Source organism: Hydrogenophaga sedimenti (assembly GCF_051857515.1).
Taxonomy (GTDB): domain Bacteria; phylum Pseudomonadota; class Gammaproteobacteria; order Burkholderiales; family Burkholderiaceae_C; genus Hydrogenophaga.
Window position 1 is genome coordinate 331,200 of the sequence record NZ_JBPZHA010000001.1, and the last position, 53,963, is coordinate 385,162.

Consider the following 53,963-nt stretch of genomic DNA (forward strand, 5'->3'; position numbering starts at 1 on the left):
GCTGCACGTGCACCTGGCGCCGCCGCTGTTCGCCAAGACCAACGCCAAGGGCGAACTGGTCAAGCAGAAGTACGGCCCGCTGATGTTCACCGGCTTCCGGTGGCTGGCGAAGTTCAAGGGCCTGCGCGGCACGGCGCTGGATGTGTTCGGTCGCACCGAAGAGCGCCGCACCGAACGCGCCCTGATCGCCGAGTACCGCGCCTGCGTCGAGGAGCTGCTCCAGGGCCTGAATGCCGGCAACCACGCGCTGGCGCTGGACCTCGCGCGGATTCCGGAGCAGATCCGGGGTTACGGGCACGTGAAGGTGCGGCATCTGGCGGCCGCCCGCCAGCGCTGGGACGGGCTGATGCAACAGTGGCGGCAGCCCGCCGGAGGCGCGGCCCGCGCCGCCTGAGGTCGGCGGAGCCGGTCGCTGGCCGGGAGGGGCTGATACCCTCGTGGCATGGACTGGCTGTTTCTGACCTCGCTGGGCAGCGCCGCACTGGTGTGGCCGCTGGCCATCGCCCTGGGGCTGGTGCTGTGGGGTGAGCAGGTCGGATGGGCGCGGGTGGTGCGCTGGTGGCTGGCGCTGGCGGTGGCCAGTGGGCTGGTGGCCGGCACCAAGGTCCTGTTCTATGGCTGGGGCACCGGCATCCGGGCCTGGGACCTGACCTGTTTCAGTGGCCATGCGACCCTGGCGACCGCGTTCTGGCCGGTGGCGGTGGCCGCCCTGGCGGGGCATTCCCGGTGGGGCCGCTGGCTCGGAGGGCTGGGTGGCCTGGGTCTGGGGCTTGCCGTGGCCGTCTCCCGGGTGGCCCTGCATGCGCACCCGGTGTCCGAAGCGGTGGCGGGCGTGCTGCTGGGCGCGCTTGTCGCCGGTGTGGGGCTGTCGGCCCTGAAGACCCGCCATCCCCCGGCGACGCTGCGGCGTGTGCTTCCGGCCGCCGTCGCCGCAGCGGCCTTTTTCGTGGGGGCCGGCCGCTGGGTGCCGAGCGTGCCCTCGGAAGACTGGCTGCAGCATCTCGGGGTGGTGCTGGCCGGGCGGGACCGGCCGGTGGACCGCCGGCGGTGGCAGGCACAGCCTGACGCATTGTCAATGTCAGCACAGGGTGTTCTTGTGGGGGGCGCCGAATACAATGTCCGGCTTGCCTGGCGTTGCCCCGGCCAAGCTTGCTTGGACGGGAAGACTGTCATGCAATCCACCTGACCCAGTCGTTTTCGGAGAATTCAGTGTTCATTTCCTCTGCCTTTGCCCAGACCGCAGCCGGTGCCGGCGACACCCAGGGCACCCTGATCAGCATGCTGCCGCTGGTGCTGATGTTCGTGGTGCTGTACTTCGTCATGATCCGCCCGCAGATGAAGAAGCAGAAAGAGCACAAGGCCATGGTCGAAGCACTCGCCAAGGGCGACGAGATCGTGACCGCCGGTGGTTTCCTGGGCAAGGTGTCCAAGATCGGCGAAGCCTATATTGGTGTGGAACTGGCCAGCGGCGTGGAAGTGCAGATGCAGCGCTCGGCCGTGGTGCAGGTGCTGCCCAAGGGAAGCATCAAGTAATCACCCCCGCACGGGCCCTTTCGGGCCCGTTCCCCCCTCAAGGGGGCAATGCGAGCGGCCCGGCAGAGCCGGTTTCGCCGCATTCTGGATAGAAGTCACCTCTGCCCTTGGGGCCTGCTGTTATGAACCGTTACCCGCTCTGGAAGTACCTGATCATCGCGGTCGCGCTGGTGGTCGGCGTGCTGTTTTCGCTGCCCAACCTGTTCGGTGAATCGCCAGCGGTGCAGGTTTCGGCCGCACGTTCGTCGGTCAAGGTCGACGGGACGACCGTCACCCGCGTGGAACAGACACTGGAACGCGAAGGCGTGAAGGCCTCGCAGGTGCAGCAGGAAGGCAGCTCGGTCAAGGCGCGCTTCGAAACCACGGACGACCAGATCAAGGCGCGCGACGCGATCGAGCGCACGCTCAACCCCGACGCGACCAACCCCGGCTTCGTGGTGGCGCTGAACCTGGTGCCGCGCACGCCGGCCTGGCTCTCGAAGATCGGTGCTGCGCCGATGTACCTGGGCCTGGACCTGCGCGGTGGTGTGCACTTCATGCTGCAGGTCGACATGGCCGCGGCGCTGCAGCGCAAGGTCGAGGTGATGGCGGCCGACCTGCGCACCGCCCTGCGCGAAAAGAACGTGCGCCACGGCGGCATCCAGCGCAACGGCAACACGATCGATGTGCGCGCGCGCGACGAAGCCACGGCCCAGGCGATCGAAAACCTGATCACCGACCAGTTCGCCGACCTGCAGGTGGTGCGCGCGCCCGATGGCGCCGAGTTCCGCCTTTCGGCCACGCTCAAGCCGCAGGCGGCCACGACCGTGCAGTCGGCCGCGCTCAAGCAGAACATCACGACGCTGCACAACCGGATCAACGAGCTGGCGGTGTCCGAGCCGGTGATCCAGCAGCAGGGTGCCGACCGCATCGTGGTCCAGCTGCCGGGCGTGCAGGACACGGCCAAGGCCAAGGACATCCTGGGCCGCACCGCCACGCTGGAGGTGCGCCTGGTGGACGAGAGCACCGAAGGTCAGGCCGCCGAGAGCGGCGCCGGTGCGGTGCCGTTTGGCGCGGAGAAGTACCTGGAGCGCAACGGCCGCCCCGTCATCGTCAAGCGCGAGGTACTGCTGACCGGTGAAAACCTGACCGACGCCCAGGCCGGGTTCGACGACCAGCAGCAGCCGGCCGTGCACCTGACCCTGGACAGCAAGGGCTCGCGCGTGTTCCGCGACGTGACGCGCGAGAACATCGGCAAGCGCATGGCCATCATCCTGTTCGAAAAGGGCAAGGGCGAGGTCGTGACGGCGCCGGTGATCCGCTCCGAGATCGGTGGCGGCCGGGTGCAGATTTCCGGCAGCATGAACACCACGGAAGCCAACGACACCGCGCTGCTGCTGCGCGCCGGCTCGCTGGCCGCACCGATGGAAATCATCGAAGAACGCACCATCGGCCCGAGCCTGGGCAAGGAAAACATCGAGCGCGGCTTCAACAGCGTGACGATCGGCTTCCTGGTGGTGGCCGCCTTCATGTGCATCTACTACATGCTGTTCGGCGTGTTCTCCAGCCTGGCGCTGGGCTTCAACCTGGTGCTGCTGGTCGCGATCCTGTCGATGCTGCAGGCGACGTTGACGCTGCCCGGCATGGCGGCCATGGCGCTGGCGCTGGGCATGGCCATCGACGCCAACGTGCTGATCAACGAACGCGTGCGCGAAGAACTGCGCAACGGCTCGGCGCCGCAGACCGCGATCAACGTCGGCTACGACCACGCCTGGGGCACCATCCTCGACTCCAACATCACCTCGTTGATCGCCGGTGTGGCGCTGCTGATCTTCGGCTCCGGCCCGGTGCGCGGTTTTGCCGTGGTGCACTGTATCGGCATCCTGACCAGCATGTTCTCCTCGGTCGTGTTCTCGCGCGCCCTGGTCAACCTCTGGTATGGCCGCCAGAAGAAACTCAAGAGCGTGTCCATCGGCACGGTGTGGCGCCCCGAGGGCGGCAGCGACGTGGCCAAGGCCGACTGATCCGGAGCACGAACATGGAACTTTTCCGCATCCGCAAAGACATCCCGTTCATGCGGCACGCCATCGTGCTGAACGCGGTGTCGGCCATCACCTTCGTGCTGGCGGTGTTCTTCCTGGTCACGCGTGGCCTGAACCTGTCGGTCGAATTCACCGGCGGCACGGTGATGGAAGTGGCCTACGAGCAGCCGGCCGACCTGGAGGCCGTGCGCAAGGTGGTCGAGGGGCTGGGCTATGCCGAGGTGCCGGTGCAGAACTTCGGCACCGCCAAGGACGTGCTGCTGCGCCTGCCGGCCAAGGCCGGCCAGACCTCGGGCCAGCAGAGCGAGACCGTGCTGTCGGCGCTGAAGGCGCAGAACCCGGCCGTGACGCTCAAGCGCACCGAGTTCGTCGGCCCGCAGGTGGGCCAGGAACTGGTCCAGCACGGCCTGATGGCGCTGGGCCTGGTGATCGCGGGCATCGTGATCTACCTGGCGATCCGTTTCGAATGGAAATACGCCGTCTCGGCCATCATCGCCAACCTGCACGACGTGGTGATCATCCTGGGCTTCTTCGCCTTCTTCCAGTGGGAGTTCTCGCTGGCGGTGCTGGCGGCCGTGCTGGCGGTGCTGGGCTATTCGGTCAACGAATCTGTGGTGATTTTTGATCGGATCCGTGAGACTTTCCGCCGCCAGCGCAAGAAAACCACGGTGCAGATCATCGACCACGCCATCACCTCCACCATCAGCCGTACCATCATCACGCACGGCTCGACCCAGATCATGGTGCTGTCGATGCTGCTGTTCGGGGGGCCCACGCTGCACTACTTCGCCATGGCACTGACCATCGGCATCCTGTTCGGCATCTATTCCTCGGTGTTCGTGGCTGCGGCCATCGCGATGTGGCTGGGCATCAAGCGCGAAGACCTGATCAAGACGCCGGTCAAGACGGCGGGCGGCGATCCCGATGACCCAAACAGCGGTGCGATGGTCTGAACCGGTCGAAGCTGACGCTCCCGAAATGTGAGCGGGCCGACGTCGGGGTGGTCCTGGATATGCAATCTTTCGTGTCATACTGAGCCACTGTGGCAACCTCTGATCAGCACGTTTCGTCTCTGGCCAAACAGGCGCGTGAACTCTTCGTGGTTCACGTGGGGCGGGCTCTGCCCGACTTGGTCAAGGCCTGCGAAAACCGGCTGATGGCCATCATGGACCAGGCCGGTCCCGCCCGTGAGATGCAGGAGCGGCGCGATGCCTGGACCGCGTTCAGCAAGAGCCAGGGCGCCTGGCTGAACCAGAGCAAGAAGGCCCTGCAGCGCACCTTGCTTCCCCGTCCCGCCAGCAGCAATGCGATGACCATGCCGGGCCGGCTGGAGTTGCTGGCCGAAGGTGCCATCGACGACCAGATCCTCGCGTCGCGGCTCGCGATGCGCGTGCTGGAACTGGTCTCGACCGACCTCAATGAACTGAGATTGCGCATCCAGCACCTGGAAAAGCGCCAGGAGTTGCCGCGCGGCGACGTGCTGCTGCCCGACGTGGTCGCGCGCATCCTGGTCGACCAGTGGCTGGACGTGCAGATGACCCGCGAAGGTTGGGCGCTGGTGCAGGACGCGCTGTCCCCGGTGCTGGCCAAGACCATGCATGCGGCGTACAAGGCGGCCAACGAGTTCCTGGTCTCCAGCGGAGTGCTCAAGGAAATCGATCTGCAGGCCCTGGTCCGGCGCACGCCGGGCAGCCGTTCCGCGGGTGGTCCGGGCGCCGGCAAGGAGGCGGCCCAGGCGGCTGCCGACGCTGGCCAGCAGGGCGCCGCAGGTGGGGATGGCTTCGGCGGATCGTCCTACGCCGGAGGAACGGGCTATGGCAGCGGCTATGCCGGCGGTGCTTCCACCGGCGCCGGGGCTGGCACTGCAACCTCGCCGGGCGCACCGGGTGCACGTGGCGGCTTCGGTCCCAGCCAGACCGGGCAGGCCTCGACGGTGATGGGGGTGCATGACGAAACCCGTCTGATGACCCATTCGACGCCGCTGGCCCGAGCCCGCATGCGGGCGCAGGGGGTGGTCGGCCGTCTGCGGCGCTTGCTGGCCGACAAGATCGGCGGGGATTTCGAGGCCACCCAGCTCCTGCCGACTTCGCCGAAGTTGCAGCAGGCGATGAGCCAGGTGTTGCCGGTGCCACTCCCCGAGGTCGGTCATTCGACCGGATCCGGTGGTTCGTCGCGCCTGGGTGTCCCGGCCATGGACGGCACCCATGTGGCGCGTGCGGCGACCGTGCTGCGTCAGCGTGCCGCCGAGCTCAAGCAGGCCGCCAGCACGCCGTCCGAAAAAGCCACCATCGAGGTGGTGGCCCTGATGTTCCAGAGCATCCTGGCCGAGGAACGCATCCCGCCCAGCGTGCGCGTCTGGTTCGCGCGGCTGCAGATTCCGGTCCTGCGCGTGGCGCTGGCCGAGCCCGAGTTCTTCAGCGCTTTGCAGCACCCGGCGCGCCGTCTGATCGACCGCATGGGCTCCTGCGTGATGGGCTTCGAGTCGAATGTCAGTTCGGCCGCGCTGGAGGCCGAGATCAAGCGCGTGGTGCAGGTCATCGAGCAGTATCCTGAAACCGGTCGCCGTGTGTTCCAGCTGGTGCTCGACGAGTTCCAGAAGTTCCTCGAGTCCTACCTGAGCGAGCAGGGCAGCGCCAGCCGCTTTGTCAGCGTCGCCCAGCAGGTCGAGCAGAAGGAAACCCTGTCGGTCCAGTACACCATCGAGTTGCGCAAGCTGCTCGACGACATCGTGGTGCGCGACGAGGTGCGGGAGTTCCTGTTCAAGGTCTGGGTCGAGGTGCTGGCGGTGGCCAGTGTCAAGTACGGCATCAAGCACGAAGAAACCGGCTCGCTCAAGCGGGTGGCGTCGGAGCTGTTGTGGGCGGCGAGCGCCAAGCCCAGCCGCAATGACCGTGCGCGTGTGATCCAGCAATTGCCGGGTCTGCTGCAACGGCTGCGTCAGGGCATGAGCCTGCTGGGGTATTCGGCCACGATCCAGGACGTGCACATCAAGTCCGTGAGCGACACGCTGGCGGACGCCTTCATGTCGCGCACCGAAACCATTTCGCAGGAACGCCTGGACCAGATGTCGGAGCGCCTGGCGCACCTGGAAGACTACCTGCCCGAGAGTGGTGTCGGCGATCTGGATCTCGACAACGAAAGCATCGAGATGATCACGGGCGTGGACGCCAGCAACATCGAGGTGATCAAGCAGGGCGGCAGCCAGCCCAACGAAGCCATGCGTTCCTGGGCCCAGGAACTGCAGATCGGCTCGTGGTTCGGGCTGGACCACAACGGCAAGCTCAACAGCGTGCAATTCGCCTGGCGCAGCGACCGGGGTCAGCTGTACCTGTTCGTGACCAACGTGGGCCGCTGCTTCCTGATCCAGGCCACGCGCGTGGCGGCCTACCTGCAGGCGGGCCTGCTGGTGCCGAGCGAAGACGAGGCGCTGACCGTGCGTGCCACGCGCGACGCGCTGGCCAAGCTCGACGCCAACCCCGAACGCCTGCTCGACTGATTCAGGCCTGGCCGCTGCGTTGCAGCAGGCCACCGGGCAGCCGGTCGATCCGACCTTCCAGTTCCAGTTCCAGCAACCGCGCCTGCAGCGTCGGGGTGTCGATCCCGGTGCGCGCCTGCAGGGCATCGAGGCCGACAGGGTCGAAGCCCATGGCGTCGAGCAGGCTGTCTTCGCCGCTGTCCGGAACAGGGTGTGTGGCACTGGCCGGTTCGGCCAGTCGCAGGTCTTCCAGGATGTCCTGTGCCGACTCGACCAGCTTGGCGCCCTGGCGGATCAGGGCGTGGCAACCGCGCGCCTGGGGTGCGTGGATGGATCCGGGAATGGCAAACACCTCGCGCCCCTGCTCGGCCGCCAAGCGGGCGGTGATCAGGGACCCCGAACGCACGGCGGCCTCGACCACCAGGGTGCCCTGGCTCAGTCCCGCAATGATCCGGTTGCGCTGCGGAAAATGGGCCGCCAGCGGTGGCGTGCCCAGCGGATATTCGCTGACGATGGCGCCGTGTTCGGCGATGCGGCGGGCCAGGCCTTCGTGCCGCTTCGGATAGACCGTGTCCAGCCCGGTGCCGACCACGGCGATGGTGGTGCCGCCGCCGTCCAGGGCGCCCGTGTGGGCAGCGCCATCGATGCCGAGCGCCAGGCCGGAGACCACGCAGACATCGGCTTCGGCCAGGCAGCGCGCGAACTGGAGGGCATTGCTTTCGCCCTGCGGCGTGGGGTTGCGGCTGCCGACGATGGCCAGTTGCCGGGGGTGGGCCAGCGTCTCAAGCCGGCCCTTCACATACAGCATCGGCGGCGGGTCAGCGGTCTGCAACAAGGACGCCGGGTAGTGGCTGTCGGCCAGTGTGACGAGGTGGTGGCCATCGTGCGACAGCCATGCCATGAGACGGTCCACGGCGGTGTCGAGCGATGGTGGCACGCTCTGCATGGCCCGGGCGATCTTGGCATTGGTGACCGTGGCCCAGGCGCTGGGGCTCTGGGACCAGATGGCCGACGGCAGACCAAAGGCGGCCAGCAGCCGCCGCGCGGTGTCGTTGCCCACGCCCGGCGTGAGCACCAGCCTGAGCCAGGCGGCGCAAGCGTCCCGGTCCATGGGGCCGGTCAGGGATTGGTGAATCGGTCGCCGATCTTCACGCCGTCGACGATGTCCAGCACCAGGGCGTAAGAGACCTTGTCGAAGACCTTGAACACCATCATCAGGCCGTTGGGCTCACCGGGCAGGCGGATTTGCGGACGGCTGTCGTCGGTCTTGTCGATCTGGGTGCTGGAGTCGCGCACCAGGGCCAGCACGTGACCGGGCTCAACCCCTTGCAGCTTGCCGCGGTTGATCGAGACCACCTGGTTCTGGGCGGCGTAACGCACGGCACTGCCGTAGACCGACACGATCTGGCCGTTGAACGGCTTGCCCGGGGCCCGCGGAATGTAATTGGGGAATTCGCGCGGTGGGTCGGGCAGGAGCCGGTCGCCCACGCGCATTTCTTCCTTGGCTTTGACGATGTCGATGGTGGCGGGGATGATTTCCCCCGTGGCCACCGGTTTGACAGGCGCCTTCTCTTCGATCGGCACGCGCGCAATGTTGTGCGCGGTGTTCTCGTATTGCGGCTTGTAGATGTCCTTGCCCTCGGGCTTCTTGGCGGCCTCGGCCGGCGCCACCTCGATCTCGCGGCGGCTTTCGGGGCGCACCAGCTCCACCTTGCCGACGTACTGGGCCTCATAGGCCAGCACTTCGCCGGTCGCCGGGTCTTTCAGGGGCGTGGCATTGCGGAACACGCGGTAGACCAGCGGTTTGCCCGCGCCCAGGGTCAGCGCCTCTTCCTTCAGGTCGCCGACGTCGCCGTATTGGCCGCGCGCATAGGCGCGGTCACCCAGGCTCAGCAGCACGCGGTTTTCCGGGGTGGCCACGATGCGCGCCGCCTTGGCGAAGGTTGCGTCGTCCACGATCAGCGGTTCGGCCAGGAAGGCCTCGATCGCCTGCATGTTGACCGGCGGAATGGCCGACTCGGAGAGGCTGTCGGTGCGCACGCGCGGCGAAATGCGCACGGTCGGGGTGTCGCCGTCGCCGGGCTTGCGGGTGCTCAGGCGGGCACGGCCGCCGCTCTTGTCGAGGTACAGCACCTGGCCGGGGTAGATGCGGTGCGGGTTCTTGATTTCTTCGAGGTTCATGCCCCAGAGCTCGGGCCAGCGCCACGGACTCTTGAGGAAGATCTTCGAAATGGCCCAGAGCGTGTCGCCGCGTTTGACGGTGTGGCTGTCGGGCGCATTGGGGGCCAGTTCGGACAGCGCCACGCCGGTTTGTGCCACCTGGTTGGCGGTGGCGCGCTGGCCACTGCTGACGGGGTAGTTCTGGGCCTGGGCGGTGCCAGCGAGGGATGCCAGCATCAGGGCGCAGGCGCCGACGACAGCGCGGCTGGGACGGATGGCGGTCGGGAGGGTGTTCAATCGCATGTGTGGGCCCCTGGGGCTGGCGCAAACTGGCCGGTCACCGCCGCCCGTCCATCGGGCCAACGGCGCATCAAGTCTTGACAATTCGCATTTGATTTTGCGCCCAAGCCCTTGATTAGGCAATATTAATGGGCTTTCGCCTCCCCCCGGGAATGCAAAAGTGGCGAAAATAGCGACAAACCTCCCGTGCCCGTTGCATGCGGCTCTTGCCGCGTCTGGCGGGCCTTTGCCTTTTTCCAGGTCCGAATGGACCGCCGCTTTCCGACATGAGCACTCCTGAATTGCTGCCCATCCTGCGTTATCCCGACCCGCGGCTGAACACCGTGGCCCAGCCGGTCGTGGCTTTCGATGACCGCCTGCGCGAACTGGTCGACCGCATGTTCGCGACCATGTACGACGCCCATGGCATTGGCCTGGCGGCCACGCAGGTCGATGTGCACCAGCGCCTGATCGTGATCGACGTGAGCGAAACGCGCGACCAGCCGCTGGTGCTGATCAACCCGGTGATCGACTGGGCCAGCCCGGAAACCCGCAAGGGCGAAGAGGGCTGCCTGTCGGTGCCTGGCATTTACGACGGCGTGGAGCGTTCGCTCGCGGTCAAGATCACGGCGCTGGACGAGCAGGGGCAGTCGCGGACCATTGAGGCCGAAGACATGCTGGCGGTCTGCATCCAGCACGAGATGGACCACCTGATGGGCAAGGTGTTCGTCGAATACCTGTCGCCGCTCAAGCGCAACCGCATCAAGACCAAGCTGCTCAAGGCTGAGCGCGACGCAAGGGACTGACGATGCGCGTGGTGTTCGCCGGTACGCCGGAATTTGCGCGTGTGGCGATGGAGCGCCTGCACGCGGCGGGTTTCGAGATCCCGCTGGTGCTGACCCAGCCCGACCGGCCCGCTGGCCGGGGCATGAAGCTGCAGGCGTCGCCGGTCAAGCAGTTCGCGCTGGACCACGGCATCGCGGTGGCGCAGCCGCGCAGCCTGCGCCTGGACGGCAAGTATCCCGACGAGGCGGCGGCGGCGCGCGAGGCCTTGCTGGCGGCGAAAGCCGATGTCATGGTCGTGGCGGCCTATGGCCTGATCCTGCCGCAGTGGGTGCTTGATCTGCCGCGCCTGGGCTGCCTGAACATCCACGCCTCGCTGCTGCCGCGCTGGCGCGGTGCGGCGCCGATCCATCGCGCGATCGAGGCCGGTGATGCTCAGACCGGCGTGACCATCATGCAGATGGACGCTGGGCTGGACACGGGCGACATGCTGCTCACCGAGGCCTTGCCGATCACCGGCGCCGACACCACCGGCGCCTTGCACGACCGGCTGGCCGCGCTGGGCGGGCGGATGGTTGTCGAAGCGCTGGAGCTGGCGGCCTGCGGTGGCCTGCGGCCCGTGGCGCAGCCGGCCGACGGCGTGACCTATGCCGCCAAGATCGACAAGGCCGAGGCCACGATCGACTGGCACCAGCCGGCGGCCGTGATCGAGCGCCGTGCGCGGGCGTTTTCACCGGCTCCCGGGCTGGCCACCACGCTGGCGGGCGAGGCGGTGAAGGTCTGGCGGGTCGGCGCTGAACCGGCTGCCGTGCATGCCGCTGCGGGCCAGGTGCTGTCGGCCGGCGCCGAGGGCATCCGCGTGGCCACCGGCGAGGGCGTGCTGAACCTGCAGGAGCTGCAGCGCGCGGGCGGCAAGCGCCTGCCGGCGCGCGAATTCCTGCAGGGCTTTGCGGTCGCGCCCGGCCAGGTGTTTGGCGCGTTGGCGGACTGATGTTCTTTCTCCCAGAGCACTGGCGCCGGCCGCAGTTTCGCGAAGGCATCACCGACCAGGGTTCGGTCGCCATGGGCATCGCCGCCTGGGGCCTGATGACCGGCGTGGCCATGGTGCAGTCGGGCATGTCGGCGCTGGAGGCGCTGCTGATGACCCTGATCGTCTACGCCGGCAGCGCTCAGCTGGCGGCGGTGCCGATGATCACGGCGGGAGCGCCGATGTGGGTGATCCTGGCGGCGGCCTTCTGTGTGAACCTGCGTTTTGTCGTGTTCTCGGCCCATCTGCGGCCCTACCTGATGCATCTGCCGCGCTGGCAGCGCATGGTCAGCGGCTATGTCACCGGCGACCTGAGCTACGTGTTTTTTGCGCGCCGTTATCCGCACCCGGGCACGAACGCCGAGGAGCTGGCGCAGCAGCAGGCCTATCTGATGGGCAATTGCGCAGTGAACTACCTGGCCTGGATGGTCGCCAGCGTGGCCGGCGTGTTTCTCGCGAACGCGGTGCCGCTGTCCTGGGGGCTGGGTTTCGCGGGCATCCTGGCGCTGCTGGGTGTGCTGTGTTCGCTGGCCAGCTCGCGGCTGCGCGTGCTGTCGGCGGGGGTGGCGGGCGCGGCGGCGGTGGCCGCCTGGGCGCTGCCGCTGCGGCTGAACATCCTGGTCGCGATCACCAGTGCGGTCGCGATCTGCCTGCTGGTCGAGCACCTGCGGGGCACGGAGCCGGGCCATGCTTGAGCTGGACCTGCACACGCTGCTGACCATCCTCGCGCTGGGCGCGATCACGGTGGTCACGCGCGGTTTCTTCTTCATCTCCGACAAGCCCTGGACCCTGCCGCACTGGGCGCAGCGTGGCCTGCAGTACGCGCCGATCGCGGCGCTGGCGGCGGTGGTGCTGCCCGAGATCGTGATGAGCCACGGGCACCTGGTGCCGACCTGGCGCGATGCCCGCCTGTTCGCGGCGGCGGTGGGGGCGGCGTATTTCTTCTGGCGCAAGGGTGTGCTGGGCACCATCGTGACCGGCATGCTGGTCTACCTGCCGCTGCACATCGGTCTGGGCTGGTGAGCGCCGACGTGGGAAAATCCCGCGTTGTGCCGCGCGGCGGACCTTAAGTCGCGGTTAATGACGGCGCGCGACGATCGGCGGCTTCCAGGCCGCACCTCCACAGGTTTCCTGACATGACTGATTTCCCTGCGGCCTCTGCCGCTGCTGCCGAGCCGCTCGTTTCGGTGCTGATTCCCGCCAAGAACGAAACCGGCAACATCGGTGTGCTGGTGGACGAGGTGGTGACCGCCTTGCGGCCGGTTTGCGCGTTCGAGATCGTGCTGGTCGACGACGGCAGCGACGATGGCACCGGCGACGAGTTCCTGCAGCGCTGCAGCGCGCTGGGCTCGGCGGCCCGGCTGATCCGCCACGAGAAGAGCGTCGGCCAGAGCACGGCGCTGATGAGCGCGGCACGCCAGGCGCGCGGGCGCTACCTGATCACCATCGACGGCGACGGCCAGAACGATCCGGCCGACATGCCGGCGCTGCTGAAGGTGGCGCGCGAGACCGAGGCGCAGGGCGAACACTTCTGCATCGCCGGCTACCGCAAGAACCGGCAGGACACCGAGTGGAAGAAGTTCCAGTCGCGCATCGCCAACGCGGTGCGCCAGAAGCTGCTGAGCGACCAGGTGCCCGACACCGGCTGCGGCCTCAAGCTGATTCCGCGCGCGACCTGGCTGCAGCTGCCCTACTTCGACCACATGCACCGCTACCTGCCGGCGCTGGTGCTGCGCCTGGGTGGCGCGATCCGCGTGGTGCCAGTGAACCACCGCGCGCGCCAGGCCGGTGTGTCCAAGTACAACGCCTGGAACCGGCTGTGGGTCGGTCTGGTCGACATGGCGGGCGTGATGTGGCTGACCCGGCGCGGCAAGCGCCCGGTGATCGCCCAGGTCCGCACGCTCGCTGCGCATGAAGAGTCTCGTTAAGCCGCTGCTGCTGACGGCGGTCCTGACGCTGGCCTTTCTGTCCCTGCACCTGGGCTGGTGGGGGCCGGTGACCGAGGAGGTGCTGCTGCAGGAGCTGTTCAAGCAGAACCGGGCGATCGCCTGGCCGGTGTTCATCGCCGGTTCGGTGCTCTACACCGCGCTGGGCGGCCCGCGCCAGGTGCTGGCGTTTTCCTGCGGTTTCCTGTTCGGCGGCTGGCAGGGCGGGCTCATCGGTACGCTGCTGACGGGCGCTGGCGCGATGCTGACCATGTTCGCGGTGCAGCGCCTGGGCATGGACTGGGTGCGCCAGAAGTACGCGCAGAAGATCGAACTGATCAAGGCCGTGCTGGCCGAAGACACCTGGATCTGGATCTGCGTGATCCGCCTGATCCCGGTCGGCAGCAACCTGGTGACCAACATCGCCGCGGCGCTGTCCGACCTGCGGCTGCCGGCGGTGTTTTTCGGCAGCCTGCTGGGCTACCTGCCGCAGATGCTGCTGTTCAGCTACGCCGGCTCGGGCATCGCGCTGCACGACAGCTCGCAGATCTGGGTCAGCATCGTGATGCTGGTCCTGTCCACGGGCCTTGGCCTGTACCTCTACCACCACGGTTTCAAGCAGCGCCTGCAGCGTTACCGCCAAGAGCATTCCCATGTCCCTGCCCACTGACGACCAGACCCGCCGCCGGACCCTGTTCTGGCTGGCCGCCACGGCCATCGTGCTGCTGCTGGGGATCGGGCTGCGCTACCCCTGGCCGGCCGACGAGCCGCGCTTTGCGCAGGTGGCGCGCGAGATGGTCGAGAGTGGCCAGTGGCTGTTCCCCACGCGCGGCGGCGAACCGTATCCGGACAAGCCGCCGGTGTTCATGTGGCTGACCGCGCTGGCCTTTGCGCTGACCGGCCAGCTCAAGATCGCCTTCCTGCTGCCCAGCGCGCTGGCCGCGTTCGGCACCTTGCTGCTGGTGCACGACATCGGCCGGCGGCTGTGGAACCGCGAGGTCGCGCTGGCGGCGGCGCTGGTGCTGGTGCTCACGCCGCAGTTCCTGCTGCAGGGCAAGACCGGACAGATCGACGCGCTGGTGTGTTTCTGGATCACGCTGGGCTGCTACGGCCTGCTCAGGCACTTTTTCCTCGGCCCGCAGTGGCGCTGGTATTTCATCGCCTGCGCCGGGATGGGGATGGGCATCATCACCAAGGGGGTGGGGTTCCTGCCGCTGCTGATGCTGCTGCCGCTGGCGCTGTGGGTGCGGGGCCCGGGCGCGGCGGGGACGCCGGTGTGGCGCTGGCGCCTGCTGGCGGGGGGGCTGGTGATGGGGTTCATCGCCCTGCTCTGGCTCGGCCCGATGCTCTGGCAGGTGCACAGCATCGGCTCCGACACCATGGTCGCCTACCGCAACGACCTGCTGTTCCGCCAGACCGGCGAGCGCTTCGTCAACGCCTGGCACCACGTCAAGCCCTGGCACTACTTCTTCACGCAGGCGATCCCGACCGTCTGGTTCCCGCTGGTGGTGCTGTTGCTGGTGTTTTTCAAGCCGCTGGTCGCGCTGCTGCGCGAGGACCGGCGCGCGCGCGTGTTGCTGGCCTGGGTCGGGCTGGTGCTGCTGTTCTTCTCGCTGAGTTCGGGCAAGCGCGAGGTCTACATGCTGCCGGCGCTGCCGATGCTGGCGCTGGTGGTCGGGGTGCTGTGGACGCGGGTGCGCGGGAGCGTCGCGGCGGCCCGCACGGGTCTCTTCTTCCAGGGTTTTCTGGTGTTGCTGGCGCTGGCGATCACCGGTCTGGGCGCGGTGCTGCAGGCCTCGCCCGAGAAGCTGCTGCGCAAGGCGCCCGACTACGCCGAGCTGATCGGCACGCTGCCGGTGCCGCTGATCGCCATGGGCCTGACCCTGCTGGTGGTGCTGGTGCTGGTGCGCCGCCGCGACCTGCTGGAGCGGCTCGCGGCGGCCACGCTGACGGTCTGGGTGTTCGTGGCGCTGATGGTCTGGCCGCGCGTCGACCCGCACCGCACGCCGCAGGAGATGATGGAGCAGGTCGAGCAGAAGCTGCCGCCACAGTCGGAGCTGGCGCTGCTGTACTTCAAGGAGCAGTTCCTGCTGTTCAGCCACCGGCCCCTGACCCACTTCAGCTACCTTGCGCCGCTGGAAGAGCAGGAGCGCAACGCCTGGGTCTGGATGCACGAGGCGCCCAACCGCTTCCTGCTGGTGCCGACCGACGCCGAGCTGAGCTGCTTCGACGTGAGCAAGACGGTGTCGCTGGGTGAGGCGCACCGCCGCGAATGGGTGCTGTTCGGCGCCGATTCGATGCGCGCCGGCTGCGAGCCGCCCGGGAAGGCGCGGCGTTATGTCTATCGCCCGGACGTGCGTGGGGTGCTGCCGTGAGCCTGTTCGAGACCCTCGCTGCCCCCCGTGTGCTGGTGACCGGCGCCGCCGGCTTCATCGGCTTCCACCTGGTCAACCGGCTGCTCGACCGCGGCTGCGTGGTCGACGGCGTGGACAGCATGACGCTGTATTACGAACCCAGTCTCAAGCAGGCGCGGCTGGACCGCCTGCTGGCGCGCCCGGGCTTTGTGTTTCACCGGCTGGACCTGGCCGACCGCGAAGGCGTGGCCGCGCTGTTTGCGCAGGGTCGCTACGACATCGTGATCCACCTGGCCGCGCAGGCGGGGGTGCGCTACTCGGTCGATCACCCGATGGCCTACCTCGACAGCAACCTCGCGGGCATGCTGACGGTGCTCGAAGGCTGCCGGCACGGCGGCGTGAAGCACCTGGTCTACGCCTCGTCGAGTTCGATCTACGGCGCGGCGCGCGAGATGCCGCTGCGCGAAGACATGGTGACCGACTCGCCGATCTCGCTGTATGCGGCCAGCAAGAAGGCCAACGAGCTGATGGCGCACAGCTACAGCCACCTCTACGGCATCCCCGCCTCGGCGCTGCGCTTCTTCACCGTCTACGGCCCCTGGGGCCGGCCCGACATGGCGATCTTCAAGTTCGTGCGCGCGATCTTCGAAGGCAAGCCGATCGACGTCTACAACCACGGCCACCTGCGCCGCGACTTCACCTATGTCGACGACGTGGTCGATGCGGTGGTGGCGGTGGCGGCGCAACCGCCCCAGCGCGAAGACGGCCGGGCGCCGCACCGCGTGCTCAACGTGGGCCACAACGGCCCGGTGCCGCTGATGGACTTCATCGGTTGCCTGGAGCAGGCCTGCGGCCGCGAGGCGATCAAGCATTTCCTGCCGATGCAGGCGGGCGACGTGCCCGACACCTGGGCCGACACGACGCGGCTGGAGCAGGGCTTCGGCGTGCGTGCCGACACCGACCTGCGGGTGGGCGCGCAGCGCTTTGTCGACTGGTTCCGGTCGTACTACGGGGCGCCTCCCCCCGCGCCGTCTTCGGCGTCACCCCTCTGAGGGGGCGTCAGCTGCGGCCCGGCAAAGCCGGTTCCGCGCTGACCTGGGCCGCGCGCAACTTCGGCAGGGCGAGCCACCATCCCGTCAGCGTCACGGCCGCGCAGATCACACCGGTCCAGAGCGTGTGGCTCGGCGGATGGGCGCCGCGCAGGGTCTGCGTGACGCCCGAGACCAGGCCCGCGAACACCACCAGCGCGAACCAGCGCCAGCCGATCGCCGCCTGGCGGCCGGCCACCGGCGACCACAGCCAGGGCAGGCACAGCGCGAGGAAGGCGAGCGAGCCCGAGGCGTGGCCGCCCGGGAAGCAGCTGCCGCCGCCGCCGTCGCTGGCCAGCAGGTTCCAGTGCGAGGTGTAGACCGCCTGTCCGCCGAACTGGGTCCATTCCCAGGGGCAGCTGGAGCGGCTGAACTGCTTGGTGACGCTGACCGCCAGCAGGGACAGCGTCACCAGGGCCAGCACCGTCAGCCGTTCGCGCCGCGTCGTCGCGCCGGGGCTGCCGCTGTCGCGCCACACGGCCCAGACGATCATCGCGATGAACAGCACCGTGGAGACCTTGCGCACGCCGTCGTGCAGCACGTTTTCGAGCAGGGGAAGATGCCGCAGGTCGAAGCCCCGGGGCGTGCCGATGTGCAGCATGGTGGGCAGGTCCAGCGCGGCCGCGTCCCACGCGAGGGTGAGCAGCAGCAAGCCCACGGACAGCCCCAGCAACCAGCGGGCAGACGGCGTGAGGGCGGGGCTGGTGGAAGTATTCATGGCGCGGGCATGTTGGGTGAGCGAGTTTAAGAGGGCCTTAAGGGGGCTCCGGATAATGGAATTTCTTTGGGGTTTCTTGACCGGGGGCGCGCTGCGCCGATGCACACATGCGAGCACTGGTGGTGGAAGACGATCCCGGCATTGCCAGCGGCCTGAGCCTGTCGCTGCGCCATGCCGGTTATGCGGTGGATGTCTGCGGCACCGTGGACTCGGCCTGGACGGCGCTCTGCGTCGAGCATTTCGACCTGATGCTGCTGGACCTGGGACTGCCCGACGGCGATGGCCTGGACCTGCTGACGCGGGTGCGCCGCTCGGCCGCGCGCCGGGCCGGCCAGCCCAGTCTGCCGCAGAACGACATGCCGGTGCTGATCATGACCGCACGCGACGGCATCAGCGACCGCATCACCGGTCTGGACGGCGGCGCCGACGACTACATCGTCAAACCCTTTGACCCGAACGAACTGCTGGCCCGGCTGCGCGCCATGCTGCGCCGCGCCAGTGGCCGCAGCAAGCCGGTGATCGAACACGGTGATCTGGTGGTCGACCCGGCCGCGCACTCGGTCGAGCGCGCCGGCCTGCCGGTGTCGCTGGGGGGCAAGGAGTTCGCGCTGCTGCTGACCCTGCTGCAGGCCCGACCGCAGGTGCTGTCCAAGGCCCGGCTGGAGTCGGCGCTGTACGGCTTCGGCGAAGCGCTGGAGAGCAATGCGATCGAGGTCCATGTGCACCACCTGCGCCGCAAGCTGGGCGAGTCGCTGATCAAGACCGTGCGTGGCGTCGGCTATTTCATCCCGCAGGAGTCGGTGCCCACCGCGGCGCCCGGTCCGGCGCAACGGCCGTGAACCTGCCGGCCACCGCGACCCGGCGCTCGCTGCGGCGGCACCTGCTGCTGTGGGTGCTGGGCGCCCAGCTGGTGGTCTGGGTGGTGGTGGTCGCGGTCGGCTGGAACGCCAGCATGCGCGAGACCCGCAAGTTCACCGACGGCCATCTGGTCGCGGTGGCGCAGCTCTGGATGGGCGCGGCGTCGTGGCACCACGAGGGCGAGTCGCCCTGGCCCTTGCCGGTGCCCAGCAGCGAGACGCACGAATACGCGCAGGACGTGGCCATCCTGGTCTGGGAAAACCGGCGGCTGGTGAACGACAGCGACCACCTCGCCGATGGCCTGGACCTCTCGCGCCTGCCGGACAAGGGGCTGGTCACCCTGGTCTACCGCGACACGAAGGGTGAGCCGCACGACTGGCGCGCCTACGTCGAGACTGCACGGGTAGAGGGGCAGGAGCGCCGCGTGATGGCGCTGCTGGACCTGAAGAAACGCTTTGTGCTGGCCGAAGACATCGCCAAACACCTGGCGCAGCCGGCGATCCTGCTGCTGCCGTTGCTGTCGCTGGTGATGTGGTGGACGCTGCGGCGCGGGCTGAGGCCGCTGGAGCAGCTCTCGGACGAGGTGGCGGCATTGGACGCCTTCGCGGGCCAGCGGCTGGAGTCGCAGCACCGCTTCCGCGAATTCGCCAGCACGGTGACCGCGATCAACACCATGGTCGACACGCTGCAGGCACAGGCCCAGCGCGAGCGGCAGTTCGCCTCCGACGTGGCGCACGAGCTGCGCACGCCGCTGGCGGTCATCACGCTGCAGGCGCGGGCCGCGCAGGTCGAGGCCACGCCCGAGCGGCTGGAGCGGCTGGAGCAGGAGGCGCTGCGCGCCGGCCGCATCCTGACCCAGTTGCTGGACCTGGCGCGGGCGCAGCGCGCCGCCGGCCCGGCCGATGCGCCGGCCGGCGAGCCGGCGCAGGATGCGCTGCTCGGCGAGGTGGCGGTGCGCCTGATCTCGGCGCACGCCCAGCTGGCCCATGAGAGCCAGCACGAGATGTCCCTGGTCGAGGACGGCGGCGAGGTGCGCGTGCGCGTGAACCCGATGCTGCTGGAGCTGGCGGTGCGCAACCTGGTCGAGAACGCGCTGCGCCACACGCCCGCGGGCACCCAGGTCGAGCTGCGGGTCTGGCAGGACAGCCAGGGCTGCGGCATCGCGGTCAGCGACGACGGCCAGCGCGGCGGCGTGTCGGCGCCGCCGGCCCAGGCCTCGTCCGGGCTGGGGCTGGGCCTGCGCCTGGTCGAGCGCATCGCCGAGGAGATGGGGGCGCAGCTGGTGCGCGACGGCGGCGAGGCGCCGATGACCACCCGTTTCGCCTTGCGCTGGCCACATCCCGAAGGCGCCGTGCCGGTTTAATGCCGGGTTAACGGCGACCAGAGACAATACCCCGTTCGCTGCGGCCCTCGCGGCCTTCCACAGCAGACCCTTCCGTGCGACCCATGCAGGCAACGTCACCCTCCCCGAACCTTTCCATCCGCGCGCCCGAGACCCGGCGCAAGCCGCTGTGGGCGGTCTGGCTGGTCGCGCTGTGGCTCACCGTGGTCGGCAACCTGCCGCTGTGGCAGCGGGTGGCTTCGCTCACCGCCGATTCGGGGCACCAGTGGCCGCAGCTGCTTGGCCTGGGGGTGCTGGTGCTGGCCCTGATCGCCGCCCTGCTCTCGCTGCTCAACTGGCCGCGGGTGTTCCGGCCGGTGGCCACGCTGCTGGTGCTGATGGCGGCCGCCAACAGCTACTTCATGTGGCAGTACCGGGTCGTGATCGATCCGTCGATGATGGCCAACGTGGCCAACACCGATCCGCGCGAGGTGCGCGACCTGTTGTCCTGGCCGCTGCTGACGACGCTGGCCGGTGTCGCCGGTCCGGCCCTGTGGTGGATCTGGCGCCGGGTGCCGGGCTGGCAGCCGCCGCTGCGCCAGCTGGTGCGCAACCTGACCGGCGCCGTGCTGGCGCTGGCGGTGGCCGCGGCCGCGCTGATGGCCGGCTACCAGGGCATCGCGTCGCTGATGCGCGGCCACAAGGAGCTGCGCTACATGATCAACCCGCTCAACAGCGTCTATGCCTCGGCCGCGCTGGCGGTCAACGCCGGCAGCCACGCCGTGACCACGCTGGAGCCCGTGGGCACCGACGCCCGGCTGGGCGCCAGCTACGCCGCGCAGGCGCGGCCGCCGCTGCTGGTGTTCGTGGTCGGCGAGACCGCGCGGGCCCAGAACTGGGGCCTCAACGGCTATGCGCGGCCGACCACGCCGGCGCTGGCGCAGTGGCAGGCCAGGGACGGGCTGGTCAACTTCCCCGACGTGACCTCCTGCGGCACCAACACCCAGGTCTCGGTGCCCTGTCTCTTTTCACCGCTCAGCCGCGACGAAGGTGGCAACGCCACGCCGCACAGCGAGAACCTGCTGGACGTGCTGCAGCGCGCCGGGCTGGCCGTGCTCTGGCTCGACAACCAGTCGGGCTGCAAGGGCGTGTGCGACCGCGTGCCGCACGCGCAGGTGTCGGAGCAGCCGGTGGCCGGCCTGTGCGACGGTGGCGAGTGCCTGGACGAAGCCATGCTCAGCGGGCTGGACGCGCGCATCGCCGCGCTCGACCCCGAGCGCCGCGCGCGCGGCGTGGTGCTGGTGATGCACCAGATGGGCAGCCACGGACCGGCGTACCACAAGCGCGCGCCCGAAGAGCGCAAGCCCTTCCAGCCCGAGTGCCGCAGCGTGACCCTGTCCGAGTGTCCGGCCGAGCAACTGCTCAACGCCTACGACAACTCGATCGCCTACACCGACCACTTCCTGTCGAAGACGCTGGAGTGGCTCAAGGGCCACGCCACGGCCGGCCGCTTCGACACCGGCCTGGTCTACGTCTCGGACCACGGCGAATCGCTGGGCGAAAACGGGGTGTTCCTGCATGGCGTGCCGTACGCCTTCGCGCCCGCGCAGCAGACGCATGTGCCGATGGTCGGCTGGCTGTCCGAGGGCATGCAGAAGCGCCGCGGGGTCGATGCGGGCTGCCTGCGCCAGCGGGCCGCCAAGCCCGCCTCGCACGACAACCTGTTCCATTCGGTGCTCGGTCTGATGGACGTCGAGACCACGGTGCGCCAGCCGGCACTCGACCTGTTCGTGCCCTGCGCGGCCGGCACGGGCGCCGCACCCGTCAGCGCGTCGCCGGCAGGCTGATCCGCGCGCGCAGGCCGCCGGCCTCGCCGTCTTCCAGCGCCAGCGCGCCGCCGTAGAGCGTCGCCAGCTCGGCCACGATCGCCAGGCCCAGGCCGCTGCCCGGCGTGGCCTCGTCCAGCCGCACGCCGCGCGAGAGCGCCGCCTGCCGCTGCTCGGGCGCGATGCCCGGGCCGTCGTCGTCCACCGTGATCTCCAGCCGGTCCTCCCGCAACGCGGCGCCGACATGCACCTGCGTGCGCGCCCACAGGCAGGCGTTGTCCATCAGGTTGCCCAGCATCTCCTGCAGGTCCTGCTCTTCGCCCGCGAACGCCCAGTCGGCCGGGATGTCGTCGCTGCCCAGATCGAGGTGGCGCCCGGCGTGCACGCGCGCGAGCAGGCGCAGCAGGCCGTCCACCACCGGCGCCAGCGGCGTGCGCTGGCCGGGCAGTCGCTGCGACGCGGCGACGCGCGAACGCTTGAGGTGCCAGTCGATGTGGCGCCGCGCCAGACCCACCTGGTCTTTCACCAAGGCCGCCAGCGGCATGGTCCCGGTCGGGTTGCTGGCGGCCTGGTCCAGCACGGCCAGCGGCGTCTTCAGCGCATGGGCCAGGTTGCCCGCCTGCGTGCGTGCGCGCTCGACCACCTCGGCGTTGCGGTCGAGCACGCCGTTGAAGTCGTCGATCAGCGGCTGGACCTCGGCGGGAAAACTGCCCTGCAGGCGCTGCGAGCGGCCCTCGCGCAGGTCGGTCAGCGCGCGCTGCAGGGCACGCAACGGCGCCAGGCCCACGGCCACCTGCGCCAGCGCCGCCAGCGCCAGCAGCAGCCCGAGCGCCAGCAGCGACATCGCCAGCACCCGCGCGAAACGCGCCGAGGCCGCCGTCACCTCCTGCAGGTCGCCCGCCACCACCAGGCGCCAGTGGCGCTGCGGCGTGTCGGCCGAATACACCGTGCGCTCGACCAGCAGCAGCGCCGAGCCGCGCGGCCCGGTGCCCGGGTGCACATGCACCTGGCCGTCGGCGGGGGCGTCGGATTCGGGGTGCAGCCGGTCGTCCCAGAGCGAACGCGAGCGCAGGAAGCCCTGGTTCTCGCTGGCCGTACCGGCCTCGTCGAGCTGCCAGTACAGGCCCGAATAGGGCCGCTGCCAGCGCGGGTCGGAGAGTTGTGCGGGATCGATCGAGGCCTGGCCGCTGGCGTCGAAATCGAGGCGCGCGGTGAGCTGGTCCAGCTGTTGCACCAGCGTGGCCTGGAACTGGCGCATCACATGGTCCTGGAACAGCCGGTGCAGGAACAGGCCGGCCAGCGCCAGCGCGACCGCCATCGCCGCCAGCGTCGCGGCCAGCCAGCGACCACGCAGCGAGAACGTCCGGCGCCAGGTCGGCATCAGGCCCCCGCGGGCGGGCCGTCGGCCAGTGGCGCCAGGCGGTAGCCCAGGCCGCGCACGGTTTCGATCAGGTCCTGCGGCAGCTTCTTGCGCAGGCGGCCGACGAACACCTCGATGGTGTTGGAGTCGCGGTCGAAGTCCTGCGCGTAGATGTGTTCGGTCAGTTCGCTGCGCGAGACCACGGCGCCCTGGCGGTGCATCAGGTAGTCCAGCACCTTGTATTCGTGGCTGGTCAGGTTGACGTTCTGGCCGTCGCAGGTGACGCGGCCGCTGCGCGTGTCCAGCGCCAGCGGGCCGCAGCGCAGCACCGGCGAGGCCTGTCCGCTGGCGCGGCGGATCAGCGCGCGCAGCCGGGCCAGCAGTTCTTCCATGTGGAAGGGCTTGGTCAGGTAGTCGTCGGCCCCGGCGTCGATGCCGGCGACCTTCTCGCTCCAGTTGTCGCGCGCGGTCAGGATCAGCACCGGCATGGCGCGGCCGGCGTCGCGCCAGCGCTTGAGCACCGTGAGGCCGTCGAGCACCGGCAGACCGAGGTCGAGGATCACCGCGTCGAACGGTTCGGTGTCGCCGAGAAAGTGGGCGTCGCGCCCGTTGTCGGCCTCGTCGACCACATAACCGGCGGCCACCAGGCCGGCACGCAACTGCGCGCGCAGAAGGGGTTCGTCTTCGACCAGCAGCAGCCTCAACGCGTCTCTCCCTGGTTCAGCAAGGGCCGCGGCGGGCGCACGCGGCGGCCGATCACTTCGCCGGTGGTCGCATCGACCTCCAGCCGCAGCAGCTGGCCGCTGGCCTGCAGCAGCTTGACTTCGTACACCCAGCGGTCGGCCGACGGTTCGAGTTCGATCTCCAGCACCTGCCCGGCCTGTTCGCGTTCGAGCTTCTGCAGCACGGTCGACAGCGGCAGGATCTGGCCCGACATCACGGCTTCACGGGCGCGCTCGTGGTCACCGCGGTCTCGGGCGGAGGCCGTGGTCGCCAGCAGCCCGGAAGCACCCAGCACCACCGCGACCAGCACGGTGCGCAGGTGGGCGAGGGAGGGGCGGATGGAGCGCATGCAGCCATTGTGCGCCGCCGCCCTGAACGCCGGATGAACACGCACTTCAGGGTCGGTTCAAGGCGTGGCCGGCAGCATCCCCTCATCGAATCCGTTCCACCCGACCGTTCCACCCGACACCTGCGAGGACCCCATGCCCATCCGATCCGTCACCACCCTGGCCGCCACCCTGCTGGTGCTGCTGGCCTCCGGCGCGGCCCAGGCCGCCGAAACCACGCCCGCGGCCCAGCTGCAGCACTGGAGCGCGCAGGCCGGCGCACCCGGCAACGCCGCCAAGGGGCAGACCTTCTTCAACAGCAAGCACGGCGGCGAGTGGTCGTGCTCGTCGTGCCACGGCACGCCACCCACCGCGCAGGGCAAACACGCCAACACCGGCAAGGTGATTGCCCCGCTCGCGCCGGCCTTCAACGCCAAGGCCTTCACCGACAGCGCCAAGGTCGACAAGTGGTTCAAGCGCAACTGCAACGACGTGCTCACGCGCGAATGCAGCGCCGCCGAGAAGGCCGACGTGCTGGCCTACCTCAACGGCCTGAAGTGAAACCCCCGCCAGGACACCCCATGAACACCTTCCTGAACCACACGCTCCGCCCCACCCTGACCGGCCTGCTGTGCCTGACGGTGCTGGGCGCGGCCCACGCCGACGGTGGCCGCGCGATGCCGCGCGACATGCCCAAGGCCTACACGGCCGAATGCGCCGCCTGCCACACCGCCTACGCGCCGGGCCTGCTGCCGGCGCGCTCCTGGCAACGCATCATGAGCGGCCTGGACAAGCACTACGGCACCGATGCCTCGCTCGACGAAGCGACCGTCAGACAGCTGTCGACCTGGCTGCAGGCCAACGCCGGCACCTACAAGCGCGTGACCGAAGAACCCCCGCAGGACCGGCTCACCCGGTCGGCCTGGTTCGAGCGCAAGCACCGCGAAGTCCCGGCCGCCGTCTGGAAGCACGCCAGCATCAAGAGCGCGGCCAACTGCGGCGCCTGCCACACCGGCGCCGACCGCGGCGACTTCGACGAAGACAACATCCGGATGCCGGCCGGCGTCAGCCTGGGCCGGCGCTGGTTCGGACACGACTGACCCCAGGAGCTCCACCATGCAAGCCACCACCCCTCTTTCCGCCACCGCACCCCGCGCGGCCCAGCCGGCCGCCGCCCCCGGCCGCCGGACCATCGACGCGCCCATGCGCATGTTCCACTGGCTGTTCGCCCTGAGCTTTCTCGGCGCCTATCTCACGGCCGACGGCGAGCGCTGGCGCATGCTGCACGTCACCCTGGGCTACACCATGGCCGGGCTGCTGGGCTTCCGCATCCTCTACGGCCTGTTTGGCCCGAAGCAGGCCTCCTTGTCCGCGCTGTGGCGCAAGCTGAGCGGTGCGCCGGCCTGGCTGGCGTCTTTGCGTTCGGGCGAGTCCCGCTCAGCCGGATTCCTGCGCCAGGGCCAGAACCTGCTGATGGCGCTGGCGGTCGTGGCGCTGCTGGTGATCGTTCTGCCGCTGACGCTCAGCGGCTACGCGACCTACAACGACTGGGGCGATGTGCTGGGCGGCGAATGGCTGGAGGAGCTGCACGAGCTGTTTGGCAACCTGATGCTCGCCCTGGTGCTCGGCCACCTCGGCCTGATCGCCGCCCTGAGCGTGCTGCGGCGCCAGAACCAGGCCGCGCCCATGCTGACCGGCCGTGTCGCCGGGCCGGGGCCCGACCTGGTGAAGCAGAACCGGGGCTGGCTGGCCGGGCTGGTGCTGCTGGCCGTGCTGGCCTTCGGCGCCTGGCAGTGGCAGCAGTCGCCCAAGGGGCTGATCCCGGCGCAGCCCTTCAGTCACGCTGCGGCGCAGCACGGTGCCGAGGACGACGACTGAGCGGCGGCGATGCGGTGCGCGGGAGGCCGCCGCCGCATTCCCTACAATTTGCCCCGATCATCCGACCGAGGCTTCACCATGCAATTCATCCGCTTTTCCGATCTCTGCGCCCAAGGCAAGGCCAAGGGCCAGCGCGTCTTCATCCGCGCCGACCTGAACGTGCCGCAGGACGACGCCGGCAACATCACCGAGGACACGCGCATCCGCGCCAGCATCCCGGCCGTGCAGATGGCCCTGGACGCCGGGGCCGCCGTGATGGTCACTTCCCACCTGGGCCGCCCGACCGAAGGCGAATTCAAGCCCGAAGACTCGCTGGCCCCGGTGGCCGCGCGCATGGGCCAGCTCATGGGCCGCAGCATCCGTGTGGTGGCCGACTGGGTCGATGGCGATTTCTCGGTCGCCCCCGGTGAGGTCGTGATGCTGGAGAACTGCCGCCTCAACGTCGGCGAGAAGAAGAACAAGCCCGAGCTGGCCGCCAAGCTGGGCAAGCTGTGCGACATCTTCGTGCACGACGCCTTCGGCACCGCGCACCGCGCCGAGGGCACGACCTACGGCATCGCCGAGACCGCGCCCATCGCCTCGGCCGGCCCGCTGCTGGCGGCCGAGATGGACGCCATCGGCAAGGCCCTGGCCGCGCCGAAGCGCCCGCTGATCGCCATCGTCGCCGGCAGCAAGGTCAGCACCAAGCTGACCATCCTGCAGGCCCTGGCCAAGAACGTGGACGGCCTGATCGTCGGCGGCGGCATCGCCAACACCTTCATGCTGGCCGCCGGTCTGAAGATCGGCAAGAGCCTGGCCGAACCCGACCTGCTGGGCGAGGCCACGGCGGTGATCGCGGCCATGAAGGCGCGTGGCGCCGAGGTGCCGATTCCGGAAGACGTCGTGACCGCCAAGGCCTTCGCGGCCGACGCCCCGGCCACCGTCAAGGCCGCCACCGAGGTGGCCGACGACGACCTGATCCTGGACATCGGCCCGAAGACGGCCGCCAAGCTGGCTGAGCAGTTGAAGAAGGCCGGCACCATCGTCTGGAACGGCCCGGTGGGCGTGTTCGAGTTCGCCGCCTTCGAGAACGGCACCAAGGTGATCGCGCAGGCGATTGCCGAATCGAGCGCCTTCAGCATCGCCGGTGGCGGCGACACGCTGGCGGCGATCGCCAAGTACGGCATCGAGAAGGACGTGGGCTACATCTCCACCGGCGGTGGCGCTTTCCTGGAAGTGCTGGAAGGCAAGACGCTGCCGGCGTTCGAAGTCCTGGCGCGTCGCGCAGGTTAAGTCCCCCCCCGCGCCGCCTGCGGCGTCACCCCCCAGGGGGCGATGCCTGCGGGCCGGGAAACCCGGACCCGCGGCATCCTGGCCTGCCCGGTATCCCACCCCAGCACACCATGGAACTTCGTCAGCTTCGTTACTTCGTGCGGGTGGTGGAGCTGGGCAGCATCAGCCGGGCCGCGGCCGACCTGTCGCTGGTGCAGTCGGCGCTGAGCCAGCAGATCACGCGGCTCGAAAGTGAGCTGTCGACCCGCCTGCTGCAGCGCAGCCCGCAGGGTGTCACACCGACCGAGGCCGGGCTGGCGTTTTTCCGCGAAGCCCAGCTCACGCTGCGGCACGCCGAGCAGGCGGTGCGCTCGGCGCAGGAGGCGCGCCTGACCGGCACGGTCAGTGTGGGCCTGGCGCCCACCACGGCGGCGGTGCTGGGCCTGCCGCTGATGCGCGCCATGCGCGAGCGCTACCCCAATGTGCGGCTGCACATGGTCGAGAGCCTGTCGGGCCACCTGAGCGCGATGCTGAACGCGCGCCAGATCGACCTGGCCGTGCTGTTCGACTCCCGCATCCAGGCCAGCCAGACCCTGCGCAGCGCGCGGCGATGGAGCGTGCTGCCGCTGCTGGAAGAAGACCTGTTCCTGATCACCGCGCAGGCACACGCGGCGCCCCGGCGCGGCGCACGCATCCGCATGAACCAGCTGCGCGAGGAGCCGCTGATCCTGCCCTCGGGGCCGCACGGCCTGCGCAGCACGCTGGACGCCGCCTTCGCCCGCGCCCGCGTGGCGCCGAACCTGGTGCTGGAGATCGACTCGCTGGCGATGCTGATGGAGGCGGTGTCCGCCGGTCTGGGCGGCACGCTGCAGCCCTGGGCGGCGGTCGCGCGTTTTGCCGACGCCGGCGCGCGCTTCCACATGGCGCGCATCACCGACCCGGGCGTGACGCGCGAGAACTGGCTCTGTGCGCTGTCCGAGGAAGAGCTGTCGCCCGCCGCACTGGCGGCGCGCGTGGTGCTGCGCGACTGCGCCCGTGCGCTCGTGGCCGAGGGCGCCTGGCCCGGTGCCGTGCTGCGCGAACCGGCCTGAGTCTGCTCGCCGGGTATCACGATCCGTGATGCCCCCATGCCCTGGGGAGGACTGGCGCGAAGCCCTGCGCCTCCCTACAGTCCCCGTGGACATCCGAACACGAGGAGACACGATGGACTTGCAATTGCAGGGGAAGACGGCGCTGGTGACCGGCGCCAGCGCCGGCATCGGCCGGGGCATCGCCCTGTCGCTGGCGGCCGAGGGTGTTCGGCTGGCCATCACGGCCCGGCGCGTCGACCGCCTGCGCGAACTGGCGGCCCAGATCACCGCAGCCGGCGGCGCCGAGCCGGTGCTGATCGAGCAGGACATGTACGCCGAGGATGCGGCGCAGCGCATCGCGTCCGCCGCCATGCAGGGGCTGGGGCATGTGGACATCCTGGTCAACAACGCCGGCGGATCGCGCAGCTTCAAGGACCTGCACGTGAGCGAGGCGCAGTGGCAGGAGGCGATCACGCTGAACTTCCACCGCCCGCGCCAGCTCGGCGATGCGCTGATCGACCAGATGATCGCGCGCGGCTGGGGCCGCATCGTCTGCATCACCGGCAAGAGCGAGCCGGAGCACATCAACGGCGCCTTCTGCGCCAAGGCCGGCATGCACAGCTGGGCCAAGGGCCTCTCGCGCATGGTCGGCCGGCACGGCATCACGGTCAACTGCGTGCCGCCCGGCCGCATCCACTCCGAACAGATCTTCCGCAACTACACGCCCGAATACCGGCAGTGGCAGTGCGAGAACGAGATCCCGGCCGGCCGCTATGGCGAGCCCGAAGACCTGGCCAACCTGGTGACCTTCCTGGCCTCGCCCCGCGCCAGCTACATCACCGGCGCCGTGATCCCGGTCGACGGCGGCCTGCGCCGCTACCAGTTCTGACCACAACCACGAGGAGACAAGCGATGAACATTCCCCGCCGACAGGTCCTGGCGCTGGGCGCCGCCGGCGCACTGGGCGCCGCCTCCCCGCTGCTGCGGGCGCAAGCCGCCTGGCCCAGCAAGCCGGTGCGCTTTGTCGTGCCGTTCGCACCGGGTGGCACGAGCGAGATCGTCGCGCGCAGCGTGGCGGCCGAACTGAGCAAGCAGCTCGGCCAGAACGTCTATGTGGAGAACAAGCCGGGCGGTGCGGGCGTGACGGCCATGGCCGATGTCGCGAAAGCCGCGCCCGACGGCCACACCATCATCCTGGGCCATGTGGGCACGCTGGCGGTGAACCCCTACATGCTGGACAACCAGCCCTACAACGTCGACAGGGACTTCGTGCCGGTCACCCTGCTGGCCAAGGTGCCCAACGTGTTCGTGATCCACCCCGACGTGCCGGCGAAGAACTTCCAGGAGTTCGTGGCCTACGTGAAAAAGCATCCCGGCGAGCTCAACTACGGATCGGCCGGCAACGCCAGCGCGGGCCATCTGGCGATGGAGTACCTCAAGCTGGTCACCGGCATGTTCATGACGCACATCCCCTACCGCGGCACCGGGCCGCAGCTGGCCGATCTGCTGGCCGGTCGCACGCAGGCGTCCTCGGCCGGCATGCCGGCCCTGGGCGCCTACATCCGCAGCGGCAAGCTGCGCGCGATCGCCGTCGGCACGCACCAGCGCATCGCGGCCCTGCCCGATGTGCCGACCGTGGCCGAGATGGGTTTCAAGGGCTTCGAGACCTCGCAGTGGTACGGCATCCTGGCGCCGGCCGGCACGCCGCCCGACATCCTCAAGCGCCTCCAGGAAGAGAGCTACAAGGCGCTGCGGTCCAGCGCGGTGACCGAGCGTTTCGCGACCGACAACGCGGTCGGCGGCGGCGGGCCGTCCAGCGAATTCGCGGCCTTCATCAAGGGCGAGCAGAAGGTGTGGAGCGACATCGTCAAGCGCGCGAAGATCAAACCCGACTGAATGAAACACCCCCTGCGCCGCTGCGCGGCTTCCCCCTCTCTCGCCTGCGGCGGGAGGGGGACGGCACCTGAGGCCCGGCGGAGCCGGTTCCTCGGTGCCCCTGGTGGGCACCTTTTCACGCGCTGCGATTGCCGCTCCGCAGGGTGGAGACAATGACATGACACCGGACGTGCTGATCATCGGCGGCGGCAACGCCGCCCTGTGCGCTGCGCTCATGGCCCGCGAGGCCGGCGCGAGCGTGCTGCTGCTCGAAGCCGCCCGGCGCGAATGGCGCGGCGGCAACTCGGCCCACACCCGCAACCTGCGCTGCATGCACGACGCACCGCAGGATGTGCTGGTCGAGGCCTATCCCGAAGAAGAGTTCTGGCAGGACCTGCGCAAGGTCACCGCCGGCAAGACCGACGAGGCGCTGGCGCGGCTGGTGATCCGTGCGTCGGCGACCTGCCGGCCCTGGATGGTGCGGCACGGTGTGCGCTTCCAGCCCTCGCTCTCGGGTGCGCTGCACACGGCGCGCACCAATGCCTTCTTCATGGGCGGCGGCAAGGCCCTGGTCAACGCCTACTACCGCAGCGCCGAACGCCTGGGCGTGCGCGTGCGCTACGAATCGCCGGTGGACCGGATCGAGATGGACGGTGACCGTTTCGTGGCGGCCTGGGTGAAGGGAGAGCGCATCGAGGCCCGCAGCGGCGTGCTCGCCGCGGGCGGCTTCGAGTCCAACCGCGACTGGCTGCGCGAGGCCTGGGGCCAGAACGCGCGCGGCGAGTGGCCCTCGGACAACTTCCTGATCCGCGGCACGCGCTTCAACCAGGGTGTGTTGCTCAAACAGCTGCTGGACCTCGGGGCCGACGCCATCGGCGACCCGACGCAGGCGCACATGGTGGCCATCGACGCGCGCGCGCCGCTTTACGACGGCGGCATCTGCACCCGGATCGACTGCGTCTCGCTGGGCGTGGTGGTCAACCGCGAGGCGCGGCGCTTCTACGACGAAGGCGAGGACTTCTGGCCCAAGCGCTATGCCATCTGGGGCCGACTGGTGGCGCAGCAACCGGGCCAGGTGGGCTTCTCCATCATCGACGCCAAGGCCATCGGCCGCTTCATGCCACCGGTGTTCGACGGCGTGAAAGCCGACAGCCTGCCCGAACTCGCCAACAGGCTCGGCCTCGACCAAGCCACCTTCATGCAGACCCTCAACGACTACAACGCCGCCTGCCGCGTCGGCACGTTCGATCACACCGCGCTGGACGACTGCCACACCGAGGGCGTGGCGCCCGCCAAGACACACTGGGCGCGGCCCATCGACACCGCGCCGTTCTACGGCTACATGCTGCGGCCCGGCGTGACCTTCACCTACCTGGGTCTCAAGACCGACCACACGGCGGCGGTGCGCTTCGGCGGCCGCGCCAGCCCCAACCTGTTCGTGGCCGGCGAGATGATGGCCGGCAACGTGCTGGGCCAGGGCTACACCGCCGGGGTCGGCATGAGCATCGGCACCGCCTTCGGCCGCGTCGCCGGGGTCGAGGCCGCGCGTGCCTGCGGCAAGGAGTGGACCGATGTCGGCGCTTGAGACCCTGAGCCGCCTGAGTGGCGAGGCCGCCGCGCTGGGCCGCGGCGAGGTGGTGCCGCAGCCCCTGCATGCCGACGAGGCCGAGGTTGCGCGGGTCATGCAGATCTGCAACGCCTGCCGCTACTGCGAAGGCTTCTGCGCGGTGTTTCCGGCCATGACGCGGCGCCTGTCGTTCGCGCAGGCCGACGTGCACCTGCTCGCCAATCTGTGCCACAACTGCGGTGCCTGCCTGCACGCCTGCCAGTACGCGCCGCCCCACGAATTCGCGCTCAACGTGCCGCAGGCGATGGCGAAGGTGCGGGCCCGCACCTACAGCGACCACGCCTGGCCCGCCGCGCTGGGCGGCCTGTACCGGCGCAATGGCCTCGTGGTGGCGCTGGCGCTCGCGCTGGGGCTGGCGCTGTTCATGGCCCTGGCCGTGGCGCTCAAGGGCGGGCTGTGGCATGCGGCCGGGCCCGCGGGCTTCTACGCCATCTTTCCGCACAACCTGCTGGTCGGCCTGTTCGCGCCGGTGTTCGGTTTTGTGGTGCTGGCCCTCGGCATGGGTGTGCGGCGCTTCTGGATCGGCCAGCCGCCAGCGCCGGTGGGCGCGGAGGCCGCGCAGGAGGCGGCGCGCGACGTGCTCACGCTGCGCCACCTGGGTGGCGGTCACGGGGACGGCTGCAACAACGCCGACGACGCCTTCTCGCTGGCGCGGCGCCGCTTCCACCACGCGACCTTTTATGGTTTCCTGCTGTGTTTCGCGGCCACCAGCGTGGCCACGCTGTACCACTATCTGCTGGACCTGCCCGCGCCCTATGGTTACGACACCTTGCCCAAGTGGCTGGGTATCGCGGGCGGGCTGCTGATGGTGGTGGGCACCAGCGGCCTGTTCGTGCTGCACCGGCGGCGGCACCCGCTGCAGGGCGACGCGGCGCAGAAGCCAATGGACCTGGGCTTCATCGGTCTGCTGTTCGGCACGGCGCTGACGGGGTTGGGGCTGATGCTGCTGCGCGGCAGTGGGGCCATGCCGCTGGCGCTGTGTGTGCACCTGGGGTTTGTGATGGCGCTGTTCCTGACCATGCCCTACGGCAAGTTCGCGCACGGGATCTACCGCAGCGCGGCGCTGCTGAAGTGGGCGGTGGAGAAGCGCAGGCCTTCTTCTCTGGCGTTGGGCGACGACTGAGCTGCCCTTTCTTGGCGCTGCGTTGTGGGTTTGTGTTGTGGTTCTTTCATCGACCTCGCGCGGGCCGGTGTCGGTACCCCCGGGCTCCGGCCCACGCTCGCCGGCGGAGGGACTTGCGCGCACCGATCACTGCTTCAACGCCGTGACTTCGCGCAAGCTCTGAGGCAACGGCGAATGGGGCCTGTGCCCGGGGGCACCGACACCGACCCGAAGTGGCAGAAGGGCATTCCCGTGGGGGCATTCCAGCATCGTGTCTGGGGTGGGTGGTGCGGGTGCTCGGGCGCAGTCCCCATTCGCGGTTGCCACAGAGTCGATGCGCCAACCCATGTTTGATGGAGCGATGTTGGCCAACAGGCCCACCCAGCCGCGAGGTGGGACGGAGCCCGAGCACCCGCGCCACCCGCCCTGCCAAGGCCCAAGGAGCGCCGAAGGAAAGAGAGAGAAATCGAAGAGGCTTCAGTCCGACGCCATGTTCAACCGCAGGCCGGTCTGCCGCACCACGTCCTGCCAGCGCTCCCCCTCGGACAGCAGCAGATCGTGCAACTCCCCGGGCGTCGAGGTCTGCACCTGCGCGCCATCGGCCTGCATGCGCGCCGCTACCTCCGGATCGCTCAGCACCGTGTTCAGCGCCGCATTGAGCTGACGCGTCACCGCGTGCGGCGTCTTGGCCGGCGCGAACAGTGCGTACCACTGCGTCATCGCCACCCCCGGCACCCCCGCCTCCTGCAGCGTCGGCACCTCCGGGCAGGCGGACAGCCGCTCCGTGCCCGCCACCGCCAATGCCTTCAGCCGCTTGCTGCGCAGGTAGGGCAAAGCCGTGAACAGGCTCGGGAACATCAGCTGCACCAGGCCGTTGGCCACGTCGGCGATGGCCGGCCCGGCGCCCGAAAAATCGGCGCGGGTCAGGCGCGTGCCGGTCTGCAACTGGAACAGCTCGCCCGCCAGGTGCGGCACGGTGCCGTCGCCCGCCGAGGCATAGGCCAGCGGCGACGGCGCGTCGCGCAACAGCCGCACCAGCGAAGCCACATCGTCCACCGGCAGCGCGGCCGGCACCACCAGCAGCGTCGGCGAGTAGCCGATCAGGCCGACCGGCGAGAAGTCCGCCACCGGGTCGTAGCGCAGCTTCTGCAGCGCCGGATTGATGCCGTGGGTGGCGATGTAGCCGAACAGCAGCGTGTGGCCGTCGGGCTGCGCCGCGGCCACGTACTCGCTGGCGATGCTGCCGTTGGCGCCGGCGCGGTTGTCCACCACCACCGGCTGGCCGAGCAAGGGACCGAGCTTGCGCGTGAGCGTGCGCGCCATGGTGTCGTTGCCGCCGCCCGCGCTGGTGGGCACGATGATGTGCAGCTCGCGCTGCGGGAAGTTGCGCACCGCGCTGGGCGCGGCACTGGTGGCGGCTTCGGGCGCCGGCACGGCGGGCGGAAACACGTAGCCCGGCAGGTGCAGCATGCCCTGCATGATCTTGCGCGCGGTGCGCACCAGCGCTGCGCTCTTGACCTCGATGGCCCCGCCTTCGCCCTCCAGGTCGACCGCCACGTCGATCTGGCCGGCCGGATGCAGCACCACCAGCGCATGCCGACCCGCCCGCCGCGCGATGCCGCTGGCGACCGTGCCCGGCAACGCGAAAGCCGTGGCGACGCCGATGGCGCCGGTGACGGCGTGCGAGGCGTGGCACTTGTGCGGCGTGAAGTAGCGCGAGGTGATGCTGTCCAGCGTGTCGCCCGCGCTCACCAGCACTGGCTTGGGCACCACGCTGTTGGTGACATCGCCCAGTCCCATGCGCCGGCCGGCCTCCAGCCGCAGCGACTCGATGCGCTCCAGCAGCGGTTGGTTGGCGTCCAGCTCGGCCGGCCGTTCGCGGCCCGTGAGGCCGAGGTCGATGGCGCGCAGCACCATCAGCGGCATGGCCGCGTCGATGCAGGTCACTTCCAGGCCGTCGATCAGGTCGATGCGCTGGCCGGTCGGGAACACCTGGCCGGTGACCGCGCCCCAGGCGTCGAGGAAGTTCAGCAGGATCGGCGCCGAGGTGCCCGCCACGCCGTCGATGCGCGCATCGCCGTCGTAGCTCACCTTGCCGCCCGGCGTGCAGACCGTGGCCTCGATCTGCGAGCCGGTGTTGACGTTGTGGATGCGGACCGTGGTGGTGCCGTCCTGCGCGGGGATCAGTCCCTGCTCGATGGCGAACGGCGCCACGCCCGAGAGCATGTTGCCGCAGTTGGGCCGCGTGTCCACCGAGCGGTGGCCGACGCCGACCTGGGCGAACAGGTAGTCCAGGTCGCAACCGGGCACGGAGGAGCGCGAGACGATGGCGACCTTGCTGTTGAGCGTGCTGCCGCCGCCCAGGCCGTCCAGCTGCAGCGGGTCGGACGCGCCGATCGCGCCGATCAGCGCCTGGTCGCGCGCCTCATCGCCTTCGGGCAACCAGTCGCGCAGGAAGAAGGGACCGCGCGAGGTGCCGGCGCGCATCAGGACACAGGGGATGGAGAGGGACATGGCGCGTGGGAACTTCAATTCAGTCGGCGACGATCTTGGCCTTGGCCACCACGCTCTTCCACTTCACCAGCTCCGACTTGACCAGGGAACCGAGCTGCTCGGGCGTGCTGGTCTCGACGTCGGCGCCGTGGTCTTCCATGCGCTTGATCACGTCCTTGTCGTTGAGCACGTCGTTGATGGCCTTGTTGAGCCTGGCGACCACGTCCTTCGGGGTCTTGGCCGGTGCGAAGACGCCGTACCACTGCTGCACCTCGACACCGTCGACGCCGGCCTCCTTCATCGTCGGCACGTCGGGCAGCAGCGGCGAACGCTTGGGGCCGGCGACGGCCAGCGCCTTGAGCTTGCCGCCCTTGATGTGCGGCAGGGCGGAGAACAGGCTGGGGAACATGAATTGGGTCTGGCCGCCCAGCGTGTCGTTCAGGGCCGGGGCCGAACCCTTGTAGGGCACGTCGGTCATCTGCACGCCGGCGTTGAGCTTGAACAGTTCGCCCGCGAAGTGGGGCGCTGTGCCGTTGCCGGCGGTGGCGTAGACATAGCGGTCCGGTTTGGCCTTGAGCTGCGCCACCAGTTCCTTCACATCCTTCACCGGCACGGCGGCGTTGGCCACCATCAGCGTGGCCGAGTAGCCCACCAGGCCGACCGGCTCGAAATCGGTCACCGGGTCGTAGCGCAGCTTCTGCAGCGCCGGGTTCATGGCGTGGGTGGCGATGTAGCCGAGCATCAGCGTGTGGCCGTCGGGGTTCGCCCGGGCCACGTATTCGGACGCGATGGCGCCGTTGGCGCCGGCCTTGTTCTCGACGATCACGCTCTGGCCGACCAGGGTGCCGAGCTTCTGTGCGATGGTGCGGGCCATCAGGTCGTTGCCGCCGCCGGCGGCGGTGGGCACCACGATGGTGATGGTCTTGCTGGGGAAGGTCTGGGCGGCGGCGCCGAAGGCCGCGAGGGCGAGCGCGACGGCGGTGAGGGTGGTCTTCATGCGGTTTGTCTCCGGAATGGGGGGTGCGATGCCCGCATCTTCGGATTTGGCCGACCGTCTGTGAATTGCATAGTTGCTAAGGATTGATTGATACAGTGCATCAATCAAAGCGGCGCAAAAGAGCATTGCCCATGGCATCCCACTTCGACCTCAACGACCTGATGGCCTTCCGTGCGGTGGCCGAACTCGGCAACTTCCGCAAGGCGGCCGAGTCGGTCCACATCTCGCAGCCGGCCTTCAGCCGCCGCATCGAAAAGCTGGAGCAGGCCCTGGGCGTGCGGCTGCTGGAGCGCAGCACACGGCGCGTCAGCCTGACCGTGGTCGGCCGGGATTTCGACCGGCAGCTGCGCCAGATCCTCGACGCGCTGGACACCACCCTGCTGGGCATCCGCGGTGTCGCCGCCACCCGCATGGGCGAGGTCACGATCGCGGCCGTGCCCTCGGCCGTGAACTACTTTCTCTCCAGCGTGATCGCGCGCTACCACGAGCGCTACCCGAGGGTGCGGGTGAAGATCATCGACGAGAGCGCCAACAGCGTGCTGCTGGCCGTGGCGCGCGGCGAGGCCGACTTCGGCCTGAACTTTGTCGGTTCGCAGGAGGCCGACGTGGAGTTCCAGCCGCTGATGGAGGAGCAGTTCGTGGCCGCCTGCCGGCGCGACCATCCGCTGGCGAAGAAGCGCAAGGTGCGCTGGGCCGAACTGGCGCAGTACGACTACATCGCCGCCGACAAGGTGTCGGGCAACCGGCTGCTGCTGGACCAGGCGCTGGCCGGACAGGCCGAGCAGCCCCGCAGCCTCTACGAGACCCGGCACGGCACCACCATGATCGGTCTGGTGGAAGCGGGGCTGGGCGTGGCGGTGGTGCCGTCGATGGCCATGCCGGCCAAGGACCACCCGCTGCTGGTCAGCGTGCCGCTGGTGGAGCCGGTGGTCAAGCGCATGGTCGGCCTCATCAAACGCCGGTCCAGCGTGCTCACCCCGGCGGCGCAGGAGTTCTACACGCTGTGCACCGAGATGCACCCCACGCGCAAGGGCCGCGGCACCCGGTCGGCTCAGGCCTGATCGGTCGGGCGCCGGGTCGGAATCCGCAGCACCACCCAGGCGCCGATGGCGCCCAGCACCACCAGCACAGCCTGCGCGATCCAGCGGTGGCGGAAGCTCCAGATCGAGAAGCTCACCATCACCAGCATGGAGCCGACCGCGATCAGCTTGGTGCGCCGGGTGAGGCTGCGGTGGGCCTCCCAGTCGCGCAGCATCGGGCCGGTGAGCCGGTGGTTGAGCAGCCAGGCGTGCAGGCGCGGCGAGGCCTTGGCGTAACAGGCGGCGGCCAGCAGCACGAAGGGCGTGGTCGGCAGGCCCGGCAGCACCACGCCGATGGCGCCCAGGACCAGCGCGACCGTGCCCGCCAGCCAGAGCAGCCAGCGCACCAGGCGCGAGCGGTGGACCTGGCTGGTGTCTTCGCTCATGCAGCGAACAGACCCAGCGGCTGGTGGGCCACGGCGATGCTGGCCATGAAGCCCACGACCGCCAGCGCCGCCAGCCAGCACACGGCCTTCGCCGCGCGCGTCGGCGCCCGCTTGAGCGCCAGCGTGCCCAGCCCGATGTAGACGATCAGCAAGACCAGCTTGGCCAGCAGCCAGTGGTCCTGCGTCGGGTTGAGCTGGCGCAGCCACCAGAGCGAGCCGCCGGCGAGCAGCAGCAGCGAATCGAGCACCGGGGCCAGCCCGCGCGCCCAGCCCGCCATGGGCCAGGCCTGCCCGGCCAGCACGCCCGCGCCGCGGGCCGCGAACAGCGACACGCTCAGCGCGACCAGCGTGATGTGCAGCGGCAGCAGCCAGGGGTAGATCGCGGCGACCAGTTCGGGGGAGGGCATGGTCCGCGCATCATAGGACGCCGCGCGGCGATGGAGCGTGGGGGCTTCAGCCGGGCCGGCCGCCGGGCCGCCCCAAGGCAGGCCCAGCCCCTGGGGGGCAGCGACCCGCGCAGCGGCGGAGCGTGGGGGCTCAAAGACTCGGGTAGTCGGTGTAGCCCTTTTCGCCGCCGCCGTAGAAGGTCATCTTGTCCGGCGGGTTGAACGGGCCACCGCGGCGCAGGCGCGCCACCAGGTCCGGGTTGGCGATGTAGGCCTTGCCGAAGGCGACCAGGTCGGCGCCGCCGGCGACGGCCTGCTGGGCCAGCGGCAGGTCGTAGCCGTTGTTGACCATCCAGGCACCCGTGCCGCCGGCGTTGCGGTAGGCGGTCTTGAACGCGGCGTAGTCGAAGGGCCGGTCGGGCAGCTCGCGCGGGCCGCCGGTTGAACCTTCGATCACGTGCACATAGGCCAGCCCATAGCGGCCAAGCCCGCGCGCGACGTGGTCGAACAGCGGTTGCGGATCGGCGTCGACGATGTCGTTGGCCGGTGTCACGGGCGAAAGACGGATGCCGGTGCGACCGCCGCCGATGGCCTCGGTCACCGCGGCCACCACTTCGAGCAGCAGGCGCGCGCGGTTGGTGATGCTGCCGCCGTAGTCGTCCTTGCGGTGGTTGGCGCCGGTCTTGAGGAACTGGTCGATCAGGTAGCCGTTGGCGGCGTGGATCTCCACCCCGTCGAAGCCGGCGCTGATCGCGTTCTGCGCGGCGTGGCGGTAGGCCTGCACGATGCCCGGGATTTCCTCGGCGTCCAGCGCGCGCGGCTCGGAGGTGTCGACGAAGGTCGGCACGCCGTCCTTGAGCAGCACGGTCTTGGTGTGGGCACGGATGGCCGAGGGCGCGACCGGCTTCTGGAAGTGCGGTTGCAGTTCGACGTGCGAGACCCGGCCCACGTGCCAGAGCTGGGTGACGATCTTGCCGCCGGCCTCGTGCACGGCCTTGGTCACGCGCTTCCAGCCGTCCAGCTGCTCGATGCCGTACAGGCCCGGCACGTCGGCGTAGCCCTGGCCCTCGTGGCAGATCGCGGTGGCCTCGGTGATCAGCAGGCCGGCGCTGGCGCGCTGGGCGTAGTAGGTCGCCATCAGCGGCGTGGGGATGGCGTCGGGCGCGCGGTTGCGCGTGAGCGGCGCCATGACGATGCGGTTGGCGAGGTCCAGGTCGCCGGCCTTGACGGGGTCGAAGAGGGTGGTCATGGGTGTCGGAGCGGTGGATGCAAAGTCCGCAGCCTACGCGGAAAACGGGGAGCCTGCCGTCGCCGGGCCAACAGGCGGCGTTCCCCGGGACCATCCGGCCCCAGTCCTGCAGCACGCCGGGCAAAGGCACACAATTGTGCGCATGAACGCACTGAAGAACATCCGCCTGTCCCTGCTCGACCTGGTCGCCGTGCGCGAAGGCGGCACGGTGGCCGACGCGCTGGCCATCGCGCTGCGCACGGCGCGCCATGCCGAGTCGCTGGGCTTCACCCGCTACTGGCTGGCCGAGCACCACAACATGAGCGGCATCGCGAGTTCCGCGACCGCCGTGCTGGTCGGCCACGTTGCGGGCGGCACGCAGACCATCCGCGTCGGCTCGGGCGGCGTCATGCTGCCCAACCACGCGCCGCTGGTGGTGGCCGAGGCCTTCGGCACGCTGGCCGAGCTGTACCCGGGGCGCATCGACCTGGGCCTGGGCCGCGCACCGGGCACCGACCCGCTGACCATGCGCGCGCTGCGCCGCGACCGCATCGAGAGCGAGGAGGACTTCCCGCGCGACGTGGCCGAGCTGCAGCGCCTGCTGGACGACGCGCAGCCCGGCCAGAAGCTGATTGCCATGCCCGGCGCGGGGACCAGGGTGCCGGTCTGGCTGCTGGGGTCCAGCCTGTTCTCGGCCCAGCTGGCGGCCGAGCGTGGCCTGCCGTACGCCTTCGCCTCGCACTTCGCGCCGCGTTACCTGTTGCAGGCGCTGCACCTGTACCGGCAGAACTTCAAGCCCTCGAAGGTGCTGGACAAACCCTACGCCATCGTGGGCGTGCCGCTGATCGCCGCCCCGACCGACGACGAGGCCGAGTTCCTCGCCAGCAGCACCTACCAGCGCGTGCTGGGCATCCTGACCGGCAAGCGCGGCCAGCTGCCGGCGCCGGTGCGCGGCTTCATGGACCAGCTGGACGTGCAGGCCCGAGCGGCCATCGCCGACTTCCTGGCCTGCGCCGTGGTGGGCGGCACGGACACCGTGCGTGCTGGCCTGCAGCGGCTGGCCGACGCGACGCAGGCCGACGAGTTCATGCTGGTCAGCGACGTCTTCGACCCCGCGCTGCGCCTGCGCTCGCTCGACATCGCGGCGCAGGCGATGGGCCTCAGCGCCCCGGTGGCGTCGAGTCCTTGAGCCAGTCGCGCGGTGAGCGCCCGGACTTGGCGGCAAACGCGCGGCTCAGGGCCGAGGGGTTGGCGTAGCCGAGGTCGCTGGCCAGCTGCTTGATGGAGGCGCCCTGCAACAGCCCCGCCTGGGCCAGGCCGATGCGCCAGTCGGCGAGGTAGTCCGCCGGCGTCTGGCCGACCAGATCCCGAAACAGGTTGGTGAAGCTGGTGCGTGACATGCCGGCCACCGTGGCCAGTTGCTCCACGCTCCAGGGCGTGCCGGGCGCGTCGTGCAGGGCCACCAGGGCGCGCGCCAGCCGGGGGGCCGACAGCCCGGTGACGAGTCCGGGCGGCACGCCGGCCTCGCGCGGGTGGTCGAGCAGCCAGCGCAGTGTCTGGATCAGGACCACCTCGAACAGCCGGTCGGCCAGCAGGCGGTGCCCGCAGCGCACCCGGTCGGTTTCGGCGAACAGCAGGTCCAGCGAAGCCGCCAGGCCGTCGACCTCGTCCAGCGGCAGGACGAGGGCGCCGGGCAGGGTGCGCACCAGCGGATGCGCCTGGCCACCGTCGAACTGCAGCTGCGCGCAGGTGAAGTCGGCGCCTTCGACCGGCGGGTTGTGGAAGTGGTGGGTGATCGCGCGCGGATAGAACAGCAGCGAGGGCGCGCTGATGTGCAGGCGCAGCGGCACCCCCTGCCGGGGCGGGTGGGTGACGTCGAGCGTGCCCCGGCGCAGCACGTGCAGGTAGCCCGTGCCCGGCGGGGGGGTGAAGCTCTGCAGGCCACAGAGCGTGCCGGTGAACGACAGCTGGGCGCGCACGCGAAAGCGCTCCAGCAGGCCGGACAGGCGATCAATGGGCGGGTGCGGAACGGTCATGCCAGGGGGTGGACGAAAGGGTATGAATTCTGTACGAAATGAACCCATCTGAACAGACCGCAACCCGACACTGGATGCCACGGATCGCCGCCCGGCGGTCCGATCCCTTCCCAACCCAGGAGTCTTTGATGCGTTCCTTCTGCTTGCCCACCTCCCTTCAGGCCGCCCTGTTGACGGCCGCCCTCGCTGCCGTCGGCCCCGCCCTGGCCCACGATCACCAGGCGCACACCGGTGGCATCGCGACCGCGCGGGCCCAGGCGGTCCACGCGCCCTTCGACGTGGTGCACACCCGCATCACCACCGAAGACAAGGCCCTGGTGTTCCACATGCAGGTCTCGGGCAAGGCCGGGCACACCCGGCCGACGAAGTCCGGCAAGCTCGCCGGCAGCCGGGTGTTCTCCTATGTGTGGCCGACCAGCCTGGACCCGGCCGAGGTCGGCTTCGAGCCCAAGGCCGGCATCCTGGCCTTTGCCGTCACTGCCCACCCCGACTTCGACGACACGCCGCTGTTCGACGAAAACGGCGACGGCAACCTGAAGAACGACGGCGGCGTGTGGCACGCGCACTGGGTGGTGCTGCAGCCCGACGAAGCCTGCGGCAAAGGCGCGCTGAAGGTGGTCGACATCCCCGAAGGTAGCCAGCCACGCCTGCCCAAGACCTGGCCCGGCCTGCCGCTGCTGATCGACAGCCCCGGCTGGAGCCCGGCGTTCACGCGCGACAGCGTGAACGTGCGCGTGCCGTTCGACAACGTGTCGGCGCTGCAGGCCCTGAAGTTCGACGGCGTGACCGCGGCCCTGCGGGTGAACGCCAGCCTGCACGCGCCGCTGCTGTGCGTGGCGCAGGTGTTCAAGGTGGCCTCGGGCGACCTGTCGCTGCCGGGAGCGCTCGACCGCTGAAGTGGAAACACCCCCGCCGCGCTTCGCGCGACCCCCTCAAGGGGGCGGCACTGGCCGTCCGGCAAAGCCGGCCCGGCGGTGCCCTTGACGGATGGGCGCGACCCATGCGGCGGCGGAGCGTGGGGGCACTACAGCCTCGGCGGCGTGCGCATCTGCTCCGGCGTGGTGAAGTAAGCGGACAGCGAGCCCAGACGCTCGCGCGCCAGCGCGAATTCGTGCCGCGCCACGCTGCGCAGGTGCACCTCGTCGGGCCCGTCGAGCAGGTGCAGCGCGCGGCCCCAGGTCCAGAACTGCGCCAGCGGTGTGTCGGGCGACAGGCCCATGGCGCCGAAGACCTGCATCGCCCGGTCCACCACGCGGGTCTGCAGGTTCGCGGCCACCACCTTGATGGCGGCGACCTGGGCGCGCACGGCGGCCGGCTCGACCTGCTCCGGGTGGTCCAGCAGCCAGGCGCAGCGCAGCACCAGCAGACGCGCCTGGTCGATCTCGATGCGCGAGAGCGCGATCCATTCCTGCACGTTGGCGTAGTCGGCCAGGTGGTGGCCAAAGCTGCGCCGTTCCAGCGCGCGCTCGGTGGCCAGCGCCAGCGCCAGCTCGCACTGACCGATGGTGCGCATGCAGTGGTGCACCCGGCCCGGGCCGAGCCGGGCCTGCGCCATCGCGAAGCCGTGGCCCCATTCGCCCAGCAGGTGGTCGGCCGGCACGCGCGCGCCGCGCAGCAGGATCTCGCAATGCCCCTCGGGCGCGTGGTGGTGCACCACCGGGATGTTGCGCACCACCTCCAGCCCCGGCGTGCCCATCGGCAGCAGCACCATGCTGTGCTGGTGGTGCGGGTCCTCGTCCTCCCCGTCGGCGTTGCGCGCCATCACGATCAGCACGCGGCAGGCCGGGTGCGCGACGCCGGTGATGAACCACTTGCGGCCGTTGAGCACGAGCTCATTGCCCTCGCGCCGAACGGTCGTCTGCAGGTTGGTCGGGTCGGACGAGGCCACGTCGGGCTCGGACATCGCAAACGCGGATCGGATCGTGCCGTGCAGCAGCGGCAGCAGCCACTGCGCGCGTTGCGCCGGCGTGGCGAAGCGGTGCAGCAGTTCCATGTTGCCGGTGTCGGGCGCGCTGCAGTTGAAGACCTCGGCCGCCCAGCTGAGCTTGCCCATCGCTTCGGCCAGCGGCGCGTAGTCGAGGTTGGCCAGGCGGGTGCCCGGCTCGTCCTCGCGCAGCCCGGGCAGGAACAGGTTCCACAGGCCTTCTTCGCGCGCCAGGGTTTTCAGGTCATCCAGGAAGGGCGGGGGGTAGTGGCCGTCCTGCACCGCCTGGTGCCAGGCCGCGTTGTGGGGCAGCACATAGGTCTGCAGAAACTGGTCCAGCTGGCGCAACAGCGCCTGCGCGCGGGGGCTGTGTTCGAAGTCCATGCGGACGATTCTGGGCGGCTCACAACCCGAGCCGTGTCGCCAGCGTGTCCATGCGCGCGCGCACGGCCGGGTCCATGGCCATGGTGCGGCCCCATTCGCGCTGCGTCTCGCCGGGCCATTTGTTGGTCGCGTCCAGCCCCATCTTGCTGCCCAGGCCGCTGACGGGCGAGGCGAAGTCGAGGTAGTCGATCGGCGTGTGTTCGATGGTGAACGTGTCGCGCGCCGGGTCCATGCGCGTGCTCATGGCCCACACCACATCCTTCCAGTCGCGCACATCGATGTCTTCATCGACCACGACGATGAACTTGGTGTACATGAACTGGCGCAGGTGGCTCCAGACGCCCATCATCACGCGCCGCGCGTGGCCGGCGTAGGCCTTGCGGATGCTGACCACCGCCATGCGGTAACTGCAGGCCTCGGGCGGCAGGTGGAAGTCGACGATCTCGGGGAACTGGCGTTGCAGCAGCGGGATGAAGAGTTCGTTCATCGCCACGCCCAGCACGGCCGGTTCGTCGGGCGGCTTGCCGGTGTAGGTGGAGTGGTAGATCGCATCGCGGCGGCGCGTGATGCGCTCGACGGTGAAGACCGGAAACTCCGCGCGTTCGTTGTAGTAGCCGGTGTGGTCACCGTACGGCCCTTCGAGCGCGTGCTGGTACCCGCTGGGGTGGGCCGGGTCGGGGTGGATGTGGCCTTCGAGCACGATCTCGGCCGTGGCCGGCACGCGCAGCGGCACGCCGATGGCGGGCGCCACCTCGGTGCGCGCGCCGCGCAGCAGGCCGGCGAACTGGTACTCGCTCAGGCTGTCGGGCACCGGCGTGACGGCGCCCAGGATGGTGGCCGGGTCGGCGCCGATGGCCACCGCCACCGGGTAGGGTTGGCCGGGGTGCAGGCGGCCGTGTTCGCGGAAGTCCTGCGCGCCGCCGCGGTGCGCGAGCCAGCGCAGGATCAGCTGGTTGCGCGAGAGCACCTGCTGGCGGTAGATGCCCAGGTTCTGCCGCGGCTTGTGCGGACCCTGGGTGATGACCAGGCCCCAGGTGATCAGCGGCGCCACGTCGCCGGGCCAGCAGTGCTGGATCGGCAGCTGCGACAGGTCCACGTCTTCGCCCTCGATCACCAGCGCCTGGCAGGGCGCGTGGCGCACCTCGCGCGGGCTCATGTGCCAGAGCGACTTCACCAGGTCGCCCAGGCCCGCCATCTCGCGCAGGCCGCGCGGCGCCTCGGGCTCCTTCAGCCGCGCCAGCACCTCGCCGAAGCGGCGCAGCTCGCCCACGTCGGCCACGCCCATGGCGCGCGCCACGCGCGCGGTGGTGCCGAACAGGTTGGCCAGCACCGGCATGGTGTGGCCGGTGGGGTTTTCAAACAGCAGCGCCGGGCCGCCGGCGCGCAGCACGCGGTCGCACAGCGCGGTCATTTCCAGCTGCGGCGAGACCGGTTCGCGCACGCGCTGGAGTTCGCCGGCGGCTTCGAGTTGCGCCACGAAGTCGCGCAGGTCCCTGTGGGTCATGCGGGCGCGGTCTCCAGCCCCGCCCAGCGCTCGCCCAGCGTGTGCGGCACATCGAGCAGGTCGAGCACGCGCGCCACGCTGGCGTCGACGATGTCGTCGATGGACTGCGGCCGCAGGTAGAAGGCGGGCACCGGCGGACAGACGATGGCGCCCATCTCGGTGACAGCGGTCATGTTGCGCAGGTGGCCCAGGTGCAGCGGCGTCTCGCGCGCCATCAGCACCAGGCGGCGGCGTTCCTTGAGCGCCACGTCGGCGGCGCGCGTGACCAGGTTGTCCGACAGGCCGTGTGCGATGGCCGCGAGCGTGCGCATGGAACACGGCGCGACCACCATGCCGCCGCAGCGGAACGACCCGCTGGCCGGGCCGGCGCCGATGTCGGCCGCGTCGTGCAGCGTGTGCACCAGCGGCCGCAGGGTCGACGGGCCGGCGGCGCACTCGTGGCGCAGGGTCTGCCAGCCGGCGTCGGAGACGACCGCGTGGAGCTCGATGCCCGCCATCGGCTGCAGGGTCTGCAGCAGGCGCAGGCCGTAGACGGCGCCGCTGGCGCCGGTGATCGCCACCAGCAGGCGGCGGCGCTCAGGCGGGGTCGGGTTCATGCGCGGTGGCGGGTGGGGCGGTGAGGGTGTGCAGGTCGCTGCGCACGCGGAACAGCACCGCCTCCGCCTGGTCGGGGTCGAAGTCTTCGTGCAGGCGCTTGCGCACGCCGTAGAGCTGCAGCTGGTGGTGCCGGGTGGGGGCGATGCCGTGGCGCTGCAGGCAGTGGCGCGCGCATTCGAGCGGACAGCCGTCCAGCACCACGATGGGCCGGCCCGAGCGCGCGGTCTTGAGCAGGTGCGGCACGTCGCCGCCCACGCCCGCGATGCAGGACATCTCCGCGACGCCCGTGCGGTCCAGCCGCACCGCGACGTGGTTGGCCAGCTGCGCGGCGCTGGAGCAGCCCGAGCAGGCGTAGACGACGGGCAGTGCCGGGCGCTCAGCGCGGTCCATGGGAGGCACCGAAGGGGCGCAGCCGCTGCAGGCGCGCGAACACGGCCGACGGCGCCCACTGCGCGCGATCGAACACCGGCAGCTCCAGCGCGTCGAGCGCGTTCTTGACCAACAGGCCCAGTTCGGTGTCGCCCTCCATCGACAGGCGGCGGTTGAAGAACAGCGTGTCGGGGTCGTCCAGCCGCTGGGCCAGGCGCAGGAAGTCGTGAGCATTTGCGCTCAGTGTCAGGTCGGCGGCCTGTTGCGGCGCGCAGGCGCGGAACTGGCCGTCCTGCCAGCGGAAGTCGAAGCGCAGGCCCGCGTCACGCACCTGGATGCGGAAGCGCCGGCCGTCCAGGTGCGCGCCCACGTCGGCCGGCAGCTGGCGCGCCAGCACCAGGTTCAAACCGGTGACCAGCAGCAGCGAGCCGGGGTAGGGCGGCAGCTGGGTGAGCAGGCGGGCCAGCGGGGGCGGCACGGTGAAGCGGCGTTCGGAGGGGGCAGCAGTCATGGAGGGCGGCATGGCCTCAGGCCACGTAGAGCAGGAAGGTGAAGAAGTGGCAGGCACTGCCACCGAGCACGAACAGGTGCCAGATGCCGTGGCTGTGGCGCAGCCGCCCGTCGGCCACGTAGAAGGCGACGCCGCCGGTGTAGAGCGCGCCGCCGGCGGCCAGCCAGGCGAATCCGCCTGGCCCCAGCGCCTGCCACAGCGGCACCACCGCCGCCAGCGCCAGCCAGCCCATGAGCACATACAGCGCCAGCGACAGGCGCCGCGCGCCGCGGGCCAGCCAGATTTCCTGCGCGATGCCCAGCACGGCCAGCGACCAGACCACGCCCAGCAGCGTCCAGCCCCAGGGGCCGCGCAGCGACACCAGCGCAAACGGCGTGTAGCTGCCGGCGATCAGCAGGTAGATGCTGCAGTGGTCCAGTTTCTGGAACACCGCCTTGGCGCGGCCGATCAGCGAGTGGTAGAGCGTCGAGGCCAGGTACAGCGCGATGAGCATGGCGCCGTAGACACTGAAGGCCACGATGCGCCACGCATCGCCCTGCAGCGAGGCGTGGGTGATGAGCACCGCGGCGCCGGCCACGGACAGAAGCCCCCCGACCAGGTGGCTGATGCTGTTGAAACGTTCGCCGTGCACCATGGCGTCAGGCGGGAACCGCGTGGGAGGTTTCGACCCGCTCCAGCCCCGGCCGGCCGTGCCAGTAGCCGTTGCAGTCGGGCTGGCCGTCGCCCGACGCGGGCAGCAGCGGCAGCAGGGCCTGGCGCGCTGCGTCCGGTGCGAGTGCGCCGCGGCGCAGCGCGTCGTACAGCGCCACGGTCTCGGCCGTGTGCCGCGCCTGCGGACTGATGCGGGCCACGTCCACGCCGAGCGCGACCAGGTCGTCCCAGGCGTCGATCAGGCTGTGCACCCGGGCCGACTGGGTCTGGATGCCGTTGAGCACCAGGAAGTCGGCCTGCTCGCGGGTCTGCAGCATCAGGCCGTCGGGGTGGTCAAGGCAGCTGAACTGGCAGTCGTCCTTGGGCAGGTTGCGGTGGCGCGCGGTGAAGCAGCGGGCCGAAAACGCCAGCGGCAGCCGGCCGTGCACGAACACCTCGGTCTGCAGGCCGGCCGGGCGCTCGCGCTGCAGCAGGGCGAGGTCGTCGCGCTTCATCTCCAGTGGCGCGACCCAGCGCATGGCGCCCTGCTCCGCCAACCAGCGCAGCGAGGGGGCGTTGTAGAGGTTCAGGTGCGGCCCGGCGACGAAGGGCCGCTGCCCGGCCAGCGCGCCGACCGCGCCCATGTCGTTGGCCTCCACAAGGAAGTCCTCGTTCGCGGCGATCTTCTGCATCGCGCCCACGTCCGAGCCCGATTCGAGCAGCACCATGGTCGACAGCACCACCGTCTTGCCCGCCTCTTTCAGCAGCTGCGCCACGTCCAGCCAGTCCGACAGGCGCAGCTCGTGCCGGCGCGAGCAGGTGACCTCGCCGAGGTAGACGGTGTCCACCGCCGTCGCGGCCATGGCCTCGTAGAAGTCGAACACCGTGCCGCGCGGCCAGTAATACTGCAAAGGGCCCAGAGAGAGTTGCATGGTCATTTCCAAGGGCGGTGGTAGGCGCCGAGGGTGTGTTGCTGGCCTTCGGCCACCTGGTCGAGTGCGGCCATCCACTGGCCCTTGGGCGTGTAGTGCTGGGGCTGGGCCGCGCACTGGTCGATGGCCTCGCGCCAGACCTGGGTGACCTGCGCCACATAGGCCGGGCTGCGCTGGCGGCCTTCGATCTTGATGGCGCGCACGCCCATCTGCGCCAGCTGCGGCAGCAGCGACAGGGTGTTGAGGCTGGTCGGCTCCTCGATCGCGTAGTAGCTGTGGTCGTCCTCGACGTCGAAGCGGCCCTTGCACAGCGTCGGGTAGCCGGCGCTCTCGCCCGGCGCGTAGCGGTCGATCAGCACGCCGTTCAGCCGCGACTCCAGCCCCCGGGGCGTCTCCTGCCAGCGCACCGCCTTGGCGGGCGAGCACACGCCGTGCGTGTTGGGCGATTCGCCGGTCACGTAGGACGAGAGCGCGCAGCGGCCCTCGACCATCACGCACAGGCTGCCGAAGCCGAAGACCTCGATCTCCACCGGCGTCTTCTGCACCAGCAGGCGCACCTGTTCGAGCGAGAGCACGCGCGGCAGCACGGCGCGCGCGATGCCGAACTGCCGGTGGTAGAAGTTGATGGCCTCGTGGTTGGTGGCCGAGCCTTGCACCGACAGGTGCAGCCGCAGCCGCGGGTGGCGCTGCACCGCGTACTGCATCAGTCCGGGGTCGGCCAGGATCACCGCGTCCACGCCCAGCGTCACCGCCTTGTCCAGCGCCTGCTGCCAGCGCTGCGGCTGATCGGCCTGCGGATAGGTGTTGATGGCCATGAAGACCTGGCGGCCGCGGTGGTGGGCGTAGGCGATGCCGCTGGCGATGCCGGCGTCGTCGAAGTTCAGGCCGGCGAAGTTGCGCGCATTGGTCGCGTCGCGCAGGCCCAGGTAGACGCAGCTGGCGCCGTGGTCGATGGCGGTCTTGAGGGCGGGCAGGCTGCCGGCGGGGCAGACGAGATCCATAGGGAAGCCGTGGAGTGTTGGCCGGCGAGCGGCGGAAAGAAGGCGCGACCATAGCCCCGCCCCGAAGCCCTGTGCTTGACCCGCGTCAAGGGCGCCGTGGCTTGATCTGTCGCAACCCGGTGCAGGCACGGCCCCAGGCTGGCAACTGGATGTTTTCACAGGCGTCGACAGAAATTCTTGACCCAGAACAAGGCGCCCGCGGGTCGTCGTCGGTACGCTCCTCCAGCGGTTTTTTGCGCCGCCCAACGGGACAGACACGATGAATGCACGAGATGAGATGGGGGCGGTTTCGCCTGTGGACGGCGAAGCGGCAGCCCGCGCCGACGCGTTGATGCGGCTGGCGCACGAAGGCGGCATGCGGTCGTGGAGCCTCAAGGGCCGGGAGCTGGTCCCGGTGGTGCAGGGCGGCATGGGCGTGGGCGTCTCGGCCGGCGGACTGGCCGGCGCGGTCGCCTCGCTGGGTGGGGTCGGCACTGTGTCGTCGGTGGACCTGCGCCGTCTGCACCCGGACCTGATGGCGCAGACCGCGCACCTGGAAAACGGCAAGGAGCCCGACGCCCGCGCGCGCATCGACACCGCCAACCTGGTCGCGCTGGACCGCGAGATCCGCCGTGCCCGGCTGCTCTCGCAGGGCCGAGGCGCGGTCGCGGTGAACATCATGAAGGCCCTGTCGGCCTACGAGATCTATGTGCGGCAGGCGCTGGAGAGTGGCGCCGACGCGGTGGTGGTCGGCGCCGGCCTGCCGCTGGACCTGCCTGAAATCGCCAAGGACCACCCGGACACGGCGCTGATCCCCATCCTGTCGGACGCGCGCGGCATCCAGCTGATCGTCAAGAAGTGGGAGAAAAAAGGCCGTCTGCCCGACGCCATCGTGATCGAGCACCCCCGCCTGGCCGGTGGCCACCTGGGCGCCGCCAAGGTGGCCGACCTGCAGGACCCGCGCTTCGAATTCGAGACCGTGATCCCGCAGACCCTGGAATTTTTCAAATCGGCCGGACTGGAAGGAAAGATTCCCTTGATCGCCGCCGGCGGCATTTCCCGGCGGGAAGACCTCATCCGGCTGCAGGGATTGGGCGCCAGTGCGGTGCAGATGGGCACCGCGTTCGCGGTCACCCTCGAGTGCGACGCCGACCCGACGTTCAAGAAGGTGCTGGCCGAAGCCCGGCCCGAGGACATCGTCGAATTCATCAGCGTGGCCGGGCTGCCGGCGCGCGGAGTGCGCACTCACTGGCTGGAAAAGTACCTGCGGGTGGAGCCCAAGCTGAAGGAGGTGGCCCACGTCAAGACCCACTGCAACATGGCCTTCGACTGCTTGGCGCATTGCGGATTGCGGGATGGCAAGGCCGATATGGGCCAGTTCTGCATCGACCAGCAGCTGGCCCATGCGATGGAAGGCGACGAAGACCGGGGGCTTTTCTTCCGCGGCGCCGGTACCCTGCCGTTTGGCAAGGACATCCGATCGGTCCATGATCTGATGTTCTGGATGATGTCGGGAGCTCTCCCGGCCGGCTCGGAAGCTGTACCATCCCACGCCTTCAAGACAGGAGCCCTCGCATGAAGCGCGACCCCAGCCCCGGAGCACAGCAGCTCCGGGACCCCCAGCCCATCAGCCTCGATGTGCTGGAAGAAAAATACCTCAAGCCCGGTGAAACCGGCATCGACGATCTCTACCGCCGGGTGGCCAAGGCCCTGGCTTCGGTGGAAAAAGAAGCCATCCGCGCCGAATGGGAACGCAAGTTCCTCGACAACCTGTATGCGGGCGCCATCGGCGCCGGCCGGATCATGAGTGCCGCCGGCACCGACATCCAGGCCACGCTGATCAACTGCTTCGTGCAGCCCGTGGGCGACTGCATCCAGGGCTTCGACGACGAAGGCTTCCCGGGCATTTACGAGGCCCTGCGCGAAGCCGCCGAAACCATGCGCCGCGGTGGCGGTGTCGGCTACGACTTCTCGCGCATCCGCCCGCGCGGCGCCGAGGTCAAGGGCACGCACTCGATGGCCTCGGGCCCGTGCAGCTACATCAATGTGTTCGACCAGTCGTGCTCGACGGTCGAGAGCGCCGGTGCGCGCCGCGGCGCCCAGATGGGCGTGCTGCGCATCGACCACCCGGACGTGCTGGACTTCATCACCGCCAAGCGCACGCCCGGCCGCTGGAACAACTTCAACGTGTCGGTCGGTGTGAGCGACGCCTTCATGGAGGCCGTGGCCGGTGACCAGCCCTGGGAACTGGTGCACAAGTCCCGTCCCGGCAGCAAGGCGATGGACAAGGGCGCCTACCAGCGCGCCGACGGCCTGTGGGTCTACCAGAGCGTGCCCGCCCGCGAGCTGTGGGACACCATCATGAAGTCGGCCTACGACTTCGCCGAGCCCGGCATCCTGTTCCTGGACAAGATCAACACCGACAACAACCTGCGCTACTGCGAAGGCATTGCCGCGACCAACCCTTGCGGCGAGCAGCCGCTGCCGTCCTACGGTTGCTGCGACCTCGGCCCGATCATCCTGACCCACTTCGTGCGCAACGCCTTTGGCTTCGGCGGCGTGCCGGCGTTCGACTTCGGCGCCTTCGAGCAGGCCGTCGCGACCCAGGTGCGCGCGCTGGACAACGTGCTGGACGTGACCTTCTGGCCGCTGGAACAGCAGCGCAAGGAAGCGCAGGACAAGCGCCGCATTGGTGTCGGCTTCACCGGCATGGGCAACACGCTGGCGATGCTGTGCGTGCGCTACGACCGCGAAGAAGGCCGCGAGGTCGCCGCCAAGATCGCCGAACACATGCGCGACGCGGCCTACCGCGCCTCGATCGCTCTGGCCAAGGAAAAGGGCGCCTTTCCCAAGTTCGACGCCAACGGTTATCTCGAACCCGGCACCTTCGCCAGCCGCCTGCCCGAGGCGATCCGCCAGTCCATCCGCAAGCACGGCATCCGCAACAGCCACCTGCTCTCGATCGCCCCGACCGGCACGGTCAGCCTGGCCTTTGCCGACAACGCCTCCAACGGCATCGAGCCGCCCTTCTCGTGGAGCTACCGCCGCAAGAAGCGCGAGGCCGATGGCTCGACCCGCGACTACGCGGTCGAAGACCACGCCTGGCGCCTCTACCGCGACCTCGGCGGCGACGTCGATGCCCTGCCCGACTACTTCGTGAATGCGCTGGCGATGAGCGCCGGCGAGCACATCGCGATGATGGAAGCGGTGCAGCCCTTCGTCGACACCGCGATCTCCAAGACCGTCAACGTGCCGGGCGACTACCCCTACGAAGACTTCAAGAACCTGTACCTCAAGGCCTGGCGCGCCAGCCTCAAGGGCATGGCGACCTACCGTCCCAACAACATCCTGGGCTCGGTGCTCGACACCGGCGCGCCGGTGGTCGAAGCCAAGCCGGTCGCTCCGGTGGTGACGCCGGTCGACCCGATGCGCACCGTGATCGAGAGCCGTCCCAAGGGCGCGCTGTCGGCCGTGGCCGACAAGATCGAGTACTGGACGCAGGAAGGCCACAAGACGCTGTACATCGTGGTCTCGTTCCTGCCGGTGACCGCCGCCGACGGCAAGGGCACGGTCGAACGCGCGATCGAGTTCTTCATGCCGGTGGGCCAGAACGGCGAGTCGCAGCAGTGGATCACCTCCACCATGCGCATGCTCTCGCTGGCCGCGCGCGGCGGTTTCCTGGGCCGTGCGCTGTCCGACATGCGCAAGGTCGCCTGGGACCGCGGCCCGGTGCGTCTGGGCACGTATCAGAAGGCCGACGGCACGCACGTGCCGATGTGGCACGACTCCGAGGTCGCCGCCATCGCCTTCGCGCTGCAGAACATCATCGCCCGCCGCAACCAGGTGGCCGACACCGCCGCGGTCGCGACGCCGCACGCCCCGGCCGCGCCCGAGCTGGTCGGCATGTCGACCGGCATGTCCTCCAGCGTGATGGCCGGCAAGAAATGCCCCGAGTGCGGTGCCCACGCCATGATCCGCAAGGACGGCTGCGACTACTGCACTTCCTGCGGGCACCTCGGCTCCTGCGGATGAGCACGGCCGGGGTGGCGCCCTGGCAATGGGCCAGCCTGTGGCGCGCGCCGCACCGGCTGGCCTTTTTTTCTGGGGTGCTGCTGCTGGTCGCCTCGGCCGCCTGGTGGGCGGCGGTGCAGGTCGACCGGGTGAGCGGCGTGTTCGGGCTGTCCTACGCGGTCTCGCCCACGCTGACCCACGCCGCGGTCATGACCCTGGGCTTCATGCCGCTGTTCTTTGCCGGCTTCCTGTTCACCGCCGGTCCCAAGTGGCTGGGCGTGGACGCACCGGACGCCCGGGCCATCACGCCCGTCCTGGCCCTGCAGGTGGCCGGCTGGCTGCTGTGGCTGGCGGGCGCGCATGTGCACCGCGACGTGGCGGTGGCCGGTGCCCTTATCGCGGCGGCCGGTCTGGGCGCGCAGAACGCGGCGTTCTGGCGCCTGTGGCGCGCCAGCCGGGCCGCCGACCGGGTACACGCCACGGTGATCGCCCTCGGCGGCACGCTGGGCGCCCTGTGCGCCGCCGGCATCGGGGTCGCGCTGCTGCTGGATGCCGGGTCGGTGGCCCTGGCCCTGGTGCACACCGCGCTGTGGGGCTTCATCGTCGTCACCTATGTCAGCGTCGCGCACCGCATGATTCCCTTCTTCACTTCCGGCGCGCTGCCCATGATCGGGGCCTGGCGCCCGTTCTGGGTGCTGTGGCTGATGCTGGCGACGGCGGTGCTCGAGGCCGTGTCGGTGTGGCTGATGCTCGCCGGCTGGGGCGAGGGCACGGCCTGGCGCCTGCTGCGCGGCGCGCTGGAGCTGGGCGTCGGCGGCGTGCTGGTCTGGCTGGCCTGGGTCTGGGGCCTGGTGCAGAGCCTGAAGATCCGCCTGCTGGCCATGCTGCACGTGGGCTTTGTCTGGTTCGGCCTGTCGCTGCTGCTTTCGGGCCTGT

General features: G+C 69.8%; 52 protein-coding genes (2 of these 52 cut by a window edge). 32 read left to right on the top strand and 20 right to left on the bottom strand.

What is annotated here, in order from left to right:
- The 6 genes from ACS5NL_RS01575 to ACS5NL_RS01600 form a co-directional block, all read left to right on the top strand.
- Positions 1 to 394, top strand: the 3' end of a protein-coding gene (locus ACS5NL_RS01575; protein WP_439351810.1) for an indolepyruvate ferredoxin oxidoreductase family protein. Its footprint begins 3,191 nt before the window's first position; the window shows 394 of its 3,585 coding nt (coding positions 3,192–3,585); its start codon lies beyond the left edge, outside the window; it ends in the stop codon at positions 392 to 394.
- Between the two features lie 48 nt (positions 395 to 442).
- A complete protein-coding gene (locus ACS5NL_RS01580; protein ID WP_439351811.1) occupies positions 443 to 1,186 on the top strand; it encodes a phosphatase PAP2 family protein in 744 nt (247 codons plus the stop codon).
- Positions 1,187 to 1,209: 23 nt separating this feature from the next.
- Positions 1,210 to 1,533 (top strand): preprotein translocase subunit YajC, encoded by a 324-nt coding sequence (gene yajC / locus ACS5NL_RS01585; protein WP_439351812.1) that lies wholly within the window; start codon positions 1,210 to 1,212, stop codon positions 1,531 to 1,533.
- 122 nt (positions 1,534 to 1,655) lie between these two features.
- Positions 1,656 to 3,536 (top strand): protein translocase subunit SecD, encoded by a 1,881-nt coding sequence (gene secD / locus ACS5NL_RS01590; RefSeq protein ID WP_439351813.1) that lies wholly within the window; start codon positions 1,656 to 1,658, stop codon positions 3,534 to 3,536.
- A 14-nt stretch (positions 3,537 to 3,550) separates the two neighbouring features.
- Positions 3,551 to 4,507: a protein translocase subunit SecF gene (gene secF, locus ACS5NL_RS01595; RefSeq protein WP_439351814.1), complete on the top strand. Its 957-nt coding sequence runs from the start codon at positions 3,551 to 3,553 to the stop codon at positions 4,505 to 4,507.
- Positions 4,508 to 4,596: 89 nt separating this feature from the next.
- The gene (locus ACS5NL_RS01600) at positions 4,597 to 7,050 is read left to right on the top strand and encodes a DUF1631 family protein (protein WP_439351815.1); all 2,454 of its coding nucleotides are present in this window, start codon (positions 4,597 to 4,599) and stop codon (positions 7,048 to 7,050) included.
- Between the two features lies 1 nt (position 7,051).
- Here the strand turns inward: ACS5NL_RS01600 and dprA are convergent, their stop codons facing one another.
- Together dprA and ACS5NL_RS01610 are read right to left on the bottom strand one after the other, a co-directional pair.
- A complete protein-coding gene (dprA, locus tag ACS5NL_RS01605) occupies positions 7,052 to 8,140 on the bottom strand; it encodes a DNA-processing protein DprA (protein ID WP_439351816.1) in 1,089 nt (362 codons plus the stop codon).
- 8 nt (positions 8,141 to 8,148) lie between these two features.
- Positions 8,149 to 9,492: a LysM peptidoglycan-binding domain-containing protein gene (locus tag ACS5NL_RS01610; protein WP_439351817.1), complete on the bottom strand. Its 1,344-nt coding sequence runs from the start codon at positions 9,490 to 9,492 to the stop codon at positions 8,149 to 8,151.
- Positions 9,493 to 9,755: 263 nt separating this feature from the next.
- On the opposite strand from ACS5NL_RS01610, the gene def reads away from it, so the two are divergent.
- The 8 genes from def (at position 9,756) to ACS5NL_RS01650 (ending at position 16,609) form a co-directional block, all read left to right on the top strand.
- Positions 9,756 to 10,274, top strand: coding sequence for a peptide deformylase (def, locus tag ACS5NL_RS01615; protein ID WP_439351818.1), 519 nt, complete (start codon positions 9,756 to 9,758; stop codon positions 10,272 to 10,274).
- Between the two features lie 2 nt (positions 10,275 to 10,276).
- Positions 10,277 to 11,242 (top strand): methionyl-tRNA formyltransferase, encoded by a 966-nt coding sequence (gene fmt, locus ACS5NL_RS01620; protein ID WP_439351819.1) that lies wholly within the window; start codon positions 10,277 to 10,279, stop codon positions 11,240 to 11,242.
- The gene (locus tag ACS5NL_RS01625; protein WP_439351820.1) at positions 11,242 to 11,973 is read left to right on the top strand and encodes an AzlC family ABC transporter permease; all 732 of its coding nucleotides are present in this window, start codon (positions 11,242 to 11,244) and stop codon (positions 11,971 to 11,973) included. Before fmt ends, ACS5NL_RS01625 begins: the two co-directional genes overlap by 1 nt.
- Positions 11,966 to 12,301, top strand: coding sequence for an AzlD domain-containing protein (locus ACS5NL_RS01630; RefSeq protein WP_439351821.1), 336 nt, complete (start codon positions 11,966 to 11,968; stop codon positions 12,299 to 12,301). Before ACS5NL_RS01625 ends, ACS5NL_RS01630 begins: the two co-directional genes overlap by 8 nt.
- A 113-nt stretch (positions 12,302 to 12,414) precedes the next feature.
- Positions 12,415 to 13,206 carry a glycosyltransferase family 2 protein gene (locus ACS5NL_RS01635; RefSeq protein ID WP_439351822.1) on the top strand — a complete coding sequence of 264 codons (792 nt, stop codon included), beginning with the start codon at positions 12,415 to 12,417 and terminating at the stop codon, positions 13,204 to 13,206.
- Positions 13,190 to 13,873, top strand: coding sequence for a TVP38/TMEM64 family protein (locus tag ACS5NL_RS01640; protein ID WP_439351823.1), 684 nt, complete (start codon positions 13,190 to 13,192; stop codon positions 13,871 to 13,873). The genes ACS5NL_RS01635 and ACS5NL_RS01640 overlap by 17 nt, the downstream gene beginning before the upstream one ends.
- Positions 13,857 to 15,578 carry an ArnT family glycosyltransferase gene (locus tag ACS5NL_RS01645; protein WP_439351824.1) on the top strand — a complete coding sequence of 574 codons (1,722 nt, stop codon included), beginning with the start codon at positions 13,857 to 13,859 and terminating at the stop codon, positions 15,576 to 15,578. The genes ACS5NL_RS01640 and ACS5NL_RS01645 overlap by 17 nt, the downstream gene beginning before the upstream one ends.
- Complete coding sequence (locus ACS5NL_RS01650; RefSeq protein ID WP_439351825.1) at positions 15,575 to 16,609, top strand: NAD-dependent epimerase/dehydratase family protein; 1,035 nt, start codon at positions 15,575 to 15,577, stop codon at positions 16,607 to 16,609. The genes ACS5NL_RS01645 and ACS5NL_RS01650 overlap by 4 nt, the downstream gene beginning before the upstream one ends.
- 7 nt (positions 16,610 to 16,616) lie before the next feature.
- Here the strand turns inward: ACS5NL_RS01650 and ACS5NL_RS01655 are convergent, their stop codons facing one another.
- Positions 16,617 to 17,363: a phosphatase PAP2 family protein gene (locus tag ACS5NL_RS01655; protein ID WP_439351826.1), complete on the bottom strand. Its 747-nt coding sequence runs from the start codon at positions 17,361 to 17,363 to the stop codon at positions 16,617 to 16,619.
- A gap of 107 nt (positions 17,364 to 17,470) precedes the next feature.
- Between ACS5NL_RS01655 and ACS5NL_RS01660 the strand changes: the two genes are divergently transcribed.
- The 3 genes from ACS5NL_RS01660 to ACS5NL_RS01670 all read left to right on the top strand — a co-directional run bounded on the left by ACS5NL_RS01660 (position 17,471) and on the right by ACS5NL_RS01670 (position 21,389).
- Positions 17,471 to 18,202, top strand: coding sequence for a response regulator (locus tag ACS5NL_RS01660; protein WP_439351827.1), 732 nt, complete (start codon positions 17,471 to 17,473; stop codon positions 18,200 to 18,202).
- A complete protein-coding gene (locus ACS5NL_RS01665; RefSeq protein ID WP_439351828.1) occupies positions 18,199 to 19,584 on the top strand; it encodes a sensor histidine kinase in 1,386 nt (461 codons plus the stop codon). Before ACS5NL_RS01660 ends, ACS5NL_RS01665 begins: the two co-directional genes overlap by 4 nt.
- A gap of 83 nt (positions 19,585 to 19,667) precedes the next feature.
- Positions 19,668 to 21,389 carry a phosphoethanolamine transferase gene (locus ACS5NL_RS01670; RefSeq protein WP_439351829.1) on the top strand — a complete coding sequence of 574 codons (1,722 nt, stop codon included), beginning with the start codon at positions 19,668 to 19,670 and terminating at the stop codon, positions 21,387 to 21,389.
- Here the strand turns inward: ACS5NL_RS01670 and ACS5NL_RS01675 are convergent.
- The 3 genes from ACS5NL_RS01675 to ACS5NL_RS01685 are packed head-to-tail and all read right to left on the bottom strand — an operon-like array spanning position 21,367 to position 23,800.
- Positions 21,367 to 22,749 carry a sensor histidine kinase gene (locus ACS5NL_RS01675; protein WP_439351830.1) on the bottom strand — a complete coding sequence of 461 codons (1,383 nt, stop codon included), beginning with the start codon at positions 22,747 to 22,749 and terminating at the stop codon, positions 21,367 to 21,369. The genes ACS5NL_RS01670 and ACS5NL_RS01675 overlap by 23 nt on opposite strands.
- A complete protein-coding gene (locus ACS5NL_RS01680; protein ID WP_439351831.1) occupies positions 22,749 to 23,432 on the bottom strand; it encodes a response regulator transcription factor in 684 nt (227 codons plus the stop codon). The genes ACS5NL_RS01675 and ACS5NL_RS01680 overlap by 1 nt, the downstream gene beginning before the upstream one ends.
- On the bottom strand, positions 23,429 to 23,800 hold the full coding sequence (locus tag ACS5NL_RS01685; protein WP_439351832.1) for a PepSY domain-containing protein: 372 nt from the start codon (positions 23,798 to 23,800) through the stop codon (positions 23,429 to 23,431). The genes ACS5NL_RS01680 and ACS5NL_RS01685 overlap by 4 nt, the downstream gene beginning before the upstream one ends.
- Before the next feature lie 133 nt (positions 23,801 to 23,933).
- Between ACS5NL_RS01685 and ACS5NL_RS01690 the strand changes: the two genes are divergently transcribed.
- The 9 genes from ACS5NL_RS01690 (at position 23,934) to tcuB (ending at position 32,601) form a co-directional block, all read left to right on the top strand.
- On the top strand, positions 23,934 to 24,338 hold the full coding sequence (locus tag ACS5NL_RS01690; protein ID WP_439351833.1) for a DUF1924 domain-containing protein: 405 nt from the start codon (positions 23,934 to 23,936) through the stop codon (positions 24,336 to 24,338).
- A 20-nt stretch (positions 24,339 to 24,358) separates the two neighbouring features.
- Positions 24,359 to 24,877 (top strand): diheme cytochrome c, encoded by a 519-nt coding sequence (locus ACS5NL_RS01695; RefSeq protein ID WP_439351834.1) that lies wholly within the window; start codon positions 24,359 to 24,361, stop codon positions 24,875 to 24,877.
- Positions 24,878 to 24,893: 16 nt separating this feature from the next.
- On the top strand, positions 24,894 to 25,655 hold the full coding sequence (locus ACS5NL_RS01700) for a cytochrome b/b6 domain-containing protein (RefSeq protein ID WP_439351835.1): 762 nt from the start codon (positions 24,894 to 24,896) through the stop codon (positions 25,653 to 25,655).
- 78 nt (positions 25,656 to 25,733) lie between these two features.
- On the top strand, positions 25,734 to 26,927 hold the full coding sequence (locus tag ACS5NL_RS01705; RefSeq protein WP_439351836.1) for a phosphoglycerate kinase: 1,194 nt from the start codon (positions 25,734 to 25,736) through the stop codon (positions 26,925 to 26,927).
- 110 nt (positions 26,928 to 27,037) lie between these two features.
- Positions 27,038 to 27,997: a LysR family transcriptional regulator gene (locus tag ACS5NL_RS01710; protein ID WP_439351837.1), complete on the top strand. Its 960-nt coding sequence runs from the start codon at positions 27,038 to 27,040 to the stop codon at positions 27,995 to 27,997.
- A gap of 112 nt (positions 27,998 to 28,109) precedes the next feature.
- On the top strand, positions 28,110 to 28,865 hold the full coding sequence (locus ACS5NL_RS01715) for an SDR family NAD(P)-dependent oxidoreductase (RefSeq protein ID WP_439351838.1): 756 nt from the start codon (positions 28,110 to 28,112) through the stop codon (positions 28,863 to 28,865).
- Positions 28,866 to 28,888: 23 nt separating this feature from the next.
- The gene (locus tag ACS5NL_RS01720) at positions 28,889 to 29,872 is read left to right on the top strand and encodes a Bug family tripartite tricarboxylate transporter substrate binding protein (RefSeq protein WP_439351839.1); all 984 of its coding nucleotides are present in this window, start codon (positions 28,889 to 28,891) and stop codon (positions 29,870 to 29,872) included.
- A 157-nt stretch (positions 29,873 to 30,029) separates the two neighbouring features.
- Positions 30,030 to 31,436 (top strand): FAD-dependent tricarballylate dehydrogenase TcuA, encoded by a 1,407-nt coding sequence (gene tcuA, locus ACS5NL_RS01725; RefSeq protein ID WP_439351840.1) that lies wholly within the window; start codon positions 30,030 to 30,032, stop codon positions 31,434 to 31,436.
- A complete protein-coding gene (gene tcuB / locus ACS5NL_RS01730; RefSeq protein ID WP_439351841.1) occupies positions 31,423 to 32,601 on the top strand; it encodes a tricarballylate utilization 4Fe-4S protein TcuB in 1,179 nt (392 codons plus the stop codon). The genes tcuA and tcuB overlap by 14 nt, the downstream gene beginning before the upstream one ends.
- 456 nt (positions 32,602 to 33,057) lie before the next feature.
- Here the strand turns inward: tcuB and ACS5NL_RS01735 are convergent, their stop codons facing one another.
- Both ACS5NL_RS01735 and ACS5NL_RS01740 read right to left on the bottom strand, forming a co-directional pair.
- On the bottom strand, positions 33,058 to 35,094 hold the full coding sequence (locus tag ACS5NL_RS01735; protein ID WP_439351842.1) for a 4-oxalomesaconate tautomerase: 2,037 nt from the start codon (positions 35,092 to 35,094) through the stop codon (positions 33,058 to 33,060).
- A gap of 19 nt (positions 35,095 to 35,113) precedes the next feature.
- A complete protein-coding gene (locus ACS5NL_RS01740; protein ID WP_439351843.1) occupies positions 35,114 to 36,070 on the bottom strand; it encodes a Bug family tripartite tricarboxylate transporter substrate binding protein in 957 nt (318 codons plus the stop codon).
- Positions 36,071 to 36,201: 131 nt separating this feature from the next.
- On the opposite strand from ACS5NL_RS01740, the gene ACS5NL_RS01745 reads away from it, so the two are divergent.
- Positions 36,202 to 37,131, top strand: coding sequence for a LysR family transcriptional regulator (locus ACS5NL_RS01745; RefSeq protein ID WP_439351844.1), 930 nt, complete (start codon positions 36,202 to 36,204; stop codon positions 37,129 to 37,131).
- Here the strand turns inward: ACS5NL_RS01745 and ACS5NL_RS01750 are convergent.
- The 3 genes from ACS5NL_RS01750 to ACS5NL_RS01760 form a co-directional block, all read right to left on the bottom strand.
- Positions 37,122 to 37,535 carry a YbaN family protein gene (locus ACS5NL_RS01750; protein ID WP_439351845.1) on the bottom strand — a complete coding sequence of 138 codons (414 nt, stop codon included), beginning with the start codon at positions 37,533 to 37,535 and terminating at the stop codon, positions 37,122 to 37,124. The genes ACS5NL_RS01745 and ACS5NL_RS01750 overlap by 10 nt on opposite strands.
- Positions 37,532 to 37,942, bottom strand: a complete 411-nt coding sequence (locus tag ACS5NL_RS01755; protein ID WP_439351846.1) for a SirB2 family protein — start codon at positions 37,940 to 37,942, stop codon at positions 37,532 to 37,534. Before ACS5NL_RS01755 ends, ACS5NL_RS01750 begins: the two co-directional genes overlap by 4 nt.
- Before the next feature lie 130 nt (positions 37,943 to 38,072).
- A complete protein-coding gene (locus ACS5NL_RS01760) occupies positions 38,073 to 39,170 on the bottom strand; it encodes an alkene reductase (RefSeq protein WP_439351847.1) in 1,098 nt (365 codons plus the stop codon).
- Between the two features lie 142 nt (positions 39,171 to 39,312).
- Between ACS5NL_RS01760 and ACS5NL_RS01765 the strand changes: the two genes are divergently transcribed.
- Entirely contained in the window at positions 39,313 to 40,338 is a 1,026-nt protein-coding gene (locus ACS5NL_RS01765; RefSeq protein ID WP_439351848.1) for an LLM class flavin-dependent oxidoreductase, read from the top strand.
- On the opposite strand, the gene ACS5NL_RS01770 is transcribed toward ACS5NL_RS01765, so the two are convergent.
- Positions 40,310 to 41,185, bottom strand: a complete 876-nt coding sequence (locus ACS5NL_RS01770; RefSeq protein ID WP_439351849.1) for an AraC family transcriptional regulator — start codon at positions 41,183 to 41,185, stop codon at positions 40,310 to 40,312. The genes ACS5NL_RS01765 and ACS5NL_RS01770 overlap by 29 nt on opposite strands.
- Before the next feature lie 128 nt (positions 41,186 to 41,313).
- Between ACS5NL_RS01770 and ACS5NL_RS01775 the strand changes: the two genes are divergently transcribed.
- Complete coding sequence (locus ACS5NL_RS01775; RefSeq protein WP_439351850.1) at positions 41,314 to 42,081, top strand: hypothetical protein; 768 nt, start codon at positions 41,314 to 41,316, stop codon at positions 42,079 to 42,081.
- 128 nt (positions 42,082 to 42,209) lie between these two features.
- Here ACS5NL_RS01775 and ACS5NL_RS01780 read toward each other — a convergent pair whose 3' ends face one another.
- Genes ACS5NL_RS01780 through ubiU form a run of 8 tightly spaced genes read right to left on the bottom strand, consistent with a single transcriptional unit; the run spans position 42,210 to position 49,037 of the window.
- A complete protein-coding gene (locus ACS5NL_RS01780; protein ID WP_439351851.1) occupies positions 42,210 to 43,493 on the bottom strand; it encodes an acyl-CoA dehydrogenase family protein in 1,284 nt (427 codons plus the stop codon).
- A gap of 19 nt (positions 43,494 to 43,512) precedes the next feature.
- Positions 43,513 to 44,997 (bottom strand): 4-hydroxy-3-polyprenylbenzoate decarboxylase, encoded by a 1,485-nt coding sequence (gene ubiD, locus ACS5NL_RS01785; RefSeq protein ID WP_439351852.1) that lies wholly within the window; start codon positions 44,995 to 44,997, stop codon positions 43,513 to 43,515.
- Positions 44,994 to 45,593 (bottom strand): UbiX family flavin prenyltransferase, encoded by a 600-nt coding sequence (locus ACS5NL_RS01790; RefSeq protein WP_439351853.1) that lies wholly within the window; start codon positions 45,591 to 45,593, stop codon positions 44,994 to 44,996. The genes ubiD and ACS5NL_RS01790 overlap by 4 nt, the downstream gene beginning before the upstream one ends.
- Positions 45,574 to 45,984, bottom strand: a complete 411-nt coding sequence (locus tag ACS5NL_RS01795) for a putative zinc-binding protein (RefSeq protein ID WP_439351854.1) — start codon at positions 45,982 to 45,984, stop codon at positions 45,574 to 45,576. The genes ACS5NL_RS01790 and ACS5NL_RS01795 overlap by 20 nt, the downstream gene beginning before the upstream one ends.
- Entirely contained in the window at positions 45,971 to 46,474 is a 504-nt protein-coding gene (gene ubiT, locus ACS5NL_RS01800) for a ubiquinone anaerobic biosynthesis accessory factor UbiT (RefSeq protein ID WP_439351855.1), read from the bottom strand. Before ubiT ends, ACS5NL_RS01795 begins: the two co-directional genes overlap by 14 nt.
- Positions 46,475 to 46,490: 16 nt before the next feature.
- A complete protein-coding gene (gene trhA, locus ACS5NL_RS01805; protein ID WP_439351856.1) occupies positions 46,491 to 47,108 on the bottom strand; it encodes a PAQR family membrane homeostasis protein TrhA in 618 nt (205 codons plus the stop codon).
- Positions 47,109 to 47,112: 4 nt separating this feature from the next.
- Positions 47,113 to 48,036 (bottom strand): U32 family peptidase, encoded by a 924-nt coding sequence (locus ACS5NL_RS01810; protein WP_439351857.1) that lies wholly within the window; start codon positions 48,034 to 48,036, stop codon positions 47,113 to 47,115.
- A gap of 2 nt (positions 48,037 to 48,038) precedes the next feature.
- The gene (gene ubiU / locus ACS5NL_RS01815) at positions 48,039 to 49,037 is read right to left on the bottom strand and encodes a ubiquinone anaerobic biosynthesis protein UbiU (protein WP_439351858.1); all 999 of its coding nucleotides are present in this window, start codon (positions 49,035 to 49,037) and stop codon (positions 48,039 to 48,041) included.
- 331 nt (positions 49,038 to 49,368) lie between these two features.
- Here ubiU and ACS5NL_RS01820 point away from each other — a divergent pair, with 331 nt between their 5' ends.
- The 3 genes in view from ACS5NL_RS01820 to ACS5NL_RS01830 are tightly spaced (each overlapping or abutting the next) and all read left to right on the top strand, a layout consistent with a single transcriptional unit that may run on beyond the window.
- Positions 49,369 to 50,595, top strand: a complete 1,227-nt coding sequence (locus ACS5NL_RS01820) for an NAD(P)H-dependent flavin oxidoreductase (protein WP_439352036.1) — start codon at positions 49,369 to 49,371, stop codon at positions 50,593 to 50,595.
- Positions 50,592 to 53,048 carry an adenosylcobalamin-dependent ribonucleoside-diphosphate reductase gene (locus ACS5NL_RS01825; protein ID WP_439351859.1) on the top strand — a complete coding sequence of 819 codons (2,457 nt, stop codon included), beginning with the start codon at positions 50,592 to 50,594 and terminating at the stop codon, positions 53,046 to 53,048. The genes ACS5NL_RS01820 and ACS5NL_RS01825 overlap by 4 nt, the downstream gene beginning before the upstream one ends.
- On the top strand, positions 53,045 to 53,963 hold the 5' portion of the coding sequence (locus tag ACS5NL_RS01830) for an NnrS family protein (RefSeq protein WP_439351860.1). It continues 335 nt past the right edge of the window; only the first 919 of its 1,254 coding nucleotides appear in the window; it begins with the start codon at positions 53,045 to 53,047; its stop codon lies beyond the right edge, outside the window. The genes ACS5NL_RS01825 and ACS5NL_RS01830 overlap by 4 nt, the downstream gene beginning before the upstream one ends.

What these genes read in the sequence shown, in the direction of transcription:
- ubiT (WP_439351855.1), bottom strand. Translation starts at nt 46,474, where the DNA reads ATGACTGCTGCCCCCTCCGAACGCCGCTTCACCGTGCCGCCCCCGCTG.
- ACS5NL_RS01825 (WP_439351859.1), top strand. Translation starts at nt 50,592, where the DNA reads ATGAAGCGCGACCCCAGCCCCGGAGCACAGCAGCTCCGGGACCCCCAG.
- ACS5NL_RS01720 (WP_439351839.1), top strand. Translation starts at nt 28,889, where the DNA reads ATGAACATTCCCCGCCGACAGGTCCTGGCGCTGGGCGCCGCCGGCGCA.
- ubiU (WP_439351858.1), bottom strand. Translation starts at nt 49,037, where the DNA reads ATGGATCTCGTCTGCCCCGCCGGCAGCCTGCCCGCCCTCAAGACCGCC.
- ACS5NL_RS01610 (WP_439351817.1), bottom strand. Translation starts at nt 9,492, where the DNA reads ATGCGATTGAACACCCTCCCGACCGCCATCCGTCCCAGCCGCGCTGTC.
- ACS5NL_RS01660 (WP_439351827.1), top strand. Translation starts at nt 17,471, where the DNA reads ATGCGAGCACTGGTGGTGGAAGACGATCCCGGCATTGCCAGCGGCCTG.
- ACS5NL_RS01755 (WP_439351846.1), bottom strand. Translation starts at nt 37,942, where the DNA reads ATGCCCTCCCCCGAACTGGTCGCCGCGATCTACCCCTGGCTGCTGCCG.
- ACS5NL_RS01715 (WP_439351838.1), top strand. Translation starts at nt 28,110, where the DNA reads ATGGACTTGCAATTGCAGGGGAAGACGGCGCTGGTGACCGGCGCCAGC.
- ACS5NL_RS01810 (WP_439351857.1), bottom strand. Translation starts at nt 48,036, where the DNA reads ATGCAACTCTCTCTGGGCCCTTTGCAGTATTACTGGCCGCGCGGCACG.
- ACS5NL_RS01750 (WP_439351845.1), bottom strand. Translation starts at nt 37,535, where the DNA reads ATGAGCGAAGACACCAGCCAGGTCCACCGCTCGCGCCTGGTGCGCTGG.
- ACS5NL_RS01635 (WP_439351822.1), top strand. Translation starts at nt 12,415, where the DNA reads ATGACTGATTTCCCTGCGGCCTCTGCCGCTGCTGCCGAGCCGCTCGTT.
- tcuB (WP_439351841.1), top strand. Translation starts at nt 31,423, where the DNA reads ATGTCGGCGCTTGAGACCCTGAGCCGCCTGAGTGGCGAGGCCGCCGCG.
- ACS5NL_RS01790 (WP_439351853.1), bottom strand. Translation starts at nt 45,593, where the DNA reads ATGAACCCGACCCCGCCTGAGCGCCGCCGCCTGCTGGTGGCGATCACC.
- ACS5NL_RS01760 (WP_439351847.1), bottom strand. Translation starts at nt 39,170, where the DNA reads ATGACCACCCTCTTCGACCCCGTCAAGGCCGGCGACCTGGACCTCGCC.
- dprA (WP_439351816.1), bottom strand. Translation starts at nt 8,140, where the DNA reads ATGGACCGGGACGCTTGCGCCGCCTGGCTCAGGCTGGTGCTCACGCCG.
- ACS5NL_RS01745 (WP_439351844.1), top strand. Translation starts at nt 36,202, where the DNA reads ATGGCATCCCACTTCGACCTCAACGACCTGATGGCCTTCCGTGCGGTG.
- ACS5NL_RS01705 (WP_439351836.1), top strand. Translation starts at nt 25,734, where the DNA reads ATGCAATTCATCCGCTTTTCCGATCTCTGCGCCCAAGGCAAGGCCAAG.
- ACS5NL_RS01630 (WP_439351821.1), top strand. Translation starts at nt 11,966, where the DNA reads ATGCTTGAGCTGGACCTGCACACGCTGCTGACCATCCTCGCGCTGGGC.
- ACS5NL_RS01625 (WP_439351820.1), top strand. Translation starts at nt 11,242, where the DNA reads ATGTTCTTTCTCCCAGAGCACTGGCGCCGGCCGCAGTTTCGCGAAGGC.
- trhA (WP_439351856.1), bottom strand. Translation starts at nt 47,108, where the DNA reads ATGGTGCACGGCGAACGTTTCAACAGCATCAGCCACCTGGTCGGGGGG.
- ACS5NL_RS01700 (WP_439351835.1), top strand. Translation starts at nt 24,894, where the DNA reads ATGCAAGCCACCACCCCTCTTTCCGCCACCGCACCCCGCGCGGCCCAG.
- ACS5NL_RS01770 (WP_439351849.1), bottom strand. Translation starts at nt 41,185, where the DNA reads ATGACCGTTCCGCACCCGCCCATTGATCGCCTGTCCGGCCTGCTGGAG.
- fmt (WP_439351819.1), top strand. Translation starts at nt 10,277, where the DNA reads ATGCGCGTGGTGTTCGCCGGTACGCCGGAATTTGCGCGTGTGGCGATG.
- ACS5NL_RS01710 (WP_439351837.1), top strand. Translation starts at nt 27,038, where the DNA reads ATGGAACTTCGTCAGCTTCGTTACTTCGTGCGGGTGGTGGAGCTGGGC.
- secF (WP_439351814.1), top strand. Translation starts at nt 3,551, where the DNA reads ATGGAACTTTTCCGCATCCGCAAAGACATCCCGTTCATGCGGCACGCC.
- ACS5NL_RS01780 (WP_439351851.1), bottom strand. Translation starts at nt 43,493, where the DNA reads ATGGACTTCGAACACAGCCCCCGCGCGCAGGCGCTGTTGCGCCAGCTG.
- ACS5NL_RS01675 (WP_439351830.1), bottom strand. Translation starts at nt 22,749, where the DNA reads ATGCCGACCTGGCGCCGGACGTTCTCGCTGCGTGGTCGCTGGCTGGCC.
- ACS5NL_RS01670 (WP_439351829.1), top strand. Translation starts at nt 19,668, where the DNA reads ATGCAGGCAACGTCACCCTCCCCGAACCTTTCCATCCGCGCGCCCGAG.
- secD (WP_439351813.1), top strand. Translation starts at nt 1,656, where the DNA reads ATGAACCGTTACCCGCTCTGGAAGTACCTGATCATCGCGGTCGCGCTG.
- ACS5NL_RS01655 (WP_439351826.1), bottom strand. Translation starts at nt 17,363, where the DNA reads ATGAATACTTCCACCAGCCCCGCCCTCACGCCGTCTGCCCGCTGGTTG.
- def (WP_439351818.1), top strand. Translation starts at nt 9,756, where the DNA reads ATGAGCACTCCTGAATTGCTGCCCATCCTGCGTTATCCCGACCCGCGG.
- ACS5NL_RS01685 (WP_439351832.1), bottom strand. Translation starts at nt 23,800, where the DNA reads ATGCGCTCCATCCGCCCCTCCCTCGCCCACCTGCGCACCGTGCTGGTC.
- ubiD (WP_439351852.1), bottom strand. Translation starts at nt 44,997, where the DNA reads ATGACCCACAGGGACCTGCGCGACTTCGTGGCGCAACTCGAAGCCGCC.
- ACS5NL_RS01640 (WP_439351823.1), top strand. Translation starts at nt 13,190, where the DNA reads ATGAAGAGTCTCGTTAAGCCGCTGCTGCTGACGGCGGTCCTGACGCTG.
- ACS5NL_RS01775 (WP_439351850.1), top strand. Translation starts at nt 41,314, where the DNA reads ATGCGTTCCTTCTGCTTGCCCACCTCCCTTCAGGCCGCCCTGTTGACG.
- ACS5NL_RS01690 (WP_439351833.1), top strand. Translation starts at nt 23,934, where the DNA reads ATGCCCATCCGATCCGTCACCACCCTGGCCGCCACCCTGCTGGTGCTG.
- ACS5NL_RS01765 (WP_439351848.1), top strand. Translation starts at nt 39,313, where the DNA reads ATGAACGCACTGAAGAACATCCGCCTGTCCCTGCTCGACCTGGTCGCC.
- ACS5NL_RS01735 (WP_439351842.1), bottom strand. Translation starts at nt 35,094, where the DNA reads ATGTCCCTCTCCATCCCCTGTGTCCTGATGCGCGCCGGCACCTCGCGC.
- ACS5NL_RS01795 (WP_439351854.1), bottom strand. Translation starts at nt 45,984, where the DNA reads ATGGACCGCGCTGAGCGCCCGGCACTGCCCGTCGTCTACGCCTGCTCG.
- ACS5NL_RS01740 (WP_439351843.1), bottom strand. Translation starts at nt 36,070, where the DNA reads ATGAAGACCACCCTCACCGCCGTCGCGCTCGCCCTCGCGGCCTTCGGC.
- ACS5NL_RS01645 (WP_439351824.1), top strand. Translation starts at nt 13,857, where the DNA reads ATGTCCCTGCCCACTGACGACCAGACCCGCCGCCGGACCCTGTTCTGG.
- tcuA (WP_439351840.1), top strand. Translation starts at nt 30,030, where the DNA reads ATGACACCGGACGTGCTGATCATCGGCGGCGGCAACGCCGCCCTGTGC.
- ACS5NL_RS01580 (WP_439351811.1), top strand. Translation starts at nt 443, where the DNA reads ATGGACTGGCTGTTTCTGACCTCGCTGGGCAGCGCCGCACTGGTGTGG.
- ACS5NL_RS01820 (WP_439352036.1), top strand. Translation starts at nt 49,369, where the DNA reads ATGCGGCTGGCGCACGAAGGCGGCATGCGGTCGTGGAGCCTCAAGGGC.
- ACS5NL_RS01695 (WP_439351834.1), top strand. Translation starts at nt 24,359, where the DNA reads ATGAACACCTTCCTGAACCACACGCTCCGCCCCACCCTGACCGGCCTG.